At 35.0% G+C, this 55402-nt stretch carries 61 protein-coding genes, 3 tRNA genes and 2 pseudogenes; 21 read left to right on the forward strand and 45 right to left on the reverse strand.

Annotated features, from left to right (window positions below; genetic code table 11):
• Nucleotides 1-686 (forward strand): IS1380 family transposase (locus ACEN4N_RS04100; protein WP_407093738.1); only part of this gene is annotated, 686 nt, incomplete at its 5' end.
• Nucleotides 687-1032: 346 nt separating this feature from the next.
• Here the strand turns inward: ACEN4N_RS04100 and ACEN4N_RS04105 are convergent.
• The gene (locus tag ACEN4N_RS04105) at nt 1033-2637 is read right to left on the reverse strand and encodes an ATP-binding cassette domain-containing protein (protein ID WP_407093739.1); all 1605 of its coding nucleotides are present in this window, start codon (nt 2635-2637) and stop codon (nt 1033-1035) included.
• Between the two features lie 106 nt (nt 2638-2743).
• Here ACEN4N_RS04105 and ACEN4N_RS04110 point away from each other — a divergent pair, with 106 nt between their 5' ends.
• The gene (locus ACEN4N_RS04110; protein ID WP_171031336.1) at nt 2744-3625 is read left to right on the forward strand and encodes a helix-turn-helix domain-containing protein; all 882 of its coding nucleotides are present in this window, start codon (nt 2744-2746) and stop codon (nt 3623-3625) included.
• A 364-nt stretch (nt 3626-3989) separates the two neighbouring features.
• On the forward strand, nt 3990-4622 hold the full coding sequence (locus ACEN4N_RS04115) for a site-specific integrase (RefSeq protein ID WP_138404956.1): 633 nt from the start codon (nt 3990-3992) through the stop codon (nt 4620-4622).
• Nucleotides 4623-4783: 161 nt separating this feature from the next.
• On the opposite strand, the gene ACEN4N_RS04120 is transcribed toward ACEN4N_RS04115, so the two are convergent.
• A tRNA-Thr gene (locus tag ACEN4N_RS04120) sits at nt 4784-4856 on the reverse strand.
• A gap of 456 nt (nt 4857-5312) precedes the next feature.
• Between ACEN4N_RS04120 and ACEN4N_RS04125 the strand changes: the two genes are divergently transcribed.
• The 3 genes from ACEN4N_RS04125 (at nt 5313) to ACEN4N_RS04135 (ending at nt 9009) form a co-directional block, all read left to right on the forward strand.
• The gene (locus tag ACEN4N_RS04125) at nt 5313-7109 is read left to right on the forward strand and encodes a class I SAM-dependent DNA methyltransferase (protein WP_407093740.1); all 1797 of its coding nucleotides are present in this window, start codon (nt 5313-5315) and stop codon (nt 7107-7109) included.
• A complete protein-coding gene (locus tag ACEN4N_RS04130; protein ID WP_407093741.1) occupies nt 7109-8083 on the forward strand; it encodes a restriction endonuclease subunit S in 975 nt (324 codons plus the stop codon). Before ACEN4N_RS04125 ends, ACEN4N_RS04130 begins: the two co-directional genes overlap by 1 nt.
• Before the next feature lie 629 nt (nt 8084-8712).
• Nucleotides 8713-9009: a DUF5960 family protein gene (locus ACEN4N_RS04135; protein ID WP_407093742.1), complete on the forward strand. Its 297-nt coding sequence runs from the start codon at nt 8713-8715 to the stop codon at nt 9007-9009.
• 191 nt (nt 9010-9200) lie between these two features.
• Here ACEN4N_RS04135 and ACEN4N_RS04140 read toward each other — a convergent pair whose 3' ends face one another.
• The 8 genes and pseudogenes from ACEN4N_RS04140 to ACEN4N_RS04175 all read right to left on the reverse strand — a co-directional run bounded on the left by ACEN4N_RS04140 (nt 9201) and on the right by ACEN4N_RS04175 (nt 15222).
• The gene (locus tag ACEN4N_RS04140) at nt 9201-9653 is read right to left on the reverse strand and encodes an HIT family protein (protein ID WP_176244428.1); all 453 of its coding nucleotides are present in this window, start codon (nt 9651-9653) and stop codon (nt 9201-9203) included.
• A 48-nt stretch (nt 9654-9701) separates the two neighbouring features.
• Nucleotides 9702-10280, reverse strand: coding sequence for a recombinase family protein (locus ACEN4N_RS04145; RefSeq protein ID WP_407093743.1), 579 nt, complete (start codon nt 10278-10280; stop codon nt 9702-9704).
• Between the two features lie 496 nt (nt 10281-10776).
• Nucleotides 10777-10998, reverse strand: a complete 222-nt coding sequence (locus ACEN4N_RS04150) for a hypothetical protein (RefSeq protein ID WP_407093744.1) — start codon at nt 10996-10998, stop codon at nt 10777-10779.
• Between the two features lie 117 nt (nt 10999-11115).
• Nucleotides 11116-11997 (reverse strand): hypothetical protein, encoded by an 882-nt coding sequence (locus ACEN4N_RS04155; protein WP_407093745.1) that lies wholly within the window; start codon nt 11995-11997, stop codon nt 11116-11118.
• A gap of 535 nt (nt 11998-12532) precedes the next feature.
• On the reverse strand, nt 12533-13711 hold the full coding sequence (locus ACEN4N_RS04160) for an ElyC/SanA/YdcF family protein (RefSeq protein ID WP_407089960.1): 1179 nt from the start codon (nt 13709-13711) through the stop codon (nt 12533-12535).
• Nucleotides 13712-13883: 172 nt separating this feature from the next.
• A pseudogene (locus ACEN4N_RS04165) lies at nt 13884-14042 on the reverse strand (transposase); the annotation flags it as partial.
• Nucleotides 14043-14700: 658 nt separating this feature from the next.
• Nucleotides 14701-14916 (reverse strand): hypothetical protein, encoded by a 216-nt coding sequence (locus ACEN4N_RS04170; protein WP_407093746.1) that lies wholly within the window; start codon nt 14914-14916, stop codon nt 14701-14703.
• Between the two features lie 21 nt (nt 14917-14937).
• Complete coding sequence (locus ACEN4N_RS04175) at nt 14938-15222, reverse strand: hypothetical protein (RefSeq protein WP_407093747.1); 285 nt, start codon at nt 15220-15222, stop codon at nt 14938-14940.
• Between the two features lie 627 nt (nt 15223-15849).
• Between ACEN4N_RS04175 and ACEN4N_RS04180 the strand changes: the two genes are divergently transcribed.
• Both ACEN4N_RS04180 and ACEN4N_RS04185 read left to right on the forward strand, forming a co-directional pair.
• Nucleotides 15850-16182 (forward strand): hypothetical protein, encoded by a 333-nt coding sequence (locus tag ACEN4N_RS04180; protein ID WP_407089962.1) that lies wholly within the window; start codon nt 15850-15852, stop codon nt 16180-16182.
• 445 nt (nt 16183-16627) lie between these two features.
• The gene (locus ACEN4N_RS04185; RefSeq protein WP_407089999.1) at nt 16628-18610 is read left to right on the forward strand and encodes a Dam family site-specific DNA-(adenine-N6)-methyltransferase; all 1983 of its coding nucleotides are present in this window, start codon (nt 16628-16630) and stop codon (nt 18608-18610) included.
• On the opposite strand, the gene ACEN4N_RS04190 is transcribed toward ACEN4N_RS04185, so the two are convergent.
• The 7 genes from ACEN4N_RS04190 to ACEN4N_RS04220 all read right to left on the reverse strand — a co-directional run bounded on the left by ACEN4N_RS04190 (nt 18607) and on the right by ACEN4N_RS04220 (nt 23600).
• A complete protein-coding gene (locus ACEN4N_RS04190) occupies nt 18607-20370 on the reverse strand; it encodes a restriction endonuclease FokI C-terminal domain-containing protein (protein ID WP_407089963.1) in 1764 nt (587 codons plus the stop codon). The genes ACEN4N_RS04185 and ACEN4N_RS04190 overlap by 4 nt on opposite strands.
• A gap of 300 nt (nt 20371-20670) precedes the next feature.
• The gene (locus ACEN4N_RS04195; protein ID WP_407093748.1) at nt 20671-22005 is read right to left on the reverse strand and encodes a CHAP domain-containing protein; all 1335 of its coding nucleotides are present in this window, start codon (nt 22003-22005) and stop codon (nt 20671-20673) included.
• Complete coding sequence (locus ACEN4N_RS04200; RefSeq protein ID WP_407089965.1) at nt 21980-22216, reverse strand: phage holin; 237 nt, start codon at nt 22214-22216, stop codon at nt 21980-21982. Before ACEN4N_RS04200 ends, ACEN4N_RS04195 begins: the two co-directional genes overlap by 26 nt.
• The gene (locus ACEN4N_RS04205; RefSeq protein WP_407089967.1) at nt 22200-22466 is read right to left on the reverse strand and encodes a hypothetical protein; all 267 of its coding nucleotides are present in this window, start codon (nt 22464-22466) and stop codon (nt 22200-22202) included. Before ACEN4N_RS04205 ends, ACEN4N_RS04200 begins: the two co-directional genes overlap by 17 nt.
• A gap of 64 nt (nt 22467-22530) precedes the next feature.
• A complete protein-coding gene (locus tag ACEN4N_RS04210; protein ID WP_407089968.1) occupies nt 22531-22758 on the reverse strand; it encodes a DUF2922 domain-containing protein in 228 nt (75 codons plus the stop codon).
• Nucleotides 22759-22796: 38 nt separating this feature from the next.
• Nucleotides 22797-22994, reverse strand: coding sequence for a hypothetical protein (locus ACEN4N_RS04215; protein WP_407089969.1), 198 nt, complete (start codon nt 22992-22994; stop codon nt 22797-22799).
• 75 nt (nt 22995-23069) lie between these two features.
• Entirely contained in the window at nt 23070-23600 is a 531-nt protein-coding gene (locus ACEN4N_RS04220; protein ID WP_407089970.1) for a sigma-70 family RNA polymerase sigma factor, read from the reverse strand.
• Between the two features lie 176 nt (nt 23601-23776).
• Here ACEN4N_RS04220 and ACEN4N_RS04225 point away from each other — a divergent pair, with 176 nt between their 5' ends.
• The 6 genes and pseudogenes from ACEN4N_RS04225 (at nt 23777) to ACEN4N_RS04250 (ending at nt 25424) form a co-directional block, all read left to right on the forward strand.
• On the forward strand, nt 23777-24313 hold the full coding sequence (locus ACEN4N_RS04225) for a helix-turn-helix domain-containing protein (protein ID WP_407089971.1): 537 nt from the start codon (nt 23777-23779) through the stop codon (nt 24311-24313).
• A gap of 26 nt (nt 24314-24339) precedes the next feature.
• Nucleotides 24340-24573 carry an IS3 family transposase gene (locus ACEN4N_RS04230; protein ID WP_407089973.1) on the forward strand — a complete coding sequence of 78 codons (234 nt, stop codon included), beginning with the start codon at nt 24340-24342 and terminating at the stop codon, nt 24571-24573.
• 18 nt (nt 24574-24591) lie between these two features.
• Nucleotides 24592-24780, forward strand: coding sequence for a hypothetical protein (locus ACEN4N_RS04235; RefSeq protein WP_407089974.1), 189 nt, complete (start codon nt 24592-24594; stop codon nt 24778-24780).
• Nucleotides 24781-24789: 9 nt separating this feature from the next.
• Nucleotides 24790-24984, forward strand: coding sequence for a hypothetical protein (locus ACEN4N_RS04240; protein WP_407089975.1), 195 nt, complete (start codon nt 24790-24792; stop codon nt 24982-24984).
• Between the two features lie 11 nt (nt 24985-24995).
• Nucleotides 24996-25157, forward strand: a pseudogene (locus tag ACEN4N_RS04245) (IS3 family transposase).
• A 138-nt stretch (nt 25158-25295) separates the two neighbouring features.
• Nucleotides 25296-25424 (forward strand): hypothetical protein, encoded by a 129-nt coding sequence (locus ACEN4N_RS04250; RefSeq protein ID WP_407089976.1) that lies wholly within the window; start codon nt 25296-25298, stop codon nt 25422-25424.
• 306 nt (nt 25425-25730) lie between these two features.
• On the opposite strand, the gene ACEN4N_RS04255 is transcribed toward ACEN4N_RS04250, so the two are convergent.
• Nucleotides 25731-26354: a hypothetical protein gene (locus ACEN4N_RS04255; protein ID WP_407089977.1), complete on the reverse strand. Its 624-nt coding sequence runs from the start codon at nt 26352-26354 to the stop codon at nt 25731-25733.
• Nucleotides 26355-26669: 315 nt separating this feature from the next.
• Between ACEN4N_RS04255 and ACEN4N_RS04260 the strand changes: the two genes are divergently transcribed.
• The gene (locus ACEN4N_RS04260) at nt 26670-26969 is read left to right on the forward strand and encodes a DUF5960 family protein (protein ID WP_407089978.1); all 300 of its coding nucleotides are present in this window, start codon (nt 26670-26672) and stop codon (nt 26967-26969) included.
• A 193-nt stretch (nt 26970-27162) separates the two neighbouring features.
• Here the strand turns inward: ACEN4N_RS04260 and ACEN4N_RS04265 are convergent, their stop codons facing one another.
• Genes ACEN4N_RS04265 through ACEN4N_RS04285 form a run of 5 tightly spaced genes read right to left on the reverse strand, consistent with a single transcriptional unit; the run spans nt 27163 to nt 29502 of the window.
• Complete coding sequence (locus tag ACEN4N_RS04265) at nt 27163-28518, reverse strand: CHAP domain-containing protein (protein ID WP_407089979.1); 1356 nt, start codon at nt 28516-28518, stop codon at nt 27163-27165.
• The gene (locus ACEN4N_RS04270) at nt 28490-28729 is read right to left on the reverse strand and encodes a phage holin (RefSeq protein WP_407089980.1); all 240 of its coding nucleotides are present in this window, start codon (nt 28727-28729) and stop codon (nt 28490-28492) included. Before ACEN4N_RS04270 ends, ACEN4N_RS04265 begins: the two co-directional genes overlap by 29 nt.
• Nucleotides 28713-28979, reverse strand: a complete 267-nt coding sequence (locus tag ACEN4N_RS04275; protein WP_407089981.1) for a hypothetical protein — start codon at nt 28977-28979, stop codon at nt 28713-28715. The genes ACEN4N_RS04270 and ACEN4N_RS04275 overlap by 17 nt, the downstream gene beginning before the upstream one ends.
• Before the next feature lie 60 nt (nt 28980-29039).
• Nucleotides 29040-29267, reverse strand: coding sequence for a DUF2922 domain-containing protein (locus ACEN4N_RS04280; protein ID WP_407089982.1), 228 nt, complete (start codon nt 29265-29267; stop codon nt 29040-29042).
• A 37-nt stretch (nt 29268-29304) separates the two neighbouring features.
• Complete coding sequence (locus ACEN4N_RS04285) at nt 29305-29502, reverse strand: hypothetical protein (RefSeq protein WP_407089983.1); 198 nt, start codon at nt 29500-29502, stop codon at nt 29305-29307.
• 565 nt (nt 29503-30067) lie between these two features.
• Here ACEN4N_RS04285 and ACEN4N_RS04290 point away from each other — a divergent pair.
• Nucleotides 30068-30697 (forward strand): DUF4145 domain-containing protein, encoded by a 630-nt coding sequence (locus ACEN4N_RS04290; RefSeq protein ID WP_407093749.1) that lies wholly within the window; start codon nt 30068-30070, stop codon nt 30695-30697.
• Nucleotides 30698-30869: 172 nt separating this feature from the next.
• Here the strand turns inward: ACEN4N_RS04290 and ACEN4N_RS04295 are convergent, their stop codons facing one another.
• Genes ACEN4N_RS04295 through ACEN4N_RS04320 form a run of 6 tightly spaced genes read right to left on the reverse strand, consistent with a single transcriptional unit; the run spans nt 30870 to nt 34310 of the window.
• Nucleotides 30870-31580, reverse strand: coding sequence for a hypothetical protein (locus ACEN4N_RS04295; protein WP_407093750.1), 711 nt, complete (start codon nt 31578-31580; stop codon nt 30870-30872).
• Nucleotides 31580-32407 carry a hypothetical protein gene (locus ACEN4N_RS04300; protein WP_407089986.1) on the reverse strand — a complete coding sequence of 276 codons (828 nt, stop codon included), beginning with the start codon at nt 32405-32407 and terminating at the stop codon, nt 31580-31582. The genes ACEN4N_RS04295 and ACEN4N_RS04300 overlap by 1 nt, the downstream gene beginning before the upstream one ends.
• 15 nt (nt 32408-32422) lie before the next feature.
• On the reverse strand, nt 32423-32848 hold the full coding sequence (locus ACEN4N_RS04305; protein WP_407089987.1) for an ORF6C domain-containing protein: 426 nt from the start codon (nt 32846-32848) through the stop codon (nt 32423-32425).
• A 12-nt stretch (nt 32849-32860) separates the two neighbouring features.
• Nucleotides 32861-33727 carry a DUF3102 domain-containing protein gene (locus ACEN4N_RS04310; protein ID WP_407093751.1) on the reverse strand — a complete coding sequence of 289 codons (867 nt, stop codon included), beginning with the start codon at nt 33725-33727 and terminating at the stop codon, nt 32861-32863.
• 32 nt (nt 33728-33759) lie between these two features.
• Nucleotides 33760-34044 carry a helix-turn-helix domain-containing protein gene (locus ACEN4N_RS04315; protein ID WP_407093752.1) on the reverse strand — a complete coding sequence of 95 codons (285 nt, stop codon included), beginning with the start codon at nt 34042-34044 and terminating at the stop codon, nt 33760-33762.
• A gap of 8 nt (nt 34045-34052) precedes the next feature.
• Nucleotides 34053-34310 (reverse strand): helix-turn-helix transcriptional regulator, encoded by a 258-nt coding sequence (locus ACEN4N_RS04320; protein WP_407089990.1) that lies wholly within the window; start codon nt 34308-34310, stop codon nt 34053-34055.
• 201 nt (nt 34311-34511) lie between these two features.
• Here ACEN4N_RS04320 and ACEN4N_RS04325 point away from each other — a divergent pair, with 201 nt between their 5' ends.
• Both ACEN4N_RS04325 and ACEN4N_RS04330 read left to right on the forward strand, forming a co-directional pair.
• Nucleotides 34512-35078 carry a helix-turn-helix domain-containing protein gene (locus ACEN4N_RS04325; RefSeq protein ID WP_407093758.1) on the forward strand — a complete coding sequence of 189 codons (567 nt, stop codon included), beginning with the start codon at nt 34512-34514 and terminating at the stop codon, nt 35076-35078.
• A gap of 50 nt (nt 35079-35128) precedes the next feature.
• Nucleotides 35129-36271 carry a tyrosine-type recombinase/integrase gene (locus tag ACEN4N_RS04330; protein ID WP_407093753.1) on the forward strand — a complete coding sequence of 381 codons (1143 nt, stop codon included), beginning with the start codon at nt 35129-35131 and terminating at the stop codon, nt 36269-36271.
• A gap of 196 nt (nt 36272-36467) precedes the next feature.
• Here ACEN4N_RS04330 and ACEN4N_RS04335 read toward each other — a convergent pair.
• A tRNA-Thr gene (locus ACEN4N_RS04335) sits at nt 36468-36540 on the reverse strand.
• Nucleotides 36541-36581: 41 nt separating this feature from the next.
• Nucleotides 36582-36654, reverse strand: a tRNA-Lys gene (locus ACEN4N_RS04340).
• A 157-nt stretch (nt 36655-36811) separates the two neighbouring features.
• Here ACEN4N_RS04340 and ACEN4N_RS04345 point away from each other — a divergent pair.
• The gene (locus ACEN4N_RS04345; RefSeq protein WP_407089992.1) at nt 36812-38575 is read left to right on the forward strand and encodes a DUF2207 domain-containing protein; all 1764 of its coding nucleotides are present in this window, start codon (nt 36812-36814) and stop codon (nt 38573-38575) included.
• A 209-nt stretch (nt 38576-38784) separates the two neighbouring features.
• Nucleotides 38785-41682, forward strand: coding sequence for an insulinase family protein (locus ACEN4N_RS04350; protein ID WP_407089993.1), 2898 nt, complete (start codon nt 38785-38787; stop codon nt 41680-41682).
• 55 nt (nt 41683-41737) lie between these two features.
• Here ACEN4N_RS04350 and ACEN4N_RS04355 read toward each other — a convergent pair whose 3' ends face one another.
• From ACEN4N_RS04355 to rsmG, 13 genes are all read right to left on the reverse strand, one after another.
• Entirely contained in the window at nt 41738-42247 is a 510-nt protein-coding gene (locus ACEN4N_RS04355; RefSeq protein WP_138404953.1) for a GNAT family N-acetyltransferase, read from the reverse strand.
• A 126-nt stretch (nt 42248-42373) separates the two neighbouring features.
• Nucleotides 42374-42898 carry a peptide-methionine (S)-S-oxide reductase MsrA gene (msrA, locus tag ACEN4N_RS04360; protein WP_197105107.1) on the reverse strand — a complete coding sequence of 175 codons (525 nt, stop codon included), beginning with the start codon at nt 42896-42898 and terminating at the stop codon, nt 42374-42376.
• A gap of 28 nt (nt 42899-42926) precedes the next feature.
• A complete protein-coding gene (locus tag ACEN4N_RS04365) occupies nt 42927-44213 on the reverse strand; it encodes a D-alanyl-D-alanine carboxypeptidase family protein (protein ID WP_407093754.1) in 1287 nt (428 codons plus the stop codon).
• Nucleotides 44210-45364, reverse strand: a complete 1155-nt coding sequence (locus ACEN4N_RS04370) for a sensor histidine kinase (protein ID WP_407089996.1) — start codon at nt 45362-45364, stop codon at nt 44210-44212. Before ACEN4N_RS04370 ends, ACEN4N_RS04365 begins: the two co-directional genes overlap by 4 nt.
• A complete protein-coding gene (locus ACEN4N_RS04375; RefSeq protein WP_138404966.1) occupies nt 45354-46046 on the reverse strand; it encodes a response regulator transcription factor in 693 nt (230 codons plus the stop codon). The genes ACEN4N_RS04370 and ACEN4N_RS04375 overlap by 11 nt, the downstream gene beginning before the upstream one ends.
• Before the next feature lie 217 nt (nt 46047-46263).
• Complete coding sequence (locus ACEN4N_RS04380; protein WP_407089997.1) at nt 46264-47310, reverse strand: LysM peptidoglycan-binding domain-containing protein; 1047 nt, start codon at nt 47308-47310, stop codon at nt 46264-46266.
• A 631-nt stretch (nt 47311-47941) separates the two neighbouring features.
• Nucleotides 47942-49420, reverse strand: coding sequence for an IMP dehydrogenase (gene guaB / locus ACEN4N_RS04385; protein ID WP_407089998.1), 1479 nt, complete (start codon nt 49418-49420; stop codon nt 47942-47944).
• A 173-nt stretch (nt 49421-49593) separates the two neighbouring features.
• The gene (locus ACEN4N_RS04390; protein ID WP_407090935.1) at nt 49594-50397 is read right to left on the reverse strand and encodes a DUF1129 domain-containing protein; all 804 of its coding nucleotides are present in this window, start codon (nt 50395-50397) and stop codon (nt 49594-49596) included.
• A gap of 17 nt (nt 50398-50414) precedes the next feature.
• Nucleotides 50415-51515 (reverse strand): redox-regulated ATPase YchF, encoded by a 1101-nt coding sequence (gene ychF, locus ACEN4N_RS04395; protein WP_407093755.1) that lies wholly within the window; start codon nt 51513-51515, stop codon nt 50415-50417.
• A gap of 28 nt (nt 51516-51543) precedes the next feature.
• The gene (locus ACEN4N_RS04400; protein ID WP_407093756.1) at nt 51544-51747 is read right to left on the reverse strand and encodes a DUF951 domain-containing protein; all 204 of its coding nucleotides are present in this window, start codon (nt 51745-51747) and stop codon (nt 51544-51546) included.
• A 12-nt stretch (nt 51748-51759) separates the two neighbouring features.
• Nucleotides 51760-52656: a ParB/RepB/Spo0J family partition protein gene (locus ACEN4N_RS04405; RefSeq protein ID WP_407090938.1), complete on the reverse strand. Its 897-nt coding sequence runs from the start codon at nt 52654-52656 to the stop codon at nt 51760-51762.
• Nucleotides 52646-53410 (reverse strand): ParA family protein, encoded by a 765-nt coding sequence (locus ACEN4N_RS04410; RefSeq protein WP_138404944.1) that lies wholly within the window; start codon nt 53408-53410, stop codon nt 52646-52648. Before ACEN4N_RS04410 ends, ACEN4N_RS04405 begins: the two co-directional genes overlap by 11 nt.
• A gap of 15 nt (nt 53411-53425) precedes the next feature.
• The gene (gene rsmG / locus ACEN4N_RS04415; protein WP_138404943.1) at nt 53426-54145 is read right to left on the reverse strand and encodes a 16S rRNA (guanine(527)-N(7))-methyltransferase RsmG; all 720 of its coding nucleotides are present in this window, start codon (nt 54143-54145) and stop codon (nt 53426-53428) included.
• Between the two features lie 227 nt (nt 54146-54372).
• Here rsmG and ACEN4N_RS04420 point away from each other — a divergent pair, with 227 nt between their 5' ends.
• A complete protein-coding gene (locus ACEN4N_RS04420; protein WP_328590783.1) occupies nt 54373-54879 on the forward strand; it encodes a methylated-DNA--[protein]-cysteine S-methyltransferase in 507 nt (168 codons plus the stop codon).
• Between the two features lie 113 nt (nt 54880-54992).
• On the opposite strand, the gene ACEN4N_RS04425 is transcribed toward ACEN4N_RS04420, so the two are convergent.
• On the reverse strand, nt 54993-55402 hold a 410-nt coding region (locus ACEN4N_RS04425; protein WP_407093757.1), incomplete at its 5' end, for an ATP-binding protein.

Here is a 55402-nt window from a genome sequence, read left to right on the forward strand (position 1 = left end):
ACAATGAATCCATACCGAATACTGACATATTGGTTCGTGGGGACAGCGGCTTCGCAACACCAGAGGTGTATGAGTCTTGTGAAGAAAATGAAAGTCAGTATGTGATCCGATTAAAGAACAATCGGAGGTTAAGTCAATTAGCTGAGCAATCCGTTCTTTACGGGGATAACCAAAAATGGGAAGATCGGGAAGTTCAGTATTTTTCAATGCCTTATCAAGCACAATCATGGTCGAAACCCCGTTGTGTCTGTATTCGATCAATCCGTGAAGCAGGAGAACTCCTCTTTCAACACGCATTCATTGTGACCAATCTGTCAGATAACGTATCGCCTCAAGTTATATTTTCTCTTTACGGCAAGCGAGGGACAATGGAGAATTTCATCAAAGAAGCGAAAGGTGGCTTTTATTTCGATAAAACAGATAGTCCACGCTTCTTAGAAAATCATGTCAGAATGATGATTAGTCTGCTTGCATACAACCTCATCAACTGTCTAAAGACTATCGGCTTTGATAAAAAGAACCAAGGGATGACTATTCATTCAATCCGACTAACATTCCTTAAAGTCGCTGGCAAACTTGTGCAAACAGGCAGACGAGCCAATCTAAAATTGTCGAGTTATCATGTGTATCAAACTGAATTCTATAGGGTCTTCGAGCGCCTACGGCGATCCAGTCAATGGATTTAAATCAGTCATCACGTTAATTTTTTGAATCAATCGTCTACAAGGGAGAAGTATGCCTTCAAACAAACAAGAGAATCGTAAGAAGGTTCATTTAGTTAAAATCTACTTCGAGAACGCACTATTTTGTAGAAAAATTCCCAATTTTTCCAAGAACGATTAATTTATTCAAGAAACCAGCTTAAATTATAGAGCTATGAATTATTCAGGTTAATTATATAAATATATTACACTCTCAACAAAAAATATAGCCTATATAATATTATACCTTATGGAGGAACTGAAATGTACACTGTCATTTTTTGTATATATTTTTTAGAAAGTTAGTAGTCCCCTTCCTTGCAAATTGATATCAACTTGGTTGTACTCTTCTACTTTCTAAATAGTATTTTCTAGTGTAATTTTTCACACTCTCTTCCGGGACATAATGTTCGACGTCTATAACTAACTTATTTAAATTAGCCACTGTTTTGTTTATGGCTAAAGCATTATGTTTATCTAGTGAGGCATTCCCTTCATCGATTAAGAGTATTGGTTTATCAAACAGAATTGCTCTTGCAATTTCTACTCTTTTCAATTGTCCTCCTGATAATCTTTCTCCATCTTCTCCGATTAGATAATTTAAACCTACTTGCTGTATTAATTCTTCTAACCCTGCTTTTTTAATTGCTTCACTTAACTTTTCTTCGCTTACTTCTTTTCCTAATGTAATATTGTTTCTCAGTGTGTCATTAAATATAGCAACCGTTTGGGGAATTAAGCTCACATAATTGTATAATTCATTTTTGCTAATGCTTTTCATATCTTCGCCATTAATGAAAATTTCACCATTAGTTGGGGTTAATTTTTTTGTCAGTAATTTTAAAAATGTCGATTTACCACTACCTGAAGCTCCTTCTAAAAGTACATTATCGTTTGAATTTAATGTTAAATCTAAATGCTCAAAAATTTTCTTGTCCTCATAATTGAATGAAACATTTTGAAAAACAACCGAATCAATCTTCTGGTTCCTTAATACATTGGTATCATCTGGCTGTTTGAATTCCAGTGTATTAATTATCGTCTTCTTGATTTCTCCTATACTGTTTAACTTGTTTATACACTGCGATAATCCTAAAAAATTATTTATGATCCAACTACTGGAGTATTGAACGGCTACAAAAGACGCTAACGAAATTCGCCCTTGAATAGTAAAGTAGATACCAATGCCAATCGGAAGATACAGAAATAAATATGATAAAGCGATGACCAATGCATTCGATAATGAGATGGCATTATTCATGTCTTTAGTACTCTCTTCTAAACCTTTTACTTTCAGATAAAAATTTTTAATGAAATAATTTTCGGATTTATATGAAGCTATTGTTTCAGCCCCACTTAAGATATCCTTTAGTATAGAAGAAAAAGATTTATTCTCTTTTGTCCAATGACTATTACTTTCTTCTATTTTTTCTTTATAAATGTTTGTAAACAGTGGTGTTACTGATGTAAATACTAAAAAGATAACGGTCAATAAAAAACTGTTGCTCATAGAAAAAGTCAAAATAACAACTAGAGTAACTAAATAGCTGACGACATTGAATAGTTGCTTTACGTAATTTTCTTCAAGTAACTTGAGATCGTTCATAAAAAATGATGTATTACTTGATACTCCTTCGGTTTTACTTAAAGAAGTCTCTTTTTCTAAAATTTTCCTTATTAATTCAGTCTTTAAAGACGTGTTAAAAAAAGCAATATTCTTATTTGTCCAAAAATCTTTTAAATAAGTAATAATAGAAAACAATATGTAACCCAAGACAACAAGAATAATGTACTTTAATAATAGAGAGGTGTCTTTTTCCTCAATAACCTTAAAAATATACGCATAAGTAGCGGCATTAAAAGTAGTCTCTACTGCTGCAAGTCCAATGAAAATAAAAGCTGCAACTAGGTACTGTTTATTATAAAATTTAATCATTTGTATCCCTCCGTATCCGTTTGTACTGTTATTTTATCATTTTTCGAGCACTCTTTATGTTATGATATGGGTCATAAACTACCCAAAAAATACGGAGGTACATCAGTTGATAGGATTAACGTTTAGAAAAATACGTATGCAGAAAAACATTTCACAAAAAGAAGTTTACACAGGCATTGTTTCTAGATCTTTCTTTCAAAAATTTGAGAAAGGACTACACTCTATTTCTGTAGAAAAATTTCAAGAATTGTTAAATAGGATAAATGTATCTTACGATGAATTTATGTATAAACATCATGGGAAACTCTTTACCACAGATGATTTTTTAGTGACTATTTTTAACGCTTACTGGAATCAAGATCCACATTCTTTAACCAACCTCCATAACAAATTACGCTTTTCGTCCAATCAAACAGAAGTCTTTTTGAGCAGAGTTGCACTATTATTCAAACTTATTTTATCAAAAGAGTCAGATGGTGATTTAAGTTTCGACTTTATCTTTAACTATCTAGACAGAATAAGCAGCTGGACCTTTTTTGAAACAAAATTATTTAATAATATTATGTCTATAGTCCCTTCTAAGAAAAGAAACCAATATTTCAAAAAAGCACAATTTTTTTTCGACAACAGCAAAGGACTAGCAGCCGTTAATAGTGAATTTGCAAACTGGCATTCTCATCTTTATGTCAATTTTATCCATTTAACTTTGGAAGAAAAAGAACTCAATAGAGCAAAAATAGCTATTGAAGACATGCGGATAAGTCGACAAAATTTATATACCAGTGAGCGGAATGAACTGGCTTATTTATTTTTAAAAAACTTAATCCGTCTTTATGACAAGGAAGAAAGAGACCAAGCAATAGAAGCACTAAAAAAAATAACCGATTTGTCACAAATAGTAAATAAGTTGAATAATGAAACCTATTCAAAATTGGTCACTACTCACCAAGAAAAGACTGAACCATTGCATGCTAAAAGCGAAAACTAATTAACCCTATTAAAAAACTACATAATCTCTGGCTTGTTACGCTCTTAATCAAATCTATGCCTTATGCGAGAAGGCAAACTTATAGATAATTGGATATTTTCCTGCTGGAGCGATTGATTTTGAAAAAAGTTTATAGAGAGATAACATCACTAGAGGAATGTCTGCCTTATCGTATTAAATCAAAAAGAAATAACTAAGAAAAAAATAGAACCTCTTCTGGGTCGTAAAATCAGAAGAGGTTCTATTTTTCTATTTATTATTCTTGTATCAAAAACAATCGTTTTTGAGAGAAAGCAAGAGAGATATAAGGAGAAATACATAGTTACAATCAAGTAAACACTACTCGCAGGCATTGAAGCCTTAAATGGATTCAATGAATGAAAAAACAGTATCTTATTTATTACGGTTTTTAAAACTATTGATTATACTATTTAAGTCTTTTATGTCAAAAGAACCTTCTTCAGCTTTACTAATAACAGAATTTAAATTTTTCTGTCATTTGAAGTGGAAAGATATTGATGAAGTAAACCAAACATTAACTGTGCGAAGAGTCCTTGCTCAAGGGGAACATGGTACTATCTTTCAATCACCCAAAACTAAAGCAAGTCATCGCACAATATCTATCGACAATATAACCATGGATTTATTAGTTAACTGGCGTAATATTCAAAGAAAAGATTTATTATCCTTTGGGATTAATGCTAATGGTCCTGAACAATTAGTTTTTACAAACCAAAAAAATAATCCTTTAAATCTATACTATATTGGAACTGCTCTTCAACGAATAACAAAATTGCATAAACTAAAACATATTAATGTTCATGGTTTTAGGCATACTCATTGTGCATTACTCTTTGAAGCAAAATTAGAAATGAAGGAAGTTCAAGAGAGACTCGGTCATGCCAATATTGAAACTACAATGAATATATATGACCATGTAACTCAGAACAGAAGAGATGAAGCAGCAGAAAAGTTTGCTCAATTTATGTCTTTTTAACAAACCGTACAACATCTCGTACAAGATTCTTATTTTCAAGCAATAAACAAATAATCATTTGAATTTTAAAAAGAGAAAAAATATATTTATTTAGATAGATTATTCAATAAATATGAACACAGAAATACATCCTTACCTAAGTAGGGATGTCTTGTAAATAGTGCCGGCTAAAGGAGTTGAACCCTCGACCCTCTGATTACAAATCAGATGCTCTACCAACTGAGCTAAGCCGGCTTGTTAATTATTAACTAATCACTATTATGATGAGATTAGTATGACCCGCGCAGGAATCGAACCTGCGACCCACTGATTAAAAGTCCGTTATCCATTGTTACTAAACGATTCTAACCACTGATATAAGTATGAACTAGTATTTATTCAAACAGCTCCATTCCTAGATATTACTTACCACTTTTTTTAAAGCAACAAGAAATGGAACAACTTTTAGTAATTTATAAAATATAAGATGTCAGCGTGATGAATTCATTTTTAGAAATACACACTTTTATATTAAGTGTGTATTTTTTATACTAAATTATTCTGATATTATTGAGTGCCATGATAGAACTAATAAAGATTTAAATAATAATAATATTATATTTTATGATGCTGTTAAAAAAAATATATAATATGCTATAATATTTAATAATAGTAAAAGTTTAATGTTGTTATAAGAATAGGGAGAAAATAATGGATAGATATGAAATAGTAAACTTAATTGGAAGTGAATATTTAACGCATAACATAGAAGCAGGTGAATTTAGTTACAGTCAAGGACTTGCCAAAAATGGTAAAAATTATTTAGACTATATTTTACCAAATGCTAGAAGGAATTATAAAGATATTGACTTGAGATTTGTACATGGGAATTTAACGATTTTAGTAGAGACTAAACAACGGTTAAAAGATAGCACGAGTTCTGAAGATATGGAACAATTGCAACAATATGTGAATTTTGAAAAAGAATTAACTGGAAATAAAGTTATTGCTATTTTGGCAAGCACTGTTAATAGTAAATTTAGAATTTGGCAAGATGGTGCTGACATTATTAATGATGAACATGAAGATATTAATGAACGAGTTATACGTTCTATGGAAGAGTATAAAAATGTTCACTTTGGTACGAGGAATGATAAATATAGAATTATTGAAAGTACCTACGGTTTGAATGAATTATTACATAATTATGGAATTAATGAAAGAATACGTAGCCAATTTGTCGGCACTTGTTTATTAGCTTTAAAAAATAATCTTGTTTATGATAAGCTTTCAAACGTTCAAATAAGAGCAGGAATAGAGGGGATTTTAGAAAGTTTACTTGATGATGATATAAATAAAGCTAGCAAATTAGTAATATTGAAAAACAAGGTTATAGAATCTCAAGATGTTAGAGACCTTCATGATGAACATTTTCAAGAAATATTAAGAGTAATTGATAATAGTATTTTACCTTTCATAAATGATAAAAGCACTATGGGACAGGATTTATTGAACCTTTTCTTCACGACCTTCAATAAGTACGTAGGAAAGTCAGATAAAAATCAAGCATTTACTCCAGATCATATTGTTCACTTTATGTGTCAAGTTGTTGGTGTTAATAGAAATTCAGTAATTCTCGATCCTTGTTCCGGTAGTGGTGCATTTTTGGTTAGAGGAATGACCGAAGCAATGGCTGATTGTGACACTGAAGAGGAAAAAGAAAGAGTTAAAAAGCAACAAATTTTTGGTATAGAATATGAAGAAACAGCTTTCGGATTATCTACAACTAATATGTTAATCCATGGCGATGGAAATTCAAATATACGTCAAGGTAGTATGTTTGAAATAATGGATGACTTTGATGCAAATATTAATACGGTACTAATGAATCCGCCATATAATGCACAAAGAAAACATTCCGATCCAAATTATGTTAACACTTGGAATAAATCAGTTAAACAAGATCCCTCAAAAGGGTTTCATTTTGTCTATGCTGCCGCAGAAAAAGTTAAAACTGGAAAGCTTGCTGTTTTATTACCTATGCAATGTGCTATTAGCATTAAGGGTGATATTAAAATGTTTAAAGAAAAAATGTTAGAAAAACATACACTTGATGCTGTTTTTTCGTTTCCTGATGATTTATTTCATCCAGGTGCTAGTGCAGTTGCTTGCTGTATGATTTTTAATTTGGGTGTAAGGCATAAGGATGCGCCTTTGCAGGAGACTTTCTTTGGATACTTCAAAGAAGATGGATTTGAAAAGAGGAAAAACATTGGTAGGGTTGAAAAATCAGATGGTATATGGCAAATGACAGAAACGAAATGGTTAGATTTATATTTTCATAGAAAAGAAGAAACAGGTATTTCTGTAAATAAAAAAGTGACTGCTAATGATGAATGGTTAGCTGAAGCTTATATGGAAACTGACTATTCTAAGTTAGACGAACAAGATTTCCAAAATACAGTGAATGAATATCTTGCTTTTTTAATTAGAAACGGTGAAGTTTAATGAAACTGAATGAAATATTTGATATTGAGTATGGCGTTGATTTAGAATTAATAAATTGTGAAAAAGTTAATAATAAAAGTACAGAATATATTAACTTTGTATCAAGAACATCTGAAAATAATGGCGTTTCTGCTAGAGTCAAACCAATAAAGGGCATTACTCCACAGCCAGCCGGTACTATTAGTTGTGCAGCAGGAGGTAGCGTTCTTTCCACATTTTTACAACCTAGACCATATTATAGCGGAAGAGATTTGTTTGTATTGACACCCAAATATCAAATGTCTGATAGTGAAAAATTATTTTGGTGCACAGCAATTTCTTCAAATGCATATAAATATAGTTATGGTAGACAAGCTAATACTACTTTAGGTGAAATTGAATTACCAGACGAAGTACCAGAATATATCTTGAATAAAAAAATTATTGCTCCGTCGTCAAATATTAAACTAACCAACAAAAATATTTTTACTCAATTAGACTCTTATAAAACTTTCGAATTAAATGAAATATTTGATTCTTTCGAACCAACTAAAGGAGAAACAGTTGCGGATTTAATTGAAGGTGATGATATACCATATATTGCAGCAAAAAAGAAAGAAAATGGCTTTGATAAAATGGTATCAAAGGAAGGTAATGAAGACTATATTTCTAAAGGTAATTGTATAGTTTTCGTTCAATTAGGTGCCGGCTCTGCAGGGTACTCTACATATCAGCCCAATGAGTTTATTGGGATGAAAGGAAAAACATCTTGCGGATATCACACTAAGCTCAATAAGTATAATGCTTTATTTTTAATAACTATTTTAGACCAAGAAAGACCAAAATTTTCTTTTGGTAGAAGTTGGACCGGGAACAGACTAACGAATACGAAAATAAAACTTCCATCAATAAAAGATAAAAATGGCAATTATTATCCCGATTGGGATTTTATGGAGGATTTTATAAAACAGTTTCCTAACAGCGATTTAATATAGTAATTTTTTAAGCTTTGTTTTATCCAAATTACACTTTAAAATGTTATACCTACCATCTCTGGTGTATACACTATTAGATCATTTTGTAAAAAATCAACATACTCTAATAAAATGAGTTGGATAAACCACAATGCTACAAATAAAAATAGAGCATTGAAATCATGATGTGCTCCCTCTAAAGTAGACTCTTAAAAAAGTAAACTACTTTAGGGGGAAATTTTTTTTGCGTTTCGATCGAAAGCATAAATCACAGGAACTAGAAAAAATACATTCAATTATATTTATAAAGGCTTAGTATAAGCACATTACTATCGGACATTAAACTCGAAAATATAATATTCCGACTGATTCAACAGTCAGAAATTGGATAATCAAGTTAATGTATTGTCGCTCTAGTCGGCTCTTTCGACTAATGCGACGTTCAATACATTCAAGTAATAACGAGGTCGATAGACTTCGTTATTGATAAGACTCACGCGTTTTTTGCGTGTGTCGTTCAACCATTATCTTTAATTCACCATCTCAAAATTGATTGTTCGCAGAACATTCAATTAGTAACTAAGTCACCTTGACTAATCGAACATTTGTTCTTATACTGATTGAGGTAGTTTATAGGGAGGAGGTATATGATGTTAGATTTTAAAAAATTACATCAAAGTAGCGTTCACTTTGATTACTTTAGTGAAAATTTCGACCGCTTTAAAACTGATTATTATCGTTATGCAAATATGGACGTCCCTTTGACCTTTTTGATTGACGAGATTCTTTTTGCTATGAGTGAATCTCAAGTTAATTACTTTCGCCTCCCATCTTTTAAAGCGAAGGATAATCGCGATCATTTTTTTATTTTTAAAGTGCGTATGCAGCCAGATAATCATCAAGTTAGAACGTATGAGTATATCCGTCATGTGTTTGCTTTAAAGTAATGGATACACTATTACTCTATATTATAGATTATTATTAATGCCTAAAAAAAAGACAATCTTAACAAATGGATTATACCTTTTAAAATTTTCTTTATACCGGGTCATAAAAATTCATCCTCTCGTAGATAAGTTTAATTTATTCTTGTCTCTACGAAAAGCTGTCTAAGATTTGATACTAACACCAATAACTCTTATTCATAATTCTTGTTCAAATACTCTTGAATGCTATTACGTATTTCATCATGCTTTATAGGGTTATAGGAGGTTTCTTTATTGTGCCAGTTGGAACTATCATATAGCCACACAGGCATTTTTTGTCGTTCTTTACTTTCCCAATCATAACGTGGAAAAACATGGGCATGCAAAAAATTATCAGTATTTCCTAAAATGTCATAATTAACTCTAGTAGGTGTGCAACTATGAATAATAGCATCTCCTAGAATACTCATGTCGGAAAGAAACTGTTCGCGTTCCTCTAAAGACAAAACATTCAAAGAGTTAACTTCTTTTTTGGGTAATAGCACACAGTAGCCAGGTAAAAATTGAACATCTCCAAAAACAGCATAGCCACCTTTTAATTCTTTTATCAGCATTGGATTAGTCCCATTTATTGCAGATAAAATTCGATTCTCGTACCATTCCATGTAAATCACTCCTTTTTGACTTGGATAATTTTTAGTATAGCAAATTATCTAATCACTCAGCTTATTACCTGATGTTTTTATAATTTTTCTTTTATTACGCGTCAAAGTGCTCTTACTGATTCCGGTCATTTTCTCTACTTCTTTATAGGAATGGTCCTCCAATAGGTTCATAGCCAAATTGATTTGTTGCTGGCTGAATTTTTTCGGTCGCCCTTCCCGGAAGTCGGGTTTCTGTTTGGCCAATTCTTTTCCCTCTTGTGTACGCTCCACAATCAGATCCCGTTCAAAATCCGCAAAAGCACTGAAAATCGTGAAGATCAATCTTCCCGTGGACGTAATTTCAATAATCCCCAGATTCAACACATTGATCCGCACGCCCTTCTCAAATAAGAGTTTGATCGTGTTCAATGCGTGTTGCGTGCTGCGAGCGAAGCGGTCCAACTTCGTCACAACCAAAGTATCCCCTGTCTCAATTTCCTGAAGGAGTTTTTGGAATTCGGGGCGATCACTTTTTGTTCCCGTAATTTTCTCGAAGTAAACCCGATCGCAGCGTTCCTCCTCGAGTTGACGCAGCTGCCCTTCCAGATCTTGCTGGCGGGTACTCACCCGTGCGTAACCATATTTCATCTTTTTTTACCCCCCTTTTTGAACATAAGTTATGACACCTTTATTTCCCTTGATTTTACTGGACCTCGGAAGCATAGTCAATACTCTTGAGTTATGACTATGGTTACTAGGATTTATATTTACAATGATTGAAAAACGTAATTAAAATGCCGCTTCCTTTCGGAAACAGCATTAGAGGTTTAACCCTTATTTTTATAAACGATACGTAGAGAAAAATTTGAGACAAATATTATCCGAATACAATTAAATTCGATTTAACTAATTACGTCGTTAAAAACGCTCTGTCTGTGTTTAAAGGAGTCTGGTCCACCTTCTAAGATGTTCAGAATTTCCTTTTTTATAGGTGGACTTAGAGCATACCCATATTTCGATATCCAACCATTCTCTCCATCTGATTCCATTACAATCACGTTTTCCGATAAGGAGTTGGTGACGAGGATAGAATTATGAGTTGCAATGATTATTTGCCTTTTTTCTTTTAACTGGCGTAATTGCTCTACAAGTTTTTGTATATATACCTGCTATCCAAATTATCTTCTGGTTGATCGATGATTACAGGTTTATGATTGTTAGAGAAGTCTCCATGACTTAAAATTAAATTTAATATAGTTACCACTTTTTGACCGAGTGACAATTCTTTAATATCTTTAAAAATACTTTTTAACTGCCTAGAAGATTCGTAAGCATTGACATCAAACTCAATAGTGAACTCTTCCACAGCATTTAGCTTATTTTTATAATACGCTAGAAGTTTGCGAATATTGTTAGCTCTTAAAAAGTCTTTTTTATAATAGTTGAATTAGTATGTCCATCTTTTAATAACGTACATGATATATTAATTATGTTTGTTCATGAATCCTTCTACTACAGATAGCGCTGAATTTCGGGCTTCAAGTTCTTCAAGTTCATAACCACTTTCATCATGTATAATAAGCTTTGAATCCTGGTTCCAGTAGTTGTAGTGCGCTCTCATCTTCAATCCATACCAGTCAAAATTAATACCATTATTGAAATCACCTGTATACTGAGATACGTAAACATCAGACGGAGCATCAGATGTAAAGATTGATATTGTACTATCATCTTCATCAATTAAATAATATATTTCATAGTCATCGAAAGATACTGTAAAAGAATTCTCATACTTACTATCTTCAGAATCTGTTTTAATCAATCCTACCTGTTCATCATTATCCACTTCAAACCCCATTGATGCTAGCAGATCAGAATACTCCTCTGAATAATCTTCAGATGAATTAACTGGTAGCACATAAGATACTGTCATCACACCTTCTGTAGTATCAAAGTGCATTAAATTACCAGAATAATCTTGAGAATTGACTTCATATTCCAATTCATACAAATACGCATCATTATAACTTGCATTATTAGTTAAAATCTTCTCATTATCTAGTTTGCCACCACTTTGATTTAGTCCAACTTCGAAGTCTTTTCTACTCTCTTCAGTCTCAAGTGATATATCGTCTATATACTGAAACATAAACACTCCTTCTTCAGGATAAAAATATACAGTCTTTCTATCATCCGTTTCAACAACACGCCAATTCGAAGGAATATCAAAATTAACTTCAAAAAAATTATAGTTAGTAGTTTCATAATTTTCAAAAGTTGATTCTGGATTCGAACTAGCATATGCCGTGGTGCTTAAAGAAAAATAAAGCATTGGTAACAATAATATTAACAAATATTTTTTCATTTGAGTAAAAGTACCTATTAAAGTCTCTAAATATTTTATATTTCGCATACCTTCTTTGGATTTTGCAAAGCATCTTGAAATACGAATGCCCATACAAACCCACATAAATAGAGTGTATCCCACTCTTCAGCCACAAGCCGCTTTTCCTATCTCCTATCAATTATGGTATCTCCAATCTTACATCCAAGGAAATATCAAAAGAACATCCTCATTAAAACCCTCAAGGTGAAATGGTCAAGTGGTACCCCCAGCGGAACCTTCTACTCCCAATAAAATGATGATTCCTAAATTAACTTGTTGTTCTAAGCTGCGATTTAACTTTCGAAGAGGCTGAATCACACGAAGCGATTGAAGAAATCGTCCAAAATGTGCATGCAGAAACCGTCGACTACTATGAAGACTATGAACGAATGGAGTGACATGAAGAAGATGCGGATGCCGCTTATTTTCTCTATGAATCATTCATCTTAAAAAATAAAAAACCCGTTGGCCTCTTATCATCTTAAGAGGACTAACGAATTTTTTATTCTATCCTTTATCTTTGTCGCCCCGGGAATTGCCAGATGCCTGATGTACGTAAGGCATCTCTATGCGTGGACATATCTTCTTCGGTCGTAATGTCATACGCTTCTTCTTCACTGTCATAATCCATATAGACGATGTTGGTAAATTCTCTTTCAGTTTCCTCATCTGCCATTTCAAGCAACAGTCGATTGGCTTCGTTAAATGTCACTAACGCTCTTCGCATATGGCTGGCGCTTGTAATCAACGTGATATCTTCAAACCCTTCATTTTGAACAATATCCATAGAAAACAATGCGTTCTCTACTGTATCAGTAGCTAGTGGATCTTGAGAAATTCTCTCTTCATCAATGCCATTTTCCACTAACCAATCGGCCATTAATTCGGCCTCTGTGTTCCCAGCTTTGGGTACGCCACCCGTTACAATTAAATGTGAATTTGGATAAGCTTCTGCCGCTTCCAGGGTCACATTCAGTCGCTCAATTAAAGTCTCTTCCATTTCACCTTCGTCCGATAAGGCATAGCCAAGCGTGATGAACGTATGGTTTTCCTCTGGCAATGTTTCCGGAGCTTCGGTATTAAAGTCCGTGTCTTTAATCTCTTCAATCGAACCAATTAATGCCTGATAGTCCTCTGCTCGTTCCTCGTCTATTTCAGCTAATCGATCGAAGCCTTCATCAAAAGTTTCATCGTCTCCAGAAACTTTCGAGTAAACGGCATGAAGTAAAGTGGCTTCAAAATTTTCTTCATCGGTATTTTGAATTTCTTCTAAGGTATTTAAAGCCTCGGGTAAATCATTTTGTAAGACTTGCGCAGCCGCTAAAGACCTTCTCAAGTCCGTATCTAGTGGATCAATAATCGTCGCTTGTCTAAAGGATTCTTCCACCACGTCATAATCCCCATGCAACGTAATGCCTTGGAAAAACTCTTCTTCCGCAACATTGAGGTCACCACCATACCAGTAGTAATGCATGGCAATGTCGACTAAAGCATCCAGTCGCTCTTGTGTAGGCGCATTATTTTGGACTTGTTCAAACAATTCTTCAGGCGTTTCTTCTTCAACTGTGTTCTCATCCATCTGTTCCATAGGAGGGGCTTCCACTGCTTCTTCTGCTGGTGCATTCTCCACCTGTGCACAACCCGCAAGCCCCATACTGACTGTTGAAAATAAGAGTAAATATTTTTTTATCATATCTTTGCCTCCTTATGAATTCTGATAAGATTTTTGCCATCTTCTGCATCATTTTAACAGGTCTATCTTATACCTACATATACAGTCTTCTCTTATTTGATAGCCTCCTTCCTCTCTATATATCTTTGCTTTCGCATTTGTAATCGCTTTTATTTTAACATTCAAGACTCTCTTTTTCAATGTCCTCGGCTCGAATATATTCCGTTCGTTGGTTTTCCATCAATTGATTGAAAACTGTCGTCAAAATATTTTTAGATACATCATCTTTTACCGAGTGTTCAATAATACTTTGAACCTCATCATTATTCAGTGTAAAATGTACTTGGGTCATGTAAAGTCCTCCTAGGTATGTTTTTGTGGTTAAAAACATTGTACCGTAAAAGGGCTGTTACATGGCCTTTTATCTTTTACACAATTATATGGACTTTATCTTCATTTGTAATAATCCTTCCTAGATTAAATTATTTAACTAATATGATTATATATCTATATTCTATATGAAATAATTGTATTCACAAGTTATATTTTATACTTTATTTTAAATTTATATAGATTTGCAAGAATTCAATGCACTGATAGTAATCTTTTACATAATCATCAAGTTAGAACGTATGAATATATCTGTCATACATTCATTTTAAATAAAAATTATTAAATTAAACAACAAAAAAACAGCCCTGACATAGGCTGTTCTTAAATGAATATACGGAGATTATAATATGTTCAATCTATACGTTCTGTTGAAAGGACATCTATAATAGACTATACCATTATTAATTCTACGTAAATTTAATGTAAATTATTTGTAAACTTTAATATAAAAATCCCCCAACCCACTAGCTCCACTCGGTGTTTCATTTTCGTGACCGCTTCCCGCCCTAATCGGGCTCCAGCAGGACTCAAATGAACCATTCGCTACACTAGTGGGTTGGGGGATTTGCTTAATAATCGAGATGGCTTTTTACGCAATTAGCATGTATTTAAAAGACTTAAGCAACATCTGACTTAATTATCCAACCAATCGTAATACCTTCGTTACCTAGAAGATAGGCCTTATAAGTGACCTCTTTTTCTTCAATGAGTTCAAACTCTTTAACCCAGTCTGGAATTACCTCTCCTGTATACCAGTGAGTAGCATTTTGAGCCACTTTCAGTTTCTTACTATTAGATTCATCAACTACTTCACTAAAAAGTGCTTGATCCAACCTATCTAGTACATCTGGATTCTACTTATCAATACCATACTTACGTGCTTTTATACGCTCCATATAACCAGAATACCCTAATGTAGCATAATCATAATTTGCACCACCTGCTCTAAAGAACCCTTTAACAGCAGCTTTAAAGTTCTTAACTCCACTTACTTTATAAGTTCCACCTGGACGTAGTAGATACACCCAATCTTCAACGCTCGAGTAACGGATATAGTGGCCACCTTCATTGTAGGGTCTTTTACTTCCTTTAGACTTAGCTATTTTAGGATTCCCTACATAAGAATCCGACCAAGTCAAACCACGCTTAGCAAAATTAGTGTATCGGTACTTGTCTTTAACAAGCGGGTCGCCGTCAAAATTCTCCGCTATCTTAATAAGTTTGATACGTAACTCTTGCAGGTAATCTTCATACTGATTGTCTGATGGATGAATATATAAACTCTACATGACACGATGGATTAAAGGGTTGTATTGGTCTAGTAACTGCTCAAAATCTAGATTCGTTTTCAAAGGCTATCTCATTCTCCTTTTACCATTAATGATAGCGTTATTATAGGGTTTTAACAACGCAATCGGTTCAACAAACTGTTAGATGTATCAGCTTTAGACAAATAAAATAACCGTAACTAGGCTAAGATTTAGCCCAATTACGGTTATGTGTTTTTAACGCTCATCCTGAGGATAAGAACTATAAAATCCCCATCCAGAAAATAGTGAACGGATGGGTTCGATCGAGTCCAGCTGGAGCCCAACGGGCGGGAAGCGGTCACGAGAGCGAAACAAGGAGAGAGCTATTTTCTGGATGGGGATGTGAATAAAAAATTCTAAATAACAATTAACCCTTTACATCCATTTGATTAAATGATATGATTCATTAAACAAGTGAATCAGTGATTCACTAAATTAAAAAATGAGGTGTAGTTAATGGAAAAGGTATTAGTAATTAAAATTAATGTATTACCTGAGTCAAAAGAAGAATTATTAGAAAGATCAAGAAAAGCTTGGAAGCTAAATCCTAAACGATTAGATAATGTTGAAAGAGTTATAGTACTTTACAATCAAGTAGTTCAAGATGAATATGCTCTAGGTGATTCACTTCTATATTTTCTTGATGGTGAATTAAAAGGACGAGTAGAATTACAACTTATTGATTATCCTCATGAGAAGACACTAAAAGGTAAATCTATCAAATATCAAACATCAAATCCTGCAACGATTAAAACTTATAAAGATCTAGAGGCGCTAATAGTAGAATAGATTTCATATGATACAAATTACCCTAGCCGGATTATACTGGCTAGGTTTTTTGATCTATTAAATAAGATACTTTAGTTTTTGGAACCAAGGGCTCAATAGTTTTTAGCTAAAATCACCATCAAGCGAATATCTCTCTTCTTGTTTCGCTCTCGTGTCCGCTTCCCGCCCTACGGGCTCCAGCTGGACTCGATCGAACCAATCCGTTCACTATTCGCTTGATGGTGTAGTAGTTATAATATACTCGCCTTGCAATCTTAAGCTAACTAATCCGTCAAATAGCATTTCTATGTATTTTCAACCGTTAATAATACTTCATAAATTTTAAGCTTGTCAAAGTCTATTAAAAAGTAGACTTAACAATTGTTATCGGGTTTACCTTTGTATTTCCTTTAAGGTCTACTCATGATATACTATGACAAGCAGTTGGATGAAAGGGGATGTTTTTATGCGTTTTATAGGGTCTAAGAACCTATTACTTAACGAGATCCATAGCATGTTAGAGGAAAAATTAGATGGATCAGAACGAGTTTTTTTCGACCTCTTCGCAGGTGCCAATGTGGTTGGAGAACATTTTAAAAAAACATTTGAAATTAAATCAAACGATATTTTATACTTTAGTTTTTGCTATGCTAAAGCAGTAATTGAAAATAATAAAGCTTTTTCTTTTAATGGCTTAGAATTCAATCCATTTGATTATTTAAATGATGAAAATCAGCTAAAAGCGTATTCCGGTGATTTTTATTACACAAATGCTTATACTCCTGTTAGTGATGATTCCGGTATGTATTTTACTATTGAAAATGGTCAGAGAATTGATTTTATCAGAGAAACAATTGAAGCCTGGTATCTTTTAAATAAAATCACTGACTACGAACGTTTTTATCTCATTGCATGTCTAATTGAAGCTGTTTCTTTAGTGAGTAATACGACCGGAACATATGGTGCTTACTTAAAACATTGGGATAAACGAGCTCTTAAAACTTTAAAATTGAAGCCACTTCCAGTTCTCAATAACAATTTGAATAATACAGCTTTTAATGTAGATTCTAATGAATTAGTTAAGAAGGAAAAAGCAGACATTGTTTATATTGATACTCCTTATAACAATAGACAGTACGCTTCGAATTATCACGTACTTGAAAATATAGCTACCCACAATAAACCAAAGTTAACTGGAAAAACAAAAATATTTGACTGGTCAGATAAAAGAAGTAATTATGCGATGAGAAGTAAAGCTTTGAAAGCAATGGAAGACCTGTTAAAAAATATTAATACTAAACATATCATATTGAGTTATAACGATGAAGGTATTATTCCAATTGATGACTTGAAGGAGATATTAGCCAAGAACGCTTATGACGGATTGGTCGACGTTAGAGTGATCCCTTACAAAAAGTACAAATCAAAGATTCCATCAAAGAAAGCTGCTTTAAATGAATATCTATTTTATATTCGCAAAGTACCTGTGAAAAATATAATAAGTAAGCCCCAACAATTAAAATTGACTAAATGGGAACCTAAACAACAAGGTTATATTAAAAGTCCGCTTAATTATATTGGTGGAAAATACCGTCTTTTAAAACAAATTATACCATTATTCCCAACGAATATTGATACCTTTTTAGACCTATTTTCAGGTGGAGCAAATGTAGGCATTAATGCAAATGCAAATCGATATATTTTCAATGATATGAATACACGTATAAATGAGATGTTTCGTTACTTTTCAAAGCAAAATACCGAGGAGCTTATTGTAAGAATTAAAGAAATTATCTCAGAAAAAGGTTTGAGTAAGACTAATGAAGAGGCTTATTTATCTTTTCGACGTCAATATAACGAAAACCCTCATCCATTAATGTTGTATATCCTTGTGTCCTATAGCTATAATTATCAAATTCGTTTTAATAACTCAATGGAGTTTAATAATCCTTTCGGTAGGAATAGAAGCCATTTTAGTAAGAATATGGAAAATAACCTAAGACGATTTAATAACCGTTTACAGGAAATTAGCTTTGAATTTACCGATAATTATTTTGAAAATATAAATTTTACTAAGTTGACTGAAAAAGATTTTGTTTACCTAGATCCACCTTATCTTATAACCACCGGGAGTTATAACGATGGTAATAGAGGTTTCCAAAATTGGCGGAAAGAACAGGAATTGTTAATGTATGAGATTATGGATAATTTAACGACTAGGAATATTCGATATGCCCTTAGCAATGTCCTCACTCATAAGGGGGAAACAAACGAATTTTTATTGAACTACATTAAAAATCGTAATGTCAGTGTTCATTATTTAGACTATAACTATAATAATGCTTCGTATAACTCTAAAAACAAGGGAAGTTCAGAAGTATTGATTACGAATTATGATCCTATAACCCAAACTATTAATAAAGATAAAAAAATAAGCCTGAGCATTTAATACGCCAGGCTTATTTTTTCGTCGAAAATAATTAATTCATTTTTAATATATTTTGGTATGTCTTCTAAAACAAGCTCTCCCTTTTGAATTTTAGAAGCACCGATTAATAATTGATGAACATCTAAAGCACCAATTTTTGCTTTGTTAGTTGCATTTGATACATATTCAATATCGTCATCAATATTGGTTTTGAAATAGCTTGAAATCCAAACAGAATAATAAGCATTTTCAGGGATTATATTAGGAAATGGTTTCCACCATTCTGTTTTATTACGATTTATATCTCTTAGTTGATTGTCAATAGTGTAGCGTATCATTTTATCTTTTTCACCAATACTAGGTAAGTAACCTTTAGCATAAGACTTAGTATCGTAGATTATTCCATAACCGGAAGTAAATGCTATTCCATCTGGTTTAAGACCTCCTCCGAGGTGAAGTGCATTAAATCCATAAATATCTCTTAGTAGTTCTGTAGTTATTAATTCAAAATCTCGATTAGCATGCCCATTGTGAGCAATCGGGATAAGTTCAACAAATTTATCAGGTATATTGGTATGATTAAGAAAGAATGCCTTCTCTTTATCAAATCGATGATCTTTTTCTTCTTGAGTAATATCTAGTTGAGGGATATCAAAATTTAAAATATTATCTTGTAAAGTTACTCGGGACCAATCTTCAGTAATTTTTATTCTTAAACCAAAATTTATTAATCCTCTAATGTCTTTTTTTATGATAGATATATCATCTTTGAATCCTCTTTGAGTAAGTTCGAGTATCAGAGCCCTGAACGATTCAGATTTCATTAATTGTTGAATGATTACTGCCCTTCTTGTTCGGACATAATCTTTACTGGATATATTAGTTGCTAGGAACTCCCACATTAAAAATTTGGGTTTTTTTCGGTGTTTTGATTTTCCTTTTGATCGATTAAGATAAATTTTTCCTAGAGCAGTTATAGAATAACCTTGAAACATTGTTATATCGCCTTCTTTTTGAGTATGCTTCTCAACGAATTTAACTTTATAAAGCCAGTTGGCTATCATACGTGCATATTTATCACTAGTACCTTCAATATCACTTCTAATCTTATTTTCGTCTTTTTTTGGAGCTTCTCTCAATAAATCTTTCATTAATTCACTATCATATGAAGTAAATCCTTTTTCTCCGGTAAAACCTAAGCTTTGTCCGATTTCGAATTTATTCACTGGGTTTTTTGCTCTATCAAGAATGTCTAGGACTCTAGTAGCTGGGGGATAAGATAAAAATGCAGCACGCAAAATTTCATTTTCCTCTTCGGAATCATTTTCTGATTTTGAAAATTTAAGACCCGATTCAGTGATTTTAAAAGTATCTGTTTTTCGATTATGTTCAAGAAAATTAAGCGTGGTTGCCCACCTTAAAAAACCATCTGCTGTCCAGTTATCGGTATATTTTTTTCCTGTCGTTGTATTTTTTTGCGGTAAAATTGAAATTTGAATAAGTGAATCTGCTACAGCTTTACTCCTTTTTTCAGCAGACGTTCCGTCTGATTTTACATTTCTTCCAACTAGTTCTATGTAAGTAAATTTATTTTCATCACGGTCCAATTTTGACTGAAGGGAATCTTTTATATCTTTAATGAATATTACTTCATCAACAAGTTTATTTTTCAACTCAAGATAGTGCTCTGATTTATTATCAAAAATTTGAACAGTCTTCTTTAAATTTGAAAAACTAGATGGGTTTTGAACCCAACCGAAAGTTCTAATGCTCAAAGACATACTCTCACCTCTTTTTTATATTCCTTTTGATTATATCACATTAAAGATAGTAGTAAGAAGCCTATTTATAGGACTTAAAGAAAGAGAATATATTAATTTACTAGATTTAAAAATTTACTAATTAGAATCGAAACTCCCCCAACCCACTAGTGTAGCGAATGGTTCATTCGAGTCCAGCTGGAGACCGATTAGGTCGGAAGTGGCCACGAGAATGAAACACCGAGCGGAGCTAGTGGGTTGGGGGAGTTTAGTTTGCGTTTCATCACCTTATTTTACGTTTTAAACGCACTTATAAGAGAATTAAGTAACATCTGACTTATCTATCCAACCTATTGAAATACCGTCGTTACCAAGCAAATAAATCGTTTGCATGACCTCTTTTTCTTCGATGAGTTCGAATTCTAAGTCTTTGACCCAATCGGGTATCTTCTCACCAGTAAACCATCTATACGCTTCTTCTTTCACTTTCAATTTCTTTGTGATATTACTAAACGTTGAATCCAATTGATCCAGAATACCTGAATTTTCCTTATCAATCGCTAACTTACGAGCTACCATACGCTCTAAATACTTTGCGTAGCCTAAGGCAGCATAATTATACTTTGCTCCACCTTCTCGAAACAGACCTTTAACAGCCTGTTTAAAATTACTAATTCCACTCACTCTATAATTGCCACCTGGTCTCAGTAAATAAACCCAATCTTCAAGGAAATCTTTGACACTTGAATACTTAATATAATGGCCACCCTCATTTGTAGGGCGTTTGCTACCTTTGTTTTTATTAATCTTAGGATTACCTACATATGAATCAGACCAGGTCATACCACCCCAATTATTATCGATTTCGGCAACGTTCGATTCACCCCATACTCCTTCAAAATGCAACATCACAATAAGAAGACTAGGTAGTATATTGTATTCCTTAGCCAATTCGACTATCTTTTTGATATGCTTTTCGGAGAGTGTAGCCCCATTATATGTCATCACAGGCAACGCTCCATTATCCACACCCTTATCAACAGATGTTAAGACTTCATTTACTTTTTTTTGAACCAAACTCGCATCATAACCAGCAGCTAATAACTCATTGATCCTTTCCTGGCCAGAACTCCATTTTCCAGAAATAACTTCTTTGGCTACTTCCTCAATCGTCTTTTTAATTTCTCCTATGATTTTATACTTCGGTCGTGCATAGCCTTTAATCCGTTTATCGTTCCATAGGAAGGTATTTCGCTCAACGCGTCCATTACTATTACCTTCAATCGTTGTAATCTGATTATTCTCAACCTTCTCAACAAAACCGATGTGATCCGCCCAACCATTACTATCCCAATCAAATGTGACAACATCGCCCATTTTAGGAAATTCTTTTCCACGCCATATCCCTAATTTTTCAAAAATGTTAATATGACGCTGAACGCCGCATTCACGACCTATCAACTCACTTGTTTGGGTCTTATCAGCAATGAAACTGACAAATGCATCGCACCAATCATCACTATACTTAACCATGTAGCCAACGGGAACGGGTCTAACTTGGTTGTAGGCATCTATGATGCGATGATGTGCCACCGTACCTTCTTTAACCCCCAAGTATTCTCTTGCTTTATTAATGACTGCTTGCGCTGTCGCCATCATTATTCCCCCGATCATAATAATTTTTCGATGAAATCTGTAAAATAGTACCAACAAAAACAGTGAATAAATTAATCGTTGAAACATATACCTCAGAACTCGAGTAACCATATAAATCACCTAGCCCTTGCACTAGCACTGATACAGCTGGTAAAACAATCAATACAAACCATTTCAGCATGTCATATGACTTGTTATTTAAAGACATCATTCAATTTCTCCTTTAATATTTTTTGAATATCATTTAATTTTGTTTCAATAATAAAAATTTTAGACTCATGTGTATTGACTTGCTTTGTGACTTCACTAATCTTGGACTTGTTATATTCCAAATCTCGTTGCATCACATCAAGGCGGTTTATAAGGTTTTGAATCGAAGTTATTAAACTGATAATCTTTGTTGTCAATGTAATAACTGCAACCATCGCTCCAGCTAAACTACCTAATTCAATAAATGCCATGGTAATTTCCTCCTTTCTAAAAAAATAAGCCCCGCAAAAAGCGAGGCTGTGAAACTGATCAAGACTAAGCAGTATAGACATCTTCAATTGTACGACGTACATAACGTGCTCCAGTACCAGATGCATAAGAATCTCCGTTTGTGCCAACGAATATCTCTGCAGCTGCGATAGCTTCTAATGCTGATTGAGCAACTTGAGCTGGCAAACCTTCTTTTGGATTAGTAATCGTAATTTTTTTGTTTGCTCCACCTTCATCTTTGAATAGCAATTCTAGGTTATAAATTTCCTCCATGAATATTACCTCCTTCCGAATTTAGTTTAGTAAATGACTTATCCATAGAAATACGTTTCAACTGATGTTGTTTTGCCAATAGGTTCATCAGTAACGCTTTGTAATGCATCACGAACTGCTTCAACTTCTGCTGCTGGTGCGTCTTGTGTTAAGTCTCGTAATGTTACCGTTGTTTTCTTTTCAGTAACCGGATTGATTGACTGAAACTTTAAACTTGCAGATAAGAACTCTTTCATATCATTTCCTCCTCGCTCTGTATTTGTAAGTTGCCCTACACTAATAAGAACGTCATGAAACTTAAGAGTGTCACTCTACTGATTTAAAATGATTTTTAAAGATTGGAGTTTATCTCTAATTTGTTTCTTTCTTTTACTAATTGTTTTACGACTAACCCCATACTCCATTGCTAACTGTTGTGATGTGTAGTTCCCACTGAGAAGGGCCCAAAATAACGTAATTTCCGTACTATTAAGCCTCTTTTTTACTTCTTCGTAAAAGGATGTGATTGCTAATCGACTGTCTTCTAATAGGCCTAATCCGTCTTCTTCTATAATTGTAATATCTAAGAGCGACACTTCATCCTTTTCTTTTTTGTCTGACCGGAATAGATCGATTAGATACCAAGTCAAACCACGCTTAGCAAAATTAGTGAATCGGTACTTGTCTTTAACAAGCGGGTCGCCGTCAAAATTCTCTGCTATCTTTATAAGTTTGATACGTAACTCTTGCAGGTAATCTTCATACTGATTGTCTGATGGATAAATATATAAACTCTTCATAACACGATGGATTAGTGGGTTGTATTGGTCTAGTAACTGCTCAAAATCTTCATTCGTTTTCAAAGTCTATCTCACTCTCCTTTTACTATTAATGATAGCGTCATTATAGGGTTTTAACAGCGCAATCGGTTCAACAAACTGTTAGATGTATCCAGCTTTAGACAAATAAAATAACCGTAAATAGGCTAAGATTTTGTAGTGACCCCCTAAATCCGGACATGGATTTAGGGGGTTTTTAGATGGAAAAAGAATATAATAAAGAGCTAAGATTGACGATAGTTAAAGAAAATGAAGCGGGTGTTTCACACAAGAGCTTATCTAAACAATATGGTGTGGCACGTAGTACAATTAAAAATTGGTGTTATCAATATCAAATGTATGGTGAGGCTGGGATTGAAAAAAGTTTATCTAAATCGAAATATAGTGGCGAATTCAAGTTACCTGTTTTAAACTATAGAGACATACATCAGGTGTCCTATAGAGAAGCGGCTGAACACTTTGGTATCAAGCAAGGATCAACGATAGCTAATTGGCAGAGAGCATATGATACTCAAGGATTCGAAGGCTTAAATGGGCCACCAGGACGTCAAAAAAATAAAGGAGACCGTGCTATGACTCATCAAGATAAGCAACCTCGAAACCTATCACAATCTGAACTAGAAGAACTCATTGAATTAAGGGAAAAAACGATGTATTTAGAAGCGGAGAACGCGTATCTAAAAAAGTTGAAGGCCTTGATCCAGAAACAATCAAACACAAAGAAAAAACAAAAATAATTCTGGAGTTAAGGCATGACTTCCCAGTGATTAAGCTTAGAACTTGGCTTGAGTTGATGGCCATTCCTAAAAGTTCATTCTATGAATGGAAAGCAAAATTAAATCAACCCGAGGACGATACTGAAGAGAATACACTCATCGAGGAAATTAAAGCGATTATTGAAGCGTCAAACCAAAGTTATGGTTATCGCAGAGTCACCTTAGCTCTAAATCAGCGAGGACGTAAAATAAATCATAAGCGTGTCTTAAGAATTATTTGAGAAGATCAACTCTTGTGTGTGAAATTCCGCCGTAAAAGTCGTCGATATCGTTCATTCAAAGTGGAAGTTGGAACCATCGCTGATAATCAACTGGATCGCCAATTTGTTACGAAAGAATCAAATCAGGTTTGGGTGAGTGATGTGACTGAATTTAAAGTAGCCCATTCAGAAAGCAAAATGTATTTATCGCTGATTATGGATCTCTAAAATAGTGAAATGACCGCGTATAGTCTCAGTCAATCTCCGACGGTTCAATTTATCAATCAATCACTTGAAGATGCATTAACAAAACTCCCTGAGCAACACGGCTTAATGTTACACACCGAACAAGGATTTCATAATCACCATGGGTCAACTTACTTGAAGAAAACAACATTTGTCAGAGTATGTCCCGACGAGGGAACTGTCTAGATAATGCACCGATGGAAAACTTTTTTGGTTTATTGAAGCAAAAAATGTATTACGGTGAAACATTTGAAAGTGTCGGGGAGTTAGAAGCACGAATCAGATCATATATTTACTGATACAATCACGAACGTATCAAAACAAAACTAAACGGCCTGTCACCTATTCAATATAGATGACAAGCCGCTTAGTAAAAATATTCAATTAAAGTCCGTTTTTAAGGGTGCACTACATATGCAAAAATACACAATCCAAACTTTAAAGAGGGGCGCCCAAAGCGTAAATTAAGCGTTAGATATTTAAAAGCAATTGATATAATGCAAACCAATAGTATCGCAGAGTCAGCTACAATCACAGGTATAAGCGTAGCAACGTTAAAACGTATTAGAAAGCAATATAAAGACGAAGTTTCTAGAGGAGAACGTAAAGCGGAATTCCAGATATAGTAGTGTGATTCACTAGTATAATACTCTAACCAGAGACCAATTCATCGTGTAATTTTGTTACTAATAGTTTTTAGTTATTACTCTATTTATTCAATATATTTTGAACAAACTCTTTAACGATATCTGCTAAACTTCTATCAAATAAAACTTGAAAAAACACATCTAGTATATACTTTATGAATACAGTTAAAACCCCAATGTAAATTAGATTTAATATTTCTTTTTTTCGCATACTAACATCTCCCTTAGCAATATATTGCATAATATTTGAATTATATTTCGATATACTTTATCCTAATCTTAACATTAATAGTTAGGAGATGAAAATATGAAGAATGCAAAAGCTAGGCGCATTTTAGCAACAACTGCGTCAGCATTAGGAATGTTATTTTCATTAACGGGTACTTCGTTATTATTCGATTCAGTAAGCTTCTTTGCTTCTTGAACAACAGTGTGATCTTTTAATAGATTACTACTGCCGCTATAATCAATAAGCATACTATCATACGTTTCAACTGTACCATCGTTTAAAAACGCTAATTTGCCTTTGGCTAGTTTTAAATCTCCACCGTTGATTAGCTCGGTAACATAATTAACGTCACCATTAATACGATTTAATATTTTTTCAAGTTTAACTTCTTCGCTATCTGGTAAAGCAAAGGGAATCTCTTTTTGCTTTGCAATATCAGCAATACGTCTTAACACTAGCGGACTATTCAAATGTTTTTCTGCATACTCTAATAATTCATCGTGATCCACATCAATTTGACTTAGTAAACTCAATTCATTCATTACTTCTTGAGTGACTGTTTGGCGGTTGCCCTCAATACGCTTTAATTCTGATTCTCTAACTTGATTCAGCATTTTTTCAATAGAATCGGTAGCAGAATCTCGTTTTTCGGTTATTTTCGCTTTAAGCTCGGCTTTCATTTCGTCTGCTCTTTTAGGTGTAATATCTTGTTTTTGTAATTTATCATGTATTTCTGAAATTTCATTGTTATAAAGTATAATTTCTCACATACCAACCTTGTATCGAATTTGTCGGTTATCCGATTAATTCGGTATTTTTTTATTACCATAGTTAGGTGACTCACGCGCTTTTTGCGTGTGTCGATATTACATATCAATTTCACTTCGCTAATCCAAGATTGATTGTTCGCAGAACATTCAATGGAAAAACCTCCTTGACGATGCGAACATTTGTTCTTATAATTAACGAACATTGCTTCATTAAGGAGGTATTTTATGGACTTTACAAAATTAAATAGAAGCAGCGTGCAGTTTGATTACTTTAGTGACAACTACAACCGATTTAAAACTGATTTTAACAAGTATTCAAATATGGTCATCCCTTTACCATTTTTAACAGAAAACATACTACTTACTATGAGCGAAGCTCAAGTTAATTACTTCCGCTTACCATTTCCCTATTCGAAGGACAATCGCGATCACTTCTTTATATTCAAAGTAAGTATGCAATCTGATAACCAACAAGTTAGAACTTATGAGTACTTACGTCATGCACTATCATTAAATAAAAAGTAAACAGAATTATCAGTATGCAATATAAAAATCACGCAACTCATTAGCTCCGCTCGGTGTTTCATTCTCGTGACCGCTTCCCGCCCTTACGGGCTCCAGCCGGACTCGAATGAACCATTCGCTACGCTAATGAGTTGCGTGATTTGCTTAATAATTAAGATAGCTTATTTACCAAAAATTCATACATTTAACAGGCTTATACTACATCCTCATCAAGTAACCAACCAATTGGAACACCGTCGTTCCCGAGTAGATATGCTTGATTTACAACTTCTTTTTCTTCAATCAGTTCAAACTCTAAATCTTTCGCAAATGATGCGATAGCTTCGCCTGTTAACCATTTGGTCGCAGATGGAGCAATCTTATACTTTCTAGATGCTTCCTTATGAGTACCTCCACCGTTAAACAAATTATCTAACTTACCTAAGACACTAGGATTCTGCTTTTCAATCGCATCTTTACGGGCTTCCATCCGACTTAAGTAATCTGTATACCCTAATGCAGCATAATCATACTTCGCACCACCAATTTTAAATAGTCCTTTTACAGCTTCTTTAAAATTGCCTATACCACTTACTTTATAGATTCCATTTGGACGGAGTAAATACACCCAGTCTTCAAGAAAATCCTCTACGGTAGAGTAATGGATATAATTTCCACCCTCATTACTTGGTCTTTTACTGCCTTTAGTCTTATTTACTTTAGGATTACCTACATATGACGTAGACCAAGTCATTCCACCCCAATTATTATCAATCTTTGCTACATTGGAATTGCCCCATAACCCTTCAAAATGTAACATGACAATTAAAAGACTAGGTAATATTTTATATTCATTGGCTAAAGACAGGATCTTCTCTACATACTTTTTAGATAAAATAGCTCCATTGTATGATAGAGAAATCACTTCACTTGAGTTAATAGGCTTGTCTACAGTCGGTATTAGCAACTCATTTACCTTAGACTGAACAGCATTCGCATCATAACCTGCTTCTAGCAATGCACTGATTCTAGCTTGTCCGGTACTCCATTTTCCAGCTATCACTTCTTTTGCTACTTCATCAATAGTTTTCTTTAATTCACCTATAATCTTGTACTTCGGACGTGCATACCCTTTTATCCGCTTATCATTCCATGCGAAAGTATTGCGCTCTACTCGTCCATTACTATTCCCTTCAATCGTTGTGATGCGATTATTCTCTACTTTCTCAACAAAGCCAATATGGTCCGCCCATCCATTAGAATCCCAGTCAAATGTGACAACATCGCCCATTTTAGGAAACTTCTTTCCAATCCAAATCCCTAGTTCATTGAAAATAGCAATATGCCTCTGCACCCCACACTCACGACCAATCAATTGACTTGCTCCTGCTCTATCAGCAATAAAGCTTATAAACGTGTCACACCAATCATCACTATATTTTACTAGATAACCAACGGGTACAGGCTTAACTTGATTATAAGCATCTATGATGCGGTGGTGTGCTTGTGTGCCTTCTTGAACTCCTAGATACTCACGTGCCTTAGCTATAACTGATTGTGCTGTTACCATTATTTGTACCTCCATCATAATAATTTTTTGATGAAATCTGTAAAATAGTTCCAATAAATACAGTGAATAAATTAACTGTAGATACAACTACATCAGAACTTGAGTAACCATATAAGTCGCCTAATCCTTGGATCAGAACAGAAACTGCCGGTAAAACGATTAAAACAAACCACTTCAGTGAGTCATATACTCTATTATTTAAAGATATCATTTAGGTTCTCCTTTAAAGTTCTTTGGATATCATTCAATTTTGATTCAACTACAAAAAATTTTGATTCATGTGAATTCACTTGCTTAGTTACTTCACGAATTTTTAACGTGTTGTACTCTAAATCTCGTTGCATCACATCTAGGCGAGTAATAAGATTTTGAATAGACGTTATTAAACTAATAATCTTTGTTGTTAATGTAATAACAGCAACCATCGCTCCCGCTAAACTACCTAACTCAATTAAAGACATATAAGCCCTCCTTTCTAAAAAAATAAGCCCCGCATTAAGCGAGGCCAATATGGTTTAATACTAAGCAACATAGATTTCTTCAACTGCACGACGTACATAACGTGCTGCAGTACCTACTGCATATGAATCTCCGTTTACTCCAACGAAAATTTCCGCTCCCGCAATAGTATCAAGTGCAGATTGAACTTCTTGACTAGATAATCCTTCTTTTGGATTTTTAATTGAAATTTTCTTTGAAGCTCCACCTTCATCTTTAAATAGTAATTCTAGATTTAAAGTTTCTTCCATGACTATCCCTCCTTTCTAACTTAATATGCTAAATGGCTTAACTATAGAAGTAAGTTTCAACCGCTGTTGTTTGTGCAATTGGCTCTTGCATAACACTTTGAAGTGCATTACGAACTGATTGAACTTCAGCTGCTGGTGCATCCTGTGTTAAATCTCTTAACGTCACTGTTGTTTTTTCTTCAGTAACTGGATTAATCGCTTGAAGTTTTAAGCTTGCAGATAAGAACTCTTTCATGCTATCCCTCCTTTACTTAATATTTAAAGCGCTTCACTATTAATAACGAAAATTTTCTATTTATTGTCACCCCATGGCTTTTCTGGGGATTTAGATTGACTGACTCTAATAATGAGGTTTCAAATCACCTATAAAATGCATCTGAATAGGATTTGTGAGTCAAATTAACTTATGTCTTTATACTATTAATATTATCTTTCTACTGGCAATTTACCAGACCAATCGGCTCGTCAACTTGGTTAATCGACCTAATTATTGGCAAATAAAATAACCGTAAATAGGCATCTTTTTAGCCTAAATACGGTTACTTTTAAATTTATGTTTTTTTGCTCATCCTGAGGATAAGTCTTTTAAAATCCACATCAGAAAATTGTGAACGGATTGGTTCGGACGAGTCCGGCTGGAGCCCGCGAGGGCGGGAAGCGGCAACGAGTACGAAACAAGGAGAGAGCAATTTTCTGATGTGGATGTGAATAAAGAACACATCATAGATATTTAATCGCTTACAATTCTCTCGCTTGTTCTATTAAACTTTGATATATTGATTTTCAAGGAGGGGACTTAAATGACAAATTTTGATTTAAATAGCTCTGTTCATGAGTTAAAAAAACATTTTTACTGGAAAGGTGATTCTTATCCAGCAATTAATGCTTTTCATTGCGGTCATTGCGGTAGACATACTTCATCAGAACGTGGTTTGAAAATGTTTAGTACTACCAATACTGATAAGCAGATTGAAAATTATGGTGTTTATATTTGTAGTTATTGCAACTTACCTACTTTTCTAATTGAAGAAGGTCAAATTCCAGGTTTAAGATATGGTGAAGATGTTAAGAATCTTCCAGAAATGCTAAACAAAGTATACACAGAAGCACGAGATTCATTTTCAGCTAGAGCCTATACTGGAGTGGTTTTATTATGTAGAAAATTATTAATGCATATTGCTGTAGAACTTGGTGCTGAAAGCAATAAACGATTTATAGAATACGTAAACTATCTTGAAGAAGAAAATTATATTACCGCAAGAAGCAGAGTATGGGTTGATTCGATTAGAATTCAAGGTAATAGTTCCACACATGAGATAGAAATAGCTACAAAAGAAGAGGCTGAGAAAATGATAAAGTTCTCTGAAATGATTCTAAAAACAAACTTTGAATATCCATCTGAATTTGAAGTTTTAGATGATGAAGCATAATTTATGAACAAGCTTTAAGCATAGAAATATCACCACCAAGCGAACAGCTCTCTTCTTGTTTCGCTTTCGTGACCGCTTCCCGCCCTCGCGGGCTCCAGCTGGACTCAATCGAACCAATCGTTCGCTATTCGCTTGGTGGTGAAGCTTTATTACAGTACTAGACTAATCGTCTTTAGATAGCTTGTTTATAGAACTCAGCTCTATCCTTAACTCCCTCTGATATACATTTAACAAAATCAGTATCAAAGTTGATCTCCGTTAGCCCCCAAATATAATAAATAAGCAGGTTTAGTGAAAATGATATGTCATAACCAGATAACATTCCTCTTGCGATCAGTCCTAATTGCTCAAATGTATCTAAATCCGGATAGTATTGATATTCTAAAACGTCATCTTTAATATTTAGAATATCTTTAATTCGTATAATGGATATATATGTATCTACAATCAGCATTGTTGCACGCTTCGTACATACTACTCTTTGTAAATTCTCTAAATTTGATACGATGCGTAAATAATATTCAGACACCGTTGTTGCTTCAATAAACTCTGTGTTAATTGTGTCATGACTAATACTCAACACACCCTTTATGATATATGATTCTCGTGATAATCTTGCTATTTGCCACAAATCAGTTGTGTGAATATAGCTAATCGCATCATTTTCATCAATCTGATAAATACTAAAGCGATACATATCACCGATGCGACTATTAAAATATGACTCTGCATCGGCACCAAAAACCTCTTTTGTTTTATTTGATTTATCATCAAAAAATTCAAGAATCGTAATCGTTGCTGCTTCTAATACTTCATCGATAGAATTATATAAGTTTCCAATCTTTACCTTGTTAATTTGATCATACGCTGCAAAATATTTCACTATGCTGATTTCCCTTCTTTATCTTTATGCCAATTTGAAAGTATCTTTGATGCATACTTCAGAGGATAAGTTGCTGTTTTAGATAGTGCAAGTGCACCTACAACCTTTTCCACTGAAAGTAATTCAGTCCAGTACTCTATTTGCTCTATAACTTCCAGTGTTGGTTTACCAAAGTGGTGCTCATAGTAAATAATACCTTTATTAATATAATTTGATGATGTCTCTGATTCGCCTATCGATTCGGGGGGCGATTCATAGCCACGAATATGATTATGGTTATTATTATCATTATCATTATTATTTTGGTTGTAGTTATTATTTTGGTTCTCATTCTCATTACTCGTAAAAGTCATAGAAAATGGAATATTCCTTTTCTGTAGCTCTAACTCAAAGAGTCTTTTAATTGTTTGGTCGAATACTCTTACAGACGTTTCAAAAAAGCTTTGCAAACTCATATAAGTTTGAAGTATCAAGTCTGGGTTAAGGACCATTGACAGCTCACTTTTTAATAACTGTGCAACTGGATCCCCGCCCTTCATAATGCTGTAAGTTAATGATTTAAGTAGTGTTATCTCTTGTGTTTCAGAACTATAGATAATTAGATTGTATTTGTTTTCGAATCGGTCTAAAAGCACGTTAATTACGTCAGTAGTATAGCCGGTTTCAAAGCTCATGACTTTTTTTGATAAGCGATAAATTCCTACCTGGGTCGTTGCCGGATTCGTCATAAGATATAAGATGAAATACTTATCTTCAACTGAATAGTTTTCTACTGCATATGGGTCAGTCCAAAATGAAATTGGTATCACTCTTTTTGGGGGCGCCATTAATGTCCATTCCTCCTACTTCACTTTATTTGCTTCAAGGATTTGTTTTCGTAAGCTCTCAGACGGAAGCCATCCAGTCCAAAAGTTTAATGCACTTTCTTGGTCTTCACGTTTTAACAGGTCGTATCTTGGTATTTTAAAATGCTTTTTAAACGCACTAGCAGCTTCTCTATATACTGCCCCACTTATCTTACGATTTTTATAAGCTGGTGAGCTTTTACCGCCTAAAAGCTCAATAACAATCTGTTTACGTTGCTGTTGTAAAAAGCTTGCGATAACCGGATTAATGGGTTGTTTATTCTCTATATAATCTAATCGATCATCAATTTGTTTTATTTGAGTTGTTTGCGATTTAATTAATTGTAAGGTCTCACTATAATGCTCCATCATTTGACTGAAAGACTTCGGAAATTGATTTGTTGCTACCATCTCATTATTCATAATAAGGTCCTCCTAGTAATCGTATTCTTCAAAATCTGCTTCTATAATGTTTGATTTATGTAATAACCCGTACATATCCTCACACCACTGACTAACTGAAGTAACTATCTCTTCAAACTTCTGATGTAAATCCATATTATTGCTACTTGCTTTAAATGTTGAATGGTACTTCATAGGTGATATTGTTATGAGTAATGTGTCTACAGTTCGTTTTAAGTCATGCAAATCAAGTGTACTCGCAATTTGTGATTCAATTTTTCCAAGTTCAGTTTTATTTTGATTAAGTTCTCTTTTCAAAGTATCAAGTTGATCCGCTTTTTCTTTAGACTCTTCCTCACGTTGTAGAACATCTTCATATTGTTGATTCACTTGAGCAAATCTCATCTTCATTGACTCGAGCTCATACTCTAGTGTCTCTATATGCAGTCTGTCTTGTTCTCTTTGTCTAGGTGGCTGTATTACTTCTTGAGTGGGTTTAACAGGTTCACTTTCCGTATTAATGCTACTTTTCATCTCTTTAAGTTCTCTTACTGTCATATCTATTGGTGGTTTTATAGCACCACTACTCGTCATTGCAGGAGTATGTCTGCTTTCTTCTGGAAGTGATGCGATTAGCTCTAAAGCAGTCACACCTAAGTGCGACAACGTTGTCTCATCTTCAGATAATTCTTTAGCAATACGCATCATTCGATTAGCTTTGCGTCGTTCTATACCTATATTACTTAACCAATCTATAAATTGGCCATGCACCAAATCTTTCTCTTTTACATGATTTAAACGGCGTCCTATTTCAAAAACAGACCGTCCCATAGATTCTTTATACATTTTAATTTCTGATTCAATTACATTTAAATTCCTAGATAACATTAATTGAGTCATAAAACTTTATTTCCTTTCACGCTGGCACGCTTTTAAATTTTATGTTTATCCATATATGTTTCTATATCTTTTCGGTCATAGTAGACGCGATTCTCAATCCAAATTTCTGGTAAACCATTAGAAACCCAATTCTTTAAAGTCGAGTGACCTATACCAAACTCTGAACATACTTCTTTTTGTTTGAGGTATGCTTTTCTTTTTTCACGCTCAAGCTCTTCAATACGTAACTCCATTTTTTTAATATGATTGAAGATTGTTACTGAGTGTACCTTGAACATATTGTTTGCTATACATTCAAATGCTTTTTCTGTAGTCATAACTTCCATCAGCAAGCTTCCGCCGTTTTGTTGTCGTACTCAAAACCAATTGTATTAACTGAAAAAAATATTTTAAAACAATCCTCTGAGGTGAGATTTAGAGTGAAAATCATGCCATTGATGACGTCATAACTGGGTTTCGTTTTACCGTTCAAAATATTGCTTATCGTTCCGCGATTAACGCCTATTAGTTGAGCTAACACACCATTATTTAAACCACACTCCGCAATTTTTGCTTTCAATAAGTTCTTGTTAATAATTTCCATGAATCCTCCTAAAATATGCATGAATTAAGATTATTGATTAATTGAATTAATAATCTATTCATAATTTACATAATTTCTATAAATGAATCAAGCAATTATTTCATTTTGTGGAACGATTCATCACTTATATGTTGCTAAATATGAGAGCGTTCATTATAATGATTAATAGATTAACAAATAGGAGGTGAATAATTGGAACAAGTGAATCGAATAAAAAAGGCTAGGGAAGAAAAAGGCTTATCGTTATCAGAGCTAGCTACTTTAATAGGGAAAGGTCGTAGTAGTGTTTTCCGATATGAGGCAGGCCAAGTACCAATTGATGTGGTGCATGAATTAGCTACTGTACTTGAAGTGTCTCCTGCCTACCTGCTAGGTTGGTCAGATTCAAAGATACTCGACGTAATTGCTGTACCACTTATAGATAAAGTAGTTAACGGGCAATTTATTAGTAAAGAATCTATCGAGATTCCGGTCAAGAGTATCGTAACAAGTAACTTATCATTTTATAAAGTGGAGGATACAGCAATGAGACCGCATATTATTGAAGATGCACTCGTTCTAGCTAAAGATGAAACGAATGCTGAAGATGGGAGTTTAGTCGTTATACTACCCGATGGAGAAACTACACCATTAGTGCGTATCATAAAGTATGAAGGCGATAATGTGTTGTTTATTGCGGGGAATCGCTACAGTAAAATTTATACGATCGCTGACGCAGCGGTTCTTGGAGATGTTGTGTCAATTACTTATACGTATAATAATATTTAGAGTTTAAAATCTTCTATCACGCTGGCACGTAAGATAGGAGAAAAATAAAAATGATAGAACCATATACATTGAAAAATGGAAAAATTAAATATGAAGTACACCATTACATTGGAATAGATGTGTTCACAGGTAAAAAAGTTATGCTTCGTAAAAAAGGTTTTGATACTAAAACAGAAGCAAAGATTTTTATTGCAAGAAAAGAAGTTGAATTCGAGGAAAATCAAGGAACATTAAAAAAAGAACCTAAACGTATAAGGTTTGAAGACGTTTATCGGATGTGGTTTAAACAATATAAACTAACGGTTAAAGAAAATACTTATATATTATTGCTACGGGCAACTGACATTCGTATATTACCTTTATTTAAAGATTACTATATGGATATGATTACAGTTGAAATGTGTCAAGACATCGTTAATAACTGGTATTCATCATATACCAAAGCAACAATGTTAGTAAGTGTAGTTAATCGGATATTCAAGTATGCTATTAGTTTAAATTACTGTACAGATAATCCAATGGCCAAAGTAATTCGACCAAAAAATACACACAAGAAACATTACGATGCTCCATTCTATAACAAGAACGAGTTACTTCACTTTCTTAAGTGTGTAAGTGAAACCGAAAATGAAATCAAGAATGTTATGTTCCATCTTCTGGCCTTCACAGGCTTACGACGTGGTGAAACTTTAGGGTTAAAATGGAAGGACATTGACGAGGTTAATGGGACATTATCAGTAAGAAGGGTTATTGCTGAAGGTGAACATAAATCAGTCTTCCAAGAACCGAAAACTCAGTCCAGTAAACGAACTATTTCATTAGATCCTCAAACATTAAAAATCTTAACACAATGGAGGAAGGTTCAGCGAAAACAATTATTAAGTCTTGGGTATAACTCAAATGGTCCTAATCAATTGGTTTTTACGAATAAAGAAAATCATCACCTTAATCTTTACTATATCGGGACAGCGCTTCAACGTATTATTAAGACTCACGATTTAAAACATATCAATGTCCATGGATTCAGACATACTCACTGTGCCTTGCTCTTTGAAGCTGGTCTTGAAATGAAAGAAGTACAAGAAAGATTGGGTCATTCAAGTATAGAAACCACAATGAATATATATGACCATGTTACTGAAAATAGACGTGAAGATGCTGCAGACAAATTTGCGAATTTTATGAGCTTATAAACTACGTATTTACAATCCAAAACATTGGGTAAGTCAATTATGGAACAACTTATGGAACAACTTTTCAGTTTTTCGAAATACTCATACATACACTTGAATGATTACTTATAGAAAAAATTAGTTTTTTTCTATAAGTAGATTATAAAAATAAGCACAAAAAAACATCCCTACCGAAGTAAGGATGTAGTGTATGTTATGCCGGCTAAAGGAGTTGAACCCTCGACCCTCTGATTACAAATCAGATGCTCTACCAACTGAGCTAAGCCGGCTTGTTGTTTATTAACTAATCACTATTATGATGAGATTAGTATGACCCGCGCAGGAATCGAACCTGCGACCCACTGATTAAAAGTCAGTTGCTCTACCGACTGAGCTAGCGAGTCGTTTTGACGACCTATATATAATACGATATTTCCATACCTTTTGTCAACACTTTTTAAAAAGTTTTTTTATTATTTATCAAAAACGCGCTGGTTACTGTTATGTCGGGCTTTTGATATATGGTAAACTGAATATACAAACAAAAGGATGTGAAAAAATATGAGACGTATTCTATTTACTCTCAGTATTATACTCGCTACTGCCCTCACCTTGCAAGGGGAAAAAGTATTTGCCGATAATAAAATTCATTCCATTGATATTTCAGTGGAACTTCAAGAAGATGGATCAGCAATTGTTGAAGAAACTCGTAACATGACGGCTGATGATGGGACTGAATTATATATTGAGTTGAACAACTTACAAGATTCAGAAGTATCGAATTTTTCAGTGGAAGGTTATAACTTTAATCCTGTTTGGGATTCAGATCAATCTTTAGAAGAAAAAGAAGGATACTACGGTATCATTCGCGATGACGATGATGCAGAGCTCGTATGGGGTATGGGTGAGCACGGGGATAAAACTTACCAGCTAACTTATACGTTGTCGAATGTCGTCCGGAATTTAAATGACGGGCAAGGCTTACTATGGAACTTTGATACATTCCTAGGTATTCCAACAGAGGATTTAACTTTAACGATTGATTCTCCAGTCGGCTTATCTCAGGATAATACAAACTTCTGGGGCTACGGCTTTGATGGTGATATCCAGATGCAAGGGGAGAAAATTGTTTGGACTTCAGAAGAATCACTTGATGATAGAAACAATGTCACGGTCTTGCTGCAGTTTCCTTCGGATTTATTTAATACTAGCGCAAGTGTAGATATGACGCTTGAAGAACAAAGAGAGATGGCCAACGAAGGATCCTCTTACAATGAATCTTCATCATTGTCAGATAGTAGTTGGATTTTTTGGCTCATATTTGGAATCACGTTTATTCCAGGTTTAGGTATATTCACTGCAAGCATGGTATATTTCTTCAAAGTTCGAAAAATAAAACGCGAGAACAATGCGATGGTTACCGGAGCAGAACGAATAAAAATGAATAAAGGCAAAACAACCGATGTAGTTCCTGAATACGGTGATGACATTGCTAATATCGCATTCTTACTCCAAGAACTGCAAGCAGGTTTCTTTGAAGATTATTTTGCAGCTTACTTAACTAAATGGCTAAGTGAAGACCTCATTGAAATTGAAACTTTTAAGAGCGATAAATTTTTTGGTGATAAATACACAACCTATATTCATGTTAAAGATTTCGATCAACAACAACCGGCGATGGCTTTTGACGAATGGATTGAGAAGAACCCTGAAGATTCTACAATCGAGGAAGGCATGTGGATCATGTTACTCGATGCTTCGGATTCTCATGGTGAAATTGATTCCACAGTTATGATGGAATGGGCAAAAGAACATGCGGACGAAGTAACAAAATTCGAGCTCATTCTTAAAGCGCGTTCAATAGAATATCTAGAAGATGCTGGGTATCTCAATGTTGTTGAAGACAAAGTTTGGAAGCAAACAATCGCAATTCCTCAATCAACACCCAAAGGTGAAGAGTTATTCAATCATATTACACAATATGTCGCTTATTTAGATGATGTTGAGGTAGATCATGTTCAAGAAGATACACAATTATCTAGTATTTTAGTCTGGGCGCTGATTGGTGGCGCAGCAACAAGGATTGCGAAGCAATACGAAGATATTCTTCCAATGAAAAAAGCTTATGATGACAGTAGCACGACTTATACACCGACTCATTACTGGCATAGTACGATGCATTTCAGACGAAATTGGTCAACTGGCCTTTCTAGTGGTGGTTTTAATTCAGTTGTCGCTGGTGGAGGCAGTGGCGGTTCTGGTGGTGCGACATCTTCAGGTGGAGGTGGCGGTGCCGGCGGAGGTGGCGGCGGTGGTGCAAGATAGCATGAATCTTAGCAAACACTCCCAACTGACTTCTTTACAACAAGGATATTCAATAATTCTGGTAAATTAACCAGAATATTGAATATCTTTTTTATTTTAGCATTTTCCTGAGGGGTTCTTTTGTCTTGAAAGGCCCCTTTCCTTGTATTAAGTATCAATTCCAGATAAAATATGCTAATAGTATAATAAATTTTACAATGGAGGATTGTATGACTTTTAAATTAATCGAAACCAAAGAATTAAACGATATTCATTCAATTGGTAAGTTATATGAGCATGAAGAAACTGGTGCTCAAGTATTACACTTAGATAATGATGACACAAATAAAGCATTCACAATTGCTTTCAAAACACCCCCTTACGATGATAATGGGATTGCCCACATCTTAGAACACTCGGTCTTAAACGGCTCAAAGAAATTCCCATCGAAAGAGCCTTTTGTTGAACTAATCAAAGGTTCTTTAAACACCTTTGTTAATGCGATGACTTTCTCGGATAAGACAATTTATCCCGTCGCATCAACTAATCAAAAAGATTTTTCGAATTTGATGAGCGTTTATTTAGATGCGGTCTTCCAACCACTGATTTACTCAAATCCACAAATTCTTGAACAAGAGGGTTGGCATTATCATTTAGAAAATGCTGAAGATGATTTAATCTACAAGGGTGTTGTTTATAATGAGATGAAAGGTGCGACAGCCTCACCTGACAGCCAATTGTATACAGCTATTCAAAAGTATTTATACAAAGGAACACCGTATGAATTCGAATCAGGTGGATTACCATCTACCATTCCGTCTTTAACACAAGAAGCTTTTCTTGATTTCCATGAGAAACACTACCATCCAAGTAGCTCATTAACGATTCTGTACGGAGATTTAGATACGGATCACGCTTTTAGCTTACTTGCTTCTTACTTTGATGGCAAAGGTCAATTGGATGAGCCAGCCGTTGATTTAACTTTTGAAGCAACTCAACCTGAGGAAGAAGATGTTGAATTAACCTATTCAATTACAGACGGCGATGACCCCGATAAAAAAGATTACTTGGCGATTGCTTGGCATACCGCAACAGCTTCAGATTCCTTAGAGCAACACGGTTTACGTGTGTTAGCTGAGATTTTATTTGGTAATAATCAAGCGCCTTTAAAGAAAGCCTTACTCGAAGCTGAAATTGGCGGGGACATTAATGGTGATTTCTTCCAAGTCGGCTATCCTGCAGTCTTCTCAATCGATGCAAAATATAGTGACAAAAACAATATGGACCGCTTTAAAGAAGTGGTTGAGTCCACTTTAACAGACATCGTTAAAGATGGTATCTCAAAAGAATTAATTCAAGCAGCCTTAAACAAAATCACTTTCCGCTTAAAAGAATCTGCCATCTCGGAAAGTAATCCACGCGGCGTTCTTTATGCGATTAGTTCATTAAACACATGGTTATATGATTTATCTCCTTTCGTTTCACTGGAATTCTCAGATAAACTTGATTTATTAGCAAAATTATCTGAAGAAGGTTACTTTGAACAATTGATTCAAGATAAATTATTGAATAATACTAGACGTGTGAACATCGTATTAAAAGCTGAACCTGGAAAAAATGATGCTTTTGAAAAAGAAACATTCAAAGCTTTACAAGAGTACAAAGCAAGCCTTTCTGACCAAGAAATTGATACATTAGTTGAGCAAACACAAGCGCTCATCGCTCGTCAAGAGGCTCCAGATAAAGCAGAGGATTTAGCGGCAATTCCGACATTAGATAAAGAAGATTTATCCACTGAAACAGAAGATTATCCTTTAACTGAAAGTACTTTATTCGAAGGAACAACACTGTATCACGCGGACCAATTTACTTCTGGAATTGATTACCTTGATCTATACTTTGATGTGTCTGACTTTGAAGGGGAAGATTACTTATTATTAAGTTATTTAAGCCAATTATTAGGTGACTTACCGACTGAAAATTATTCTGTTGCAGAATTGCAAACGCAAATTGACTTACACACGGGTGGTATTCACGGGGGCGTCGTAGTTTATGAAACAGTGACTGGCGAAGCAAAACCTTACTTTACATTACGAGGTAAATCACTGGAAACATCATTTACTAAATTAGTTGAGTTAATTAATGAAATTATGACAGGAACTCAGTTTACTGACCGAACTGAATTATTAAATATCACTCAACGTCATGTGTCTGATTTTGAAGATGATATTAACTCCACTGCTCATGTGATCGCTGCTTCACGTGCCTTAAGCCAAGTGAAACCTGTCAGCAAATTAGGGGAATTAATTAACGGGATTGATCAATTTAATTTCACGAAAGAGCTTTTAAAACAAATTAAAGCCAATGATATGAGTGACTTAAGTGAAAAACTTCAAAATATGTTAGAACGTTTATTAAATAAACAACGTATTCATGCACTTTATATTGGTGAAGAAAATCGCTTAGAAGATGTGAAAACAACCTTTACCGAAGCTTTTGCTTCTTTAAGAAGTGACGCTTTAGGCGCTGCTGTGACGTATGAAGCCGGCGAGAAAAAGAATGAAGCCTTTATTACTGCTCAAGATGTAAACTATGTTGGTTTCGCCTCAGACGCGACGAATGAATTGACTTATTCTGGATCTTCACTCGTCTTATCTACTTTCTTACGTTACGATTACTTATGGAATAATATTCGAGTTAAAGGTGGCGCATACGGTTCGATGTTCCGTCACAACTTAAATGGAGATTTCCAATTAAGTTCATACCGCGACCCTAATATTAAGAAGACAATCCAAACGTATCAAGGGATTCCAGATTTTATTGAAACCTTGCAACTTGATGACGCCAGCTTACTAAAAGCAATCATTGGTACATTAAGTAATTTAGACCAACCATTGTCTGCCTATCACAAAGGAAAGCGTGCATTCTCTCGTCACCAAGTGGGCCGTACGACAGCTGATGTGATTCAACTTAAGGAAGAAGTTTTAGCTACAACTGAAGCAAGCTTAACTGTCTTAAGTGAAGGATTCCGCTCAGTGATTGATAAAGGGACCATTGCCGTGATTGGTAATAAAGCCCAAATTGAACAAGAACGCGAAAACTTCGATGACATTCACGAACTCTATTAATACTTGGTACAACAAAAAATCCACTACTGATATTTTGGTCAGTAGTGGATCTTTTTTATTTTACATAGTCAAATTCTACTTCGTCTTTCAAGATACCCATAAAGTAAGCATCCCGATATTGTCCATTTGTATAGAAGTGGTCTTTCATTGTTCCTTCTTGTCTAAAGCCTAATTTTTTATAGATATGGACCGCTGGATGATTATTTGCATCCACAATTAAATATACTTTATGCATATTTAAAATTGAAAAAGCATACTCAATTCCTTTTCGTAAAGCCTTTTGTGCTAAGCCTTGTCCACGGAATCGTTTAATGACAATAATTTGTATTTCGCAATTACGATGAATATAATCGATTTCCATTAATTCAACAACCCCAACAAACTCACCGGCGACTTCAATGACAAAGCGTCTTTCAGAAGAATCGAAGAGGTGCTTATCATATAATCGTTCTAATTCATCAAGGGATTCATAGGGCTCTTCGAACCAATAGGCCATCATCTCGCGCTCATTATTGATGATATGAATCGAAGGTAAGTCATTCTTTTCTAATGCTCTAATTATCATTCTAATCGCTTCCTTTAGTCATTATTTGGTTTTCTCTAAACTTATTATAGCATTTACATAACTAACCACAAAAAAAATTTCCAACAAAATTAATTTGTTAGAAACTTCATTGACGGACTCTATTCATTATTGTTTATGCTTTTCAACAAACGCTGCTCGTCCTGACCCAATAGTATAACGATTATAGTGTTCAGGATTTTTCTTATAATAATCTTGATGATAATCTTCTGCTTCATAAAATGGTTTTGCGTCTTCAACCGGTACAACGACGGGTTTACCAAATCGCCCACTCTTATCCAAAGCTTCTCTTGATTCTTTAGCTAATTGACGTTGCTCTTCAGAATTAACGAATATCACCGGACGATAAGATGTTCCACGGTCATAAAATTGACCCGTCGCATCTGTTGGGTCCATACTTGACCAATAAATATCAAGCAATTGTTGGTACGTTATCTTTTCTGGATCAAAGGTAATTTCAACCGCTTCTGTATGATTTGTTTCACCACTTGTTACTTGTGCATAGGTCGGATTTTCAGTCTGGCCTCCAGTATAACCTGAAACAACCGCTTCAACTCCATCCATTTCATCAAATGGATGAACCATACACCAGAAACACCCTCCAGCAAATATTGCTTTTTCAAATTGACTCATTATATCCAATCCTTTCTTAATTCACTGACTAATTAAACAAATCAACGAAGAATCGTCGTGTGGACTCCCACGTATTACTCACGCCGTTTGAGAAGGAATGCCAGCCATTCACATACCAGGCTGCTTCTTCAATGGGCTCTGCTTGAACGACTGGAACGTGGTTCCCTTTCGTCGAAGGTAAATACGTAAATTCAGTGCCAGCACCGTAGATAGTCATCTCTCCAACGACTTCTCCTTGTTCAACCGGTGCCACTAAATAGCTTCTATCTTCAAATAAAGCGTCATTACTTGAGAATTCGTACTCCAAACGCGGAGCGGTATCAATAATTGGAACAACTAAGGACATATTTTCGCCGTAGATAAGCTCCGCTTCACTTTCGGAACTACCTTCTACTTTGATGGTATTCACCTGTGTCGTCGGTTGCCCTTCGCTTACAACAAGTTCTTTCATATAAGCACTATAGCTGTAGTCCATGAGACGATCTGTCTCTTCATAGCGAGTATCTTCATCTTCAGTTCCTAATACAACTGTAATTATACCAAACTCATCTTCATTCGAATAACCGACAAAGCTATTGCCGTCTTGTTCGGAAGATCCTGGCATTAAACCTAGGACGTTTTCACGTTCATAAGGCTTTCCTTTTAGCATTTGGTTATAATTATTCATATCAATCGCATCATCCGTATTCGGTTTAAACACTGCTTTTGCTTGATCACTATAATCTAAATAATCCGGAAAGTCATTGACCAGATGATAGGCAATGATTGCTGCAACTTCTGCAGAAAAGGTATTGGTTTCACCATTGTCTTCTAACCCTGTTGAATTAATGAGGTTAAATTCTTCAACGCCCCATTCTAACAACTGCGTTTCCATCATTTTAACAAAATCCGCTTCCGTCTCTCCCACCATTTCAGCTAAAGCAAGTGTGGCACCATTTGCTAAATTAATTGAAACAGCTTCGACTAATTCATTGACTGTATAATTATAATCCTGTCTTAAAGGCACATTACCAATATTATAATCTTGACTCAATTGATATGCTTCATCTGAGATGGGAACAATAGATTCGCGTGTCCACTCATCTTGTGCTTCAATTGTTTTTAAAGCAACATAAACGGATAATAATTTACTTATTGAACCAACTTGAAGTATTTCGTCTGCATTTTGGCTCATTAAGACTTGTCCATTCTCACTATCAATTGAAATGGCAGAAACTGCATCAATCGTTGGCGCGGTTGATTGTGCCTGGCTACTTTGTTGCGGTAATAAAAACGAGGTGATTAACAAAATGACAAATAAATATCTTAACTTCATTCGCCACCACTCTCTTCTATATTTTTTAATTTAATACGAAAGACAGTTTCATTATCTTCCACAGTCGCAAAAACCAAACCGTCATGTAGATCAACGATATTTTTTACGATTGAAAGTCCTAAACCACTTCCAGGAATCTCAGATGTTCTTGATTTCTCAGTTCGGTAACTCCGCTCAAAGATATTCTTATACTCAGATTCCGCAAGTATTTCACCGTTATTTCGCGTTTCCAGATAGACACTCGCATCATCACTCGATTTATAAGCGCGCAAGCGAATGACATCTCCAAAACCGTATTTAAATGCATTAGAAATCAGATTACTGAACACTCTTGCCATCTTATCGACATCAATCTGTACGAATAAATCCTCTGGGTAAACTTCTACAACAATGTCTACGCCTTGCTCGTCACCTGTTAACTCAAATTCAGCTGCCAATTGTTCAAAGAAAAACTTGATAGGAATGGATTGAGCTTCAAGCGAATACGTTGCTTGTCCTGATTCAATATATAAGAATAAATCATTCACTAACGTTCGCATCATCTTCGCCTTCTCGTACGCTATCCCAATATAGCTATCTTTCTCTTCCTCACTTTGATACTGCTTATGAATCACAGCATCTAAGTAACCAATCGTTGACGTGAGTGGTGTCCGAATATCATGACTGACATTTGCGATTAACTCATCTTTCGTCTCTTCCGCTCGTCGTTCCTCTTCAAGTGAATGTTCTGTACTTTCAACCAGTTGATTAATACTATCAATAATATCTGTCAATTCACCAATTTGCGTACTCTCGATTCGGTAATTGTATTTATTATTTTCAGATATGTAGTTTAAATGCTCTAAAGCACGACCAATCTTCATCATTTTACGCTGTCTGTCCATACGGCGATATGTAATGAGTCCTCCGATACTTAATACGATAAGCGTAATAATTTGGTTATATGGAATGCGCCACAACTGGAAAAACTGGAAAAAATTCCCCCCACGTAGAAAATCTAAACGGGTATTAATTACAATATCAAAGCCAAGTATAATCCCTAAATATACAAAGAATACAATGAAGAGAACACTTGAGGTATAACGAATTAAATCAATCTTTTGTGAAGGTGTTAATTGGGTAGATAAGATTTGTTTATTATCATCGTTCAACCTTATAGCCTACTCCCCATACAGTCTGAACGACTTTGTCTCCTCCAGTTGCCTGAGCAATTTTATCACGCAAATGACTCACATGAACCATGACGGTTTTGGCACTCACAACACTTTCTTGATTCCAAACCTCTTCGAAGATTTCATCCGCACTAAAGACACGGTTTGGGTTACTTGATAAAAGAAATAAAATTCCAAACTCTAGAGCTGTCAATTGAATTTCAGTACCGCTATTTGTTCTCACTTCATGAGAATCCCGGCGTATAACTAAAGGTCCAACCTCAATTGTATCTCCTGGTGTCTCCATTCCTGAATAACTATGTTGACGGCGTAGAATTGATTTCACACGTGCCATCACCTCTAAAGGATTAAAGGGTTTGGTTACATAATCATCCGCTCCAGCAAATAGGCCTTCGATTTTCTCGTGATCCGCTGATTTGGCACTCACCATAATTACTGGAATGCTCATATCCTTTTCACGCATCACTTCAACCACTTCTAATCCCGTTACTTTTGGCATCATCACATCTAAGATAACCAAATCAAATTCTTGACTTTCTTCTAACTGATTTAAAGCTTCTTCACCATTAAATGCTTTTACAACTTCATAACCCTCATTTTTTAGATAAATATTTAAAAGATCTACGATTTCGCGATCATCGTCTGCTACTAATATACGCATCATAATCCTCCTTCTTTACAATTAAATGTACTCAATAACTATTATACCTTTTTTAAACACAAAAAATAGTAGTTACGATTAATGATGTCAAAATGACATAAGTTTTTCACAATTTAAGCCCATAATTCAGTATAACTAAAACCACCAGTGAAGATGACTTAGTTAGCCCTCTCCACTAGTGGTTCATATTATTTATTTACTTCTTTAGTATGAGCAATTATTGTCTAATAATTAATTGGTCTCCAACTTGCAAGGCATCACTTTCTAGATTATTCCAGTCAATAATATCTTGAACGGTTACCCCAAATTCAGCAGCGATTCGGTATAAGTAATCTCCCGCTTCAACCACATAAATAATGTCTTCAGGGTCGCCTGGGTCTGGTTCTTCCGCTCCATTATCTGGGTCAACAACGATTAATTCTTGACCAACAAATAAGCTATTACTTTCTAGGTTATTCCAATCAATCAGATTATCGACTGTAATACCAAATTCATTCGCGATTCGGTATAAATAGTCACCGGATTGAACAACGTAAATGTTATCATCTGGTTCTTCCGGATCTGGGTCAGGCTCTTCAGGTTCTTCACCATTACTAGGATCTACTACAATTAATTCTTGTCCGACTTGTAAGAAATCACTTTCTAAGTCGTTCCAGTCAATAATATCTTGGACGCTAATACCGAATTGATTAGCAATTCCATATAAATAGTCACCTGATTGAACAACATAAATGTTATCATCTGGTTCCTCTGGATCGGGTTCGAGTTCTTCGGGGTCTTCGCCGTTACCAGGATCTACTACGATTAATTCTTGTCCGATTTGTAAGAAATCATTGTCTAAGTTATTCCAGTCAATAATATCTTGGACGCTAACATCATATTCATTGGCAATACTATATAATGAATCGCCTGATTGAACAACATAAGTACCTTCTTCTGGTTCTTCAGGGTCAGGTGCAGGTTCCTCAGGTTCTTCAACGTCCTCTAAAAGTTCATAATAAACGTAAGCACCGTTTTCATCCATAGTGACATAAAAGTCAGCATGAATATCAATATTGAAATTTGCATTCGCATATTCAACGGCTGCATCTACACTTGGGAAATATTGCTCCACGAGTGAGTAGTTTGGTAGATAGGCTTCGTCTCCTGGTTCAGGTCTAACAAAGTCTTGTGCGTTGGTTTGAACTTGTCCAAAACCAAGTGCCATCAACGATGCTAATAAAGTGGCTGTTAATTTTAAGTTCCGACTGTTTCTGCGAATCATTTGTATCGCATCCTTTCATTATTGTGCGTCGGGTTTCTTTTTTCTTAACTACAACCTCATTGTAACACCCTCGAAATTCTTGTCATGTCATAACCCCCATGTTCATATAAAGGTCAAACAATGTTCATAGTCTCATAATCAAAGATTCATATTAGGTCGAATACGGTGGTTTTAGTGCTCTGACTTTTTCTCAAGGCACTTTTTTCGAGTTTTGTATCCCTGAAAAATTCTCAGGGATGGTTTGGTGCTCTGACTTTTTCTCAAGGCACTTTTTTCGTGTTTTGTATCCCTGAAAAGTTCTCAGGGATGCTTTGGTGCTCTGACTTTTTCTCAAGGCACTTTTTTCGCGTTTTGTATCCCTGAAAAATTCTCAGGGATGGTTTGATGCCCTGAGATTTTCTCAAGGCACTTTTTTCGCGTTTTGTATCCCTGAAAAGTTCTCAGGGATGGTTTGGTGCTCTGAGATTTTCTCAAGGCACCCTTTTAACGTTTTGTATCCTTGAAAAATTCTCAAAGCACCTTCTATATAATTCCCTGTCCTAAGCTCCCAAGAACACAAAAAAACTCAACAATATAGCTAATTAATCACTACATTGTTGAGTATTTTCGTTAACCAAATCACTTCAGCAAATTAAGCGCGTGAGTAGTTTGGTGCTTCTTTTGTAATATTAACATCATGTGGGTGAGACTCAATAAGTCCAGCGCCACTCATACGGATGAATTGTGCTTCTTCGCGTAAAGCTTTTAAGTTTGCTGATCCAGTATAACCCATACCTGCACGAATACCACCTAGCATTTGGAAGACGATATCTTGAGCGCTACCTTTATAAGCAACACGACCTTCAATTCCTTCTGGAACTAGTTTGTTTGCTTCGTTTTTAGATTGGAAGTAACGGTCACTTGACCCTTTTTCCATAGCCGCTAAACTACCCATACCGCGGTAAGTTTTGAAACGACGTCCTTGGTAAATTTCAAAGTTACCTGGCGACTCATCAGTACCAGCTAACATACTACCTAACATAACAGCATTTCCACCAGCAGCAATCGCTTTGACGATATCGCCTGAGTATTTAATTCCACCGTCAGCAATAATTGCTTTTCCGTATTCACGGGCTGCAGTAGCTGCTTCATAAATTGCTGTTAACTGAGGTACACCAACACCTGCAACAACACGCGTTGTACAGATAGAACCTGGTCCGATACCTACTTTTACAACGTCAACACCGACATCGAATAACGCACGTGTACCTTCAGCAGTCGCAACATTCCCAGCAATAATTGTAACGTCTGGGTATGTGTCACGAATTTCTTTAATTTTACGAATAACACCCGCACTATGTCCGTGGGCAGTATCGACAACTAAAGCATCCACTTGTTGGTCAATTAATGCTTGTGCACGTTCAAATGTATCACTTGTCACACCAATCGCTGCCGCAACTAATAAGCGTCCATGGCTATCTTTAGCTGCATTTGGGTATTGGATTACTTTCTCAATATCTTTAATCGTAATTAAACCTGATAAGTGACCTTGTTCGTTAACTAAGGGTAATTTTTCGATACGGTGATCGAATAAGATACGTTCAGCTTCTTCTAAAGATGTACCAATTGGCGCTGTAACTAACGCTTCTCTAGTCATCACTGAAGAAATTAGAGCTTGATTATCATTAATGAAACGTGTATCACGGTTTGTGATAATTCCAATTAAAGTTAAGTCTGTTTCAGATTCAACAATTGGAACGCCACTAATACGGTAACGAGACATTAAATCTTCAGCATCTTGAACAGTGTGTTGAGGAGTTAAGTAAAATGGATCTAAGATGACGCCATTTTCTGAACGTTTAACACGTCGAACTTCTTCAGCTTGTGCTTCAATTGACATGTTCTTATGAATGACACCTAGTCCTCCTTGGCGTGCCATTGCTATCGCCATATCTGATTCGGTAACTGTATCCATACTTGCCGATAAAATTGGGATATTTAACTTTAAGTTAGGGGCTAATTCTACTGATAAATCAACATCATTAGGTAAAATATGACTTTCTGCTGGTACGAGGATCACATCGTCAAATGTATATCCTTCGCGTTGAAATTTAGTGTTCCATGCGTTCATTTAAATCCTCCTATATATTTGTCTTTTCTATATTTTTACTAAGTTACCACGTAGCGCTTTTATTATCAACCGAATACTTAACATTCACTTCATAAAAAATTGGAATGTTCGTGAATTTCAACATCTATAATAAAAACCAACCAAGTTAAACTTGGTTGGTTGATTTGAGGTGGTTAGAATACGCCACCTTGAATATTTAATTGTCTCTTTAATAAGAAGCGTAAACCAAAGGTTACAGCGGCAATAATGATATAAGTCATTGATTCAAAGACTGGGTTCAATGCTGATGGAAGTAATACGGCACTGATACTTACGATTAAGAACCAACCAAACATTGCGGCAATAGACACTCCGAAGTAGCGCCATAAACGACGCTCACCTTTAGGTGCATCTAAATCTGGCATAACTTTAGAAGTAATTAACATCGCAACACCTGCAACAATATAGTTAATAATTAAAGTAGTTAAGCCCATGAAAGCAGAAGTTGTCCCCGCATCCGCATTCAACATTGAGATACCTGTGATGAATGTGAATAATGAACCTAGCATTAGCCCACCGTCTAAAGCAATTTGCCAATCAGGTGACTTTTCAACTGGTGCATTTTCTGGATTTGGGAATTCTTGTTCTATAATTAAGTTAGCAGTTTCTGTCGGCGTTCCATAAATCTGACGTGCTGTTTGGCTATTGATTTGCCCGTCTAGTAACGTATCCACCATTTCAGCATAGACTCGCTCTTGAACTTCATAGTGTAATTGGTCAGATAATTTTTTATCTACACTTAACATAAATTGCTTATTTTTGTTCGTTAATTCTGCAAACTGGCTTTCTTTAATCCCAGCAATAACATTTCTTTCTTGAGATTCTTCAACACTTGCTACTTCTGTTTCTTTAGCCGTCTCAATTGATTCTTCAGCTACTTTATCAGTTGTCACTTCTACATCTTTCTCTTCGAATTCTTTTTTGTTATCTTCTGACATAATTTCCCCCGATCGATCTAGACATTAAATCTAAATAGCATAATGTCGCCGTCTTTAACAATATATTCTTTACCTTCTGAACGGTAGTAACCTAATTCACGCGAACGAGCCATGCTTCCAGCTTCCATTAAATGGTCGTAAGAAACAGTTTCAGCACGGATGAATCCACGTTCGAAGTCCGAGTGAATCACTCCAGCTGCTTGAGGAGCTTTCATTCCTTTTTTGAATGTCCAAGCGCGTACTTCTTGCTCACCTGCTGTAAAGTATGTTCCTAAGCCTAATAATGTATAAGCTTTTTGAATTAAACGGTCTAAACCTGATTCTTCTAAACCAAAGTCTTCTAAAAACACTGTTTTTTCTTCGTCATCTAAGATCGCAATTTCTTCTTCAAGACTTGCACATACTGGAACAACTTCTGCTCCTTGTGTAGCAGCAAATTCAATGACCTTTTGTAAGTGAGGATTTGAGCTTGGATCACTTACTTCTTCTTCACCAATATTTGCTACATATAACATTTTCTTGCGTGTTAATAAGAATAAGCTTTTTACAATCGGCTCTTCTTCTTTTGTGAATTCAACTGAGTTCGCTAATTGATCACTTTCAAGTGCATCTTTCAAGCGTTCTAAAATATCCATCTCGATTAACGCATCTTTATCTTTAGTTCTAGCTAATTTTTGGACACGTATTAATCGCTTATCAATCGATTCCAAGTCAGCTAAGATTAACTCTAAGTTGATTGTCTCTATATCTGAAAGTGGGTCCACTTTCCCGTCAACGTGAGTAATATTTTCGTCTTCGAAACAACGAACAACGTGACAAATTGCGTCCACTTGGCGAATATTACTTAAGAATTTGTTTCCTAATCCTTCGCCTTTACTTGCACCCTTTACAATCCCTGCGATATCTGTAAATTCGAAAGTTGTTGGAATTGTTTTCTTAGGTTTTACTACTTCTGTAATGTCTGTTAAACGTTTGTCAGGTACTTCTACCACTCCAACGTTTGGGTCAATCGTCGCGAACGGATAGTTTGCTGCTTCAACCCCTGCTTTTGTAATTGCGTTAAAAAGTGTTGATTTACCAATGTTAGGTAAGCCAACAATACCAGCTGTTAATGCCATGTAGTCACTCTCTTTCTTTTATTTAAACTTATTCAGCAGATTCTGCTTTTTCTAGTACTTTTTTCATTTTCTTTTCAAAATCACGCCGAGTCATCGTCACAATATGCTTACAATTCATACATTGTATACGAATATCCATCCCCATACGGATAATTTGCCAGCGGTTTGTTTGGCAAGCGTGTGTTTTTTTCATTTCGACAATATCGAGTTTATCGAATTCTTTACGATTCATCTTGTCCACTCCCTATAAATGTATATTTAATAAATCTAAAATTCGAATTAAATCTGATTCAGATAAAAATTCAATTTCTATTTTACCACGTTCACCACGTTGATTAATTGTCGTAGCTGTCCCAAAGTAATCTTGCATTTCTTGTTCAATCGCAAGATAATGGGGTGGTTTTTTGGCTTTTTCTTTTTTGTCTTTTTCTTTTTCTTTGTCTTCTTTAGGAGCTTCATCATTTAATGATTGAACTAATTCTTCGAGTTGACGAACAGTCATTCCTTCACTTACGACACGTTTTGCGACTGGAATCAGTTGGTCTTTATCTTTAAGACCTAAGATTGTACGCGCTTGTCCCATCGATAATTGTTCCCCAACCATTGTCTTAATTTCATCTGGTAATGATAATAGACGTAAGTAATTGGCGATATATGGGCGACTTTTACCAATTCTTTCAGCCACTTGCGCTTGTGTTAAATCAAGATTCTCCATCAAGATGTTATATGCTTCAGCTTCTTCTAAAGGACTCAAGTCTTCACGTTGTAGGTTTTCTACCACTGCAATTTCAATCATTTGTTCTTCATCTAGTTCACGAACAATACCTGGAATTGTCTCTTTACCTGCCAGTCGACTTGCACGAACACGCCGTTCACCAGCGATTAATTCATAACCTTTGATTGTCGATTTTCTAAGAATTACAGGTTGAAATACACCGGACTGTTTAATCGAATCAGCTAATTCATTTAAAGCTTTCTGATTAAATGTTTTACGCGGTTGATAGGGGTTAGCACGAATTTGATCTAATGGAATCTCTTCTACGATTTCGTTTTCGCCTGGAGTTTCCTCATATGCTGAAAACAAGGCATCCATACCTCGGCCTAAGCCACCTCGTTTACGAGGTTGGTTATTATTCGCCATTACTAATCACTTCCTTTGCCAGTTCAACATACATCTCCGCACCTCTTGAACGAGAATCATATTCAATGACTGATTGCCCATAAGAAGGTGCTTCTGATAAGCGAATATTTCTTGGAATGACTGTGCGGTAGACTTTTTCATGGAAATACTTACGTACTTCATCCATCACTTCAAAGCCTAAATTCGTTCGTGCATCGAGCATTGTAATTAACACGCCCTCGATACGGAAATTGCGATTATAAGTTTTTTGAACTAAACGAATGGTATTTAATAATTGTGTTAATCCTTCTAGCGCGTAATACTCAGCTTGTACTGGGATTAAAATTGTATCACTTGCGGTAAAAGCATTAATTGATAATTGACCTAATGAAGGTGGGCAGTCGATTAAGATATAATCATAATTTTTCCGAATCGGGGCCACTGCTTCTTTCAGGCGTGACTCGCGGTTTTCAATATTTACTAGTTCTAACTCTGCAGCTGCAAGTTGAATGTTTGACGGTACAATCCATAAGTTATCTTGACTTGTTTCAACGATGACATCTTGAATTGGAATTTGATCAATGAGTACTTCATACAAGCTTGCATCTAATGCGCTTCTTTCTACCCCAAGACCACTCGTCGCATTTCCTTGCGAATCAGAATCAATGATTAATACTTTTTTACCTAAAGTTGCTAAAGCAGCTCCTAGGTTAACTGTTGTGGTGGTTTTACCAACACCACCCTTTTGATTACCGACTGCAATCATTTTACTCATGCGATCTCCTCCTTGTTATAACGGTTGTTTGGCTGGTTTACCAGGACGTCTTGGATATTTCTTCGGTGTTTCTAAAGTTTTGCGAATCACTAAGATTTCACGCTCACTATCTTCAATGGGTAACATCTCGCTAATTTGCTCTTCAAACTTCGCTCCAAGCGTTGCGATAGCCTTTTTCGCTTTAACGATTTCTTCGTCAGCTCTTTGTGCTTTCAGAGCAATGAAGTAGCCACCTTTTTTTGCTAATGGTAAACACAATTCGCTTAAGACGTTTAAAGCTGCTACAGCTCTTGCTGTGACGATATCGAATTGTTCGCGGTGGGCTTTGTCTTGTCCAACTTCTTCTGCACGACCATGAACAGCCTTAACGCCTGTTAAGTTCAATTCCTCTGCTAAAAGGTTTAAAAATGTTATACGTTTGTTCAATGAATCTACAATTGTAATGTCTAAATCAGGGCGTACAATTTTCATTGGAATACTTGGAAAGCCGGCCCCTGCGCCAACATCACATAAAGTAGCATTCTCTTTAAAATAATCAGGTGCCATCCATAAGGGCATTAATGAATCATAGAAATGCTTTAAATACACATCTGGCTTTTCAGTAATTGCCGTTAAGTTAATCTTATTATTCCACTCGACTAACAGGTGGTAATACTGTTCAAACTGATTAATCTGTTGTTCAGTTAATTGACTGCCCTTTTCATTCAGGGCTTGGATAAATTCTTCGACTGTCATAACCGTCTCCTTTTAAATAAGTCCTTTTGTGAAACAAACCTATGTTTCACGACATGTATACTTTAACTTAAATGCTAGTTCTATGCAATGATATCTAAGGAGAAATTTCCTTTTAATCACTATTTTAACATAGACTGGTATGAATTATCATTCATTTCAATATGATTCTTAAAGAGTTATAATAGAGATACAAATAAAATGGTTATTATATAGAAAGGAAGTTTACCTTGAGCCCAACTTTGTACTACACTTTTCATACGGTATTCAATCGGTTATATACGATTGCTTCAACAGAAAAGGGCTTAGCTTACGTAAGTCCAGACGATGGAGATATAACGATTTTGGAAAAGCTATTTAAGGGGTTTACTATCCAAGAAGATGAATCTATAAATGCAGAATCGATTAAACAACTTCAAGAATACACACAAGGATCACGTAATGAGTTTGATTTAGTGTTAGACATCCAAAATGGAACACCTTTTCAGCAGTCAATTTGGAAAGCATTACTTGATGTTCCTTACGGTCGAACTATTCATTATGGAGCGTTGGCTGAAAATATAAACAATCCTAAAGCAGTTCGTGCAGTTGGAGGCGCTGTTGGCCAAAATCCAATTTCTATTATTATTCCGTGTCACCGTATCATCGGAAAGAATGGTTCGTTAACAGGCTATAATGGTGGGATTAATGTAAAGATGAAATTGTTAGATATCGAAGGTATTCAATACACTGGTTAAACACTTTAATCACTTTAAACACTCTTTTAAACACTGCTGTGTTTTGCAAATTTGAAGTACATAGTATTGCAACGAAAAGTACACAATATAGCCATCCAATTTTTTCCTTTTAATTATTCTTTTTTTGATAATGCATTTTTCAAACGAAAACTCTCTCCAGTAAAAGTTAATATGTGTGCGTGATGAATTAAGCGATCAACAAGAGCTGAAGTAAGGCGCGGATCAATAAAGACCTTGTTCCAGCTACTAAACTCAAGGTTTGAAGTAATTACAACACTTTTAGTTTCATACCAATCACTAATTAATTGAAAGAGTAATTCAGAACCATTCTTGTTAAATGGGACGTAACCCATTTCATCTAATATAACCAACTGTACTCGATTAAATCGTTTTTTAAACCGCTCTAATTGATTGTTTTTCCATGCTCGTTCAAGTTCTAAGACAAGGTCACTAACTCGCCAAAATCGAGTCTCAATACCCTGTTGACAAGCTTTGTAGCCTAAAGCACTAGCTAAATGAGTTT

It is taken from the genome of Ruoffia sp. FAM 20857 (genome assembly GCF_045528645.1).
Lineage (GTDB): Bacteria > Bacillota > Bacilli > Lactobacillales > Aerococcaceae > Ruoffia > Ruoffia halotolerans.

Coding starts and splice junctions, on each gene's coding strand:
- ACEN4N_RS04105 (WP_407093739.1), bottom strand. CDS start 2,637: ATGATTAAATTTTATAATAAACAGTACCTAGTTGCAGCTTTTATTTTC.
- ACEN4N_RS04115 (WP_138404956.1), top strand. CDS start 3,990: ATGGATTCAATGAATGAAAAAACAGTATCTTATTTATTACGGTTTTTA.
- ACEN4N_RS04125 (WP_407093740.1), top strand. CDS start 5,313: ATGGATAGATATGAAATAGTAAACTTAATTGGAAGTGAATATTTAACG.
- ACEN4N_RS04130 (WP_407093741.1), top strand. CDS start 7,109: ATGAAACTGAATGAAATATTTGATATTGAGTATGGCGTTGATTTAGAA.
- ACEN4N_RS04135 (WP_407093742.1), top strand. CDS start 8,713: ATGTTAGATTTTAAAAAATTACATCAAAGTAGCGTTCACTTTGATTAC.
- ACEN4N_RS04140 (WP_176244428.1), bottom strand. CDS start 9,653: ATGGAATGGTACGAGAATCGAATTTTATCTGCAATAAATGGGACTAAT.
- ACEN4N_RS04145 (WP_407093743.1), bottom strand. CDS start 10,280: ATGAAATATGGTTACGCACGGGTGAGTACCCGCCAGCAAGATCTGGAA.
- ACEN4N_RS04155 (WP_407093745.1), bottom strand. CDS start 11,997: ATGAAAAAATATTTGTTAATATTATTGTTACCAATGCTTTATTTTTCT.
- ACEN4N_RS04160 (WP_407089960.1), bottom strand. CDS start 13,711: ATGATAAAAAAATATTTACTCTTATTTTCAACAGTCAGTATGGGGCTT.
- ACEN4N_RS04180 (WP_407089962.1), top strand. CDS start 15,850: ATGGAAAAGGTATTAGTAATTAAAATTAATGTATTACCTGAGTCAAAA.
- ACEN4N_RS04185 (WP_407089999.1), top strand. CDS start 16,628: ATGCGTTTTATAGGGTCTAAGAACCTATTACTTAACGAGATCCATAGC.
- ACEN4N_RS04190 (WP_407089963.1), bottom strand. CDS start 20,370: ATGTCTTTGAGCATTAGAACTTTCGGTTGGGTTCAAAACCCATCTAGT.
- ACEN4N_RS04195 (WP_407093748.1), bottom strand. CDS start 22,005: ATGGCGACAGCGCAAGCAGTCATTAATAAAGCAAGAGAATACTTGGGG.
- ACEN4N_RS04200 (WP_407089965.1), bottom strand. CDS start 22,216: ATGATGTCTTTAAATAACAAGTCATATGACATGCTGAAATGGTTTGTA.
- ACEN4N_RS04205 (WP_407089967.1), bottom strand. CDS start 22,466: ATGGCATTTATTGAATTAGGTAGTTTAGCTGGAGCGATGGTTGCAGTT.
- ACEN4N_RS04210 (WP_407089968.1), bottom strand. CDS start 22,758: ATGGAGGAAATTTATAACCTAGAATTGCTATTCAAAGATGAAGGTGGA.
- ACEN4N_RS04215 (WP_407089969.1), bottom strand. CDS start 22,994: ATGAAAGAGTTCTTATCTGCAAGTTTAAAGTTTCAGTCAATCAATCCG.
- ACEN4N_RS04225 (WP_407089971.1), top strand. CDS start 23,777: ATGGAAAAAGAATATAATAAAGAGCTAAGATTGACGATAGTTAAAGAA.
- ACEN4N_RS04240 (WP_407089975.1), top strand. CDS start 24,790: ATGACCGCGTATAGTCTCAGTCAATCTCCGACGGTTCAATTTATCAAT.
- ACEN4N_RS04250 (WP_407089976.1), top strand. CDS start 25,296: ATGCAAACCAATAGTATCGCAGAGTCAGCTACAATCACAGGTATAAGC.
- ACEN4N_RS04255 (WP_407089977.1), bottom strand. CDS start 26,354: ATGAAAGCCGAGCTTAAAGCGAAAATAACCGAAAAACGAGATTCTGCT.
- ACEN4N_RS04260 (WP_407089978.1), top strand. CDS start 26,670: ATGGACTTTACAAAATTAAATAGAAGCAGCGTGCAGTTTGATTACTTT.
- ACEN4N_RS04265 (WP_407089979.1), bottom strand. CDS start 28,518: ATGGTAACAGCACAATCAGTTATAGCTAAGGCACGTGAGTATCTAGGA.
- ACEN4N_RS04270 (WP_407089980.1), bottom strand. CDS start 28,729: ATGATATCTTTAAATAATAGAGTATATGACTCACTGAAGTGGTTTGTT.
- ACEN4N_RS04275 (WP_407089981.1), bottom strand. CDS start 28,979: ATGTCTTTAATTGAGTTAGGTAGTTTAGCGGGAGCGATGGTTGCTGTT.
- ACEN4N_RS04280 (WP_407089982.1), bottom strand. CDS start 29,267: ATGGAAGAAACTTTAAATCTAGAATTACTATTTAAAGATGAAGGTGGA.
- ACEN4N_RS04285 (WP_407089983.1), bottom strand. CDS start 29,502: ATGAAAGAGTTCTTATCTGCAAGCTTAAAACTTCAAGCGATTAATCCA.
- ACEN4N_RS04290 (WP_407093749.1), top strand. CDS start 30,068: ATGACAAATTTTGATTTAAATAGCTCTGTTCATGAGTTAAAAAAACAT.
- ACEN4N_RS04300 (WP_407089986.1), bottom strand. CDS start 32,407: ATGGCGCCCCCAAAAAGAGTGATACCAATTTCATTTTGGACTGACCCA.
- ACEN4N_RS04305 (WP_407089987.1), bottom strand. CDS start 32,848: ATGAATAATGAGATGGTAGCAACAAATCAATTTCCGAAGTCTTTCAGT.
- ACEN4N_RS04310 (WP_407093751.1), bottom strand. CDS start 33,727: ATGACTCAATTAATGTTATCTAGGAATTTAAATGTAATTGAATCAGAA.
- ACEN4N_RS04315 (WP_407093752.1), bottom strand. CDS start 34,044: ATGACTACAGAAAAAGCATTTGAATGTATAGCAAACAATATGTTCAAG.
- ACEN4N_RS04320 (WP_407089990.1), bottom strand. CDS start 34,310: ATGGAAATTATTAACAAGAACTTATTGAAAGCAAAAATTGCGGAGTGT.
- ACEN4N_RS04330 (WP_407093753.1), top strand. CDS start 35,129: ATGATAGAACCATATACATTGAAAAATGGAAAAATTAAATATGAAGTA.
- ACEN4N_RS04345 (WP_407089992.1), top strand. CDS start 36,812: ATGAGACGTATTCTATTTACTCTCAGTATTATACTCGCTACTGCCCTC.
- ACEN4N_RS04350 (WP_407089993.1), top strand. CDS start 38,785: ATGACTTTTAAATTAATCGAAACCAAAGAATTAAACGATATTCATTCA.
- ACEN4N_RS04355 (WP_138404953.1), bottom strand. CDS start 42,247: ATGATAATTAGAGCATTAGAAAAGAATGACTTACCTTCGATTCATATC.
- msrA (WP_197105107.1), bottom strand. CDS start 42,898: ATGAGTCAATTTGAAAAAGCAATATTTGCTGGAGGGTGTTTCTGGTGT.
- ACEN4N_RS04365 (WP_407093754.1), bottom strand. CDS start 44,213: ATGAAGTTAAGATATTTATTTGTCATTTTGTTAATCACCTCGTTTTTA.
- ACEN4N_RS04375 (WP_138404966.1), bottom strand. CDS start 46,046: ATGCGTATATTAGTAGCAGACGATGATCGCGAAATCGTAGATCTTTTA.
- ACEN4N_RS04380 (WP_407089997.1), bottom strand. CDS start 47,310: ATGATTCGCAGAAACAGTCGGAACTTAAAATTAACAGCCACTTTATTA.
- guaB (WP_407089998.1), bottom strand. CDS start 49,420: ATGAACGCATGGAACACTAAATTTCAACGCGAAGGATATACATTTGAC.
- ACEN4N_RS04390 (WP_407090935.1), bottom strand. CDS start 50,397: ATGTCAGAAGATAACAAAAAAGAATTCGAAGAGAAAGATGTAGAAGTG.
- ychF (WP_407093755.1), bottom strand. CDS start 51,515: ATGGCATTAACAGCTGGTATTGTTGGCTTACCTAACATTGGTAAATCA.
- ACEN4N_RS04400 (WP_407093756.1), bottom strand. CDS start 51,747: ATGAATCGTAAAGAATTCGATAAACTCGATATTGTCGAAATGAAAAAA.
- ACEN4N_RS04405 (WP_407090938.1), bottom strand. CDS start 52,656: ATGGCGAATAATAACCAACCTCGTAAACGAGGTGGCTTAGGCCGAGGT.
- ACEN4N_RS04410 (WP_138404944.1), bottom strand. CDS start 53,410: ATGAGTAAAATGATTGCAGTCGGTAATCAAAAGGGTGGTGTTGGTAAA.
- rsmG (WP_138404943.1), bottom strand. CDS start 54,145: ATGACAGTCGAAGAATTTATCCAAGCCCTGAATGAAAAGGGCAGTCAA.